Raw genomic sequence first — 57,042 nt, 5'->3', positions numbered from 1 at the left:
CCAGCCCGGCATAGAGTGCGGCGTTGTTGACCAGGACGTCGACGCCGCCCATGTCCGATGCGGCGGCCTCGGCCAGCGCCCGGCAGCTCTGCGCCGATGTGACATCGACCGTGGCGCAATGGCCCTGGCCTCCGGCCTCGCCGACGAGATCGGCGGTTTCCGCGATGCCGTCGGCATTGATGTCGGCGGCCAGAACCCTGGCCCCGGCTTCACCGAAGGCGACGGCAAAGGCGCGTCCGAGGCCGCCCGCGGCGCCTGTGACGATGATGCGTTTTCCCTGCAGTCCGAGACCGGCTACCATGACACGTCTCCCGTGGTCGGCAGGTTGGGGAATTCCGGGCCGTGCCCGAGATAGGTCTCGATCATCAGCTCTGCCTTTACCGCCATCGTGTTGCATTCGGCGAGCGCCCGCCCGGCCGGTGTCAGCATGTTGGGGTTCGAGCGCTCCTGCAGCATCAGGATGATCTCGGACAGGGGCACGCCGTACCACCCGGCGATGGTGCGCATGCCATGCGGCGTCGTGCGCCAGCCCTTGTCGGCATCCTTCATCACCGCGTCGTTGATGTTCTTGGCTTCTTTCACCGTGTCGTGGCCGTCGATGATCTCGAGCACGGCTTCGATGTCGACGCCTTTCGGGCGATGCCGCTCGAGAATCTCGCGGGCGATCTCGACCCCGTGGATCTCGTGGTCCCGCACAAGGTCGAGGCGCGTGGGCCGGCGGCCGATGGCGAGCAGCAGCAGGTCCTGCGGAATGCGCTTCCAGCCCACGTCATGCAGCAGGATCGCCGGCAGCACGATGCTTTCGTCGGCCTCCGGTGTCATGGCAAGCAGGGTGCGGGCCAGTCCGTAGGCAACGATGGTGTGCTCGTCGTTGTTGCGCACGTCGAGATAGGGCCTGGCGTCCTCCCAGAGCGGCAGGTCGCGCGGCAGGATCACGTCGGCTGCAGGGGCGGCTTGGTTCATTCCGGCACCTCGTAGCTGAGATAGATGGTCTTGTATTCCAGGTAGCTCTCGACCCCGTAGCGGCCTTTTTCCCGCCCGAGCCCGCTCTCCTTCATGCCGCCGAAGGGAACATGGTGCGATGACCGCTGTATGTCGTTGAGCCAGACCGATCCGGCTTCCATGCCCTCGCACAGCGACAGGCCGCGGGCGAGATCGCGGGTGAAGACGAAACCGGCGAGTCCGTAGCGGCTCGCATTGGCATGGCGCAGGGCTTCCGCCGGGCTGTCGACAGGGCAGATGCCGATGACCGGGCCGAAGGTCTCCTCGGTCAGGATCAGCATCTCGTGGGTTGCATCGGCGATGATCGTTGGCGGAAAGTAGAATCCCTTGTCGAATCCCGGCCCGGTCTTGCGGTTGCCGCCGGTCAGGATCCGCGCGCCCTTCCGCCGCGCGTCTTCCGTCTGCGCCGCCGAGTTCGCGTAGATCTTCTCGTTGACCAGCGGACCGAGATCGCCGGTGCCCCCGGCGGGCGCCAGCGTCAGCCGGGCGGTCTTTTCAGACAGCATCGCGAGGACGTCCGCGTAGACCGGCCGCTCGACGTAGACGCGGTTGACGCGGTAGCAGAACTGGCCGGAATTGGCGAAGCCGTGGCGGACGATCGCGTCGGTCGCCTTCGCGAGATCGGCATCGGCGCAGATGACCGCCGCGCTCTGGCCGCCCAGTTCCAGTGTCAACCGCTTCAACGTGCCCGTGGCCGCGGCGGCAATCGCCTTGCCGGCCGCCGTTCCCCCGGTGAAGGCGATCTTGCGCGGCACCGGGTGCTCGATCAGCGCGGCACCGATACCGCGGCCGGAGCCGGTGACGACGTTGAAGACGCCGGCTGGCAGCCCGGCCTGGAAGAACAGGTCTGCCAGCTTCAGCGTGGAGAGCGGCGTATCCTCGGCCGGCTTGGCAACCACGGTGCAGCCAGCGATCAGCGCGGCGCCCAGCTTGAACATCAGCAGCGTCACCGGGTAGTTGAAGGGCGTGATCGCTATGACCACGCCGACCGGATCGCGGGTGACGATCGTCTTTTCGCCCGGCGTGCTGCCGAGCGCGAACGTGGCATTGAGCCGCAAACCCTCCTCGGCATAGATGTCGAGCAGGTCGGCCGACCGGGAAATCTCGGCGATACAGGCCGGGAGAGGGCGGCCGAGCTCGCGGTTCAGCAGGGCGCCGACCGCTTCGGCATTGTCGCGCATCGCCTGCGCGCATTTCTTTTGCAGGCGCACGCGCTCGGCCATGGGGACATGGCGCCAGGTCTCGAAGGCACGAGCGGCCGAGGCAACGGCAAGGTCGGCGTCGCCGGCCTCGCCGTCCGGCACGGTTTCGAAGGTCTCGCCGGTTGCGGGGTCGATGACCGGCATGGTCTTCCCGGTAGCGGATGTCCGCCAGTCGCCGTCGATGAACATGTCCATGGCAGGCCCTAGATCAGGTGCAGCATGAGCCGGCCGCGCGTCGCGGCCAGTTCGCTCCTGGCCATGTCCTGCGCGGCTTCGGTCTCAAGCTTCGGGATGAGTGTTTCCAGCCGGTCGACGATGACGTGCGGGGTCACGCCGAACCAGTCGGCCGAGGTGGACACGCCGGCCACCTCGAAGCGCCAGAGCTTGTCGGCGTCGCGCACGACGCGGTCGTCGAGGTGGTGCGGGTGAGGGCGGGTGTCGTGCCCGTCGATGATCTCGCAGACGGCGGCGATCACCGTTTCATTCCAGCCGGTGTTGGCAAGCACGTCATTTGCCAGCCGGACGCCTTCCTGCTCGTGCCGGTAGCGAACGTCCGACTGCAGGAAATTCTCCGAGCGGAATCCCTCGGCGACGATGGTCTCCATGTCGATGGCGTACCAGCCGATGTCATGCAGCAGGATCGCGAGGGAACAGATGTCGCGATCGGCGTCCGGATAGGCTTCAAGCAGGCGCTGGCACCAGGCAAACGACAGCGGAATGTGAATGTCGTTCTTGCGGGCGCGCAGATAGGGCTCGGCTTCGCGCCAGACGTCATCGTAGCGCGCAAGGCCATCTGAAGTGTCGAGCATCACCAATCCCAATGAAAGGGAGCGCGAACCCGGCCGGTCCGCGCTCCGGTTCGCGGTGTCAGTCGAGAATCTCGACCGTCCCCTTGTTGCCATCGACCCTGAGCTTCATGCCGGTCTTGATCTTGGACGAGGCATTGCCCGTACCGGTCACGGCCGGCAGGCCATACTCGCGGCAGACGATGGCCGCGTGGCTCATCATGCCGCCGATATCGGTCACGGCAGCAGCGATCTTGCCGAAGACCGGCGCCCAGCTCGGCGCCGTCACCGGGGTGACGAGAATGTCGCCCTTTTGCAGCTGGCCGAGTTCGTCCGGGCTCGACAGCACGCGCGCCACGCCTTCGACAACGCCCGGCGCGGCTGCCATGCCTTCGAGGCCCGATCCGCCTTCATCCGACTTGACCCAGCGCTTGACGGCATCCGACGTGATGCCCCAGAGCATGATCGTGAAGGGTTCCGTGATGACGTCCGGCGGGTTGTTGAGCGCCGGCAGCGGACGATGCGCCGACAGGGCCTTGTAGATCTTGCGGCGGCGCTCGATCTCTTCCGGCCAGACGCTGGAGCCGCGGTTGGGCACGCCGATGGCCCAGCTGGAGGAGTAGTCCCACAGCACGTCGCGCACCTCGTTGCGGTTCAGGAAGAACATGTCGTCCTCGTTCTTCCAGAAGCCGTGCCTTGCCAGCAGGCTGGAGAGCTGCCGCATCTTGCGCCAGAACACGCCGATCGCCCAGTGCTCGATGTAGAAGTTGTGGTCCTCGACATAGGGGAAGACCACGCGGGCAAGGCCGAGCTTCTGGTCGAAGACGCCCTGTGCTTCCTCGTCCATCATCTCGCGGTATTCGGCAGTGATGCGGTCACGCTCCTTCAGCAGCGCTTCCGTCGGGCGCATGATCTCCTCGCCCTGCTCGACGCGCTCGATGTAGTCGCGCAGGTATCCCATCGGGATGTCGAGATGGTCGATCCAGTACTTGTCCGTCGAGTAGAAGCCGTTGCCGGAGGTGAAGTTGAACCAGGGGTTCTTGGCGTCTTCCCACTGTTTCAGCCACTGTTCGCCACCCGGCGCCTTGGCCACGGCGGCAAGCGCCTCGTCCGCGGAACCGGACTTCAGCGCATCGGCGCAACCGAGTTCGACCGCGCGCTTCGCCAGCTTCTTGATCTCGTCGTCGGGACGGAACAGCTCGCTGTCCACGCCCTGCACCATCTTGGCGATGGCCTGGTCCGGAATGGAGGGGAACTGTTCCTTCACGAAACCGAAGAAGTCGAGATAGGCGGCATAGCCGAGGTTCAGGAACTCGAAGTGGTACTGCCAGATCTTGTAGGCAAGCTCGATGGCCTTGTCATACTGGTCGAACAGCTGGTTGGTCGAATCCAGGCCCTTGCCGCCTGTCACCACCTCGATGTCCTCGACCTCGGGCAGTTCCTCGAAGTGGATGGCCTCGAGTTCCTCGATCTTGGCCATCACCTTCTTCTTCCAGTTGGCGTAGAGATCGCCCCAGTTCATGAAGTAGTGACCGGCGCGTTCCATGAACTGCGGGACGCGGGCTTCGATCTTCTCCGGCGCCACGGCGACCGGCGAGAAATACACGTAGCCGTTCAGGATGCGATAATCGACGCCATTGGCCGGCGGCACCACCAGGTGGCGGGTGTTGTACTGCCCGAGGCCCTTGATGGCGAAGTCGAGCATGATCGTGTCGAACGGGCGGAACGGCGTCGGCCAGTGCTGCGAATTGCAGAACCAGAAGGTCGCATCGTCGACGGCGCGCCGCGCCGGCTGGAAATGCGTGTAATAGGGGTACAGGTCTTTCCAGCCTTCCGCGCCCTCGGGTGTTTCCACCTCGAAGGCACTCGGAAACATGCTTTTGTGCACATTCATTCTCATTCCTCCCTTATGAATGAATTGGTCTGCCCGTCAGCCTTTCGAAGCAAGCGGATTGTTCAGCGTGTTGACGATGCCTATCATCCCCGTCGCGTAGCTTGTCTTCGGCTTCTCGACCTTTTTCTGCGACCAGATGGTTTCCGGCCGGCTCTGCAGTGCCAGCAGGTTCTCCCCCTCGGGCAGGTCGGCGTCGATGGCCCACTCGACGTCCTGCGGGCACTTGTTCTGCCGTTCCAGCCGCTTGGCCAGGCGGGCCACGGCCAGCACCTCGGCATCCGACAGGCTGGGCTGCTTGCGGCGATGCTCATCGACCTCCCGTTCGATGGCCTCTCCGGCTGCCTCGTCGCCGACCAGTTCGACATGCTTGTCGGAAATCTTGCGGTCGATGATCTCCTCGAGCACCTTTTCAACGACGAAATTGTCCGGTGTCACGACGCCGGAAACGACCATTTCGCCGAGGCCCCATGAGGCATCGATCACGATGCGGGTGCGGTCACCGGTGCCGGGATCGAGTGTCATGGCGACGCCGGCGGCCTTCGCGTTGACCATTTTCTGGACGCCAACGCTCATCAGCACGTCGATATGCGGGATCCGGTTCTTCTCGCGGTAGGCGACCGCCCGCGTGGTGAACAGCGATGCCCAGCAGTCGCGCACGCGGTTGACGACGTCGTCGGCGCCGCGAACCCACAGGTAGGTGTCCTGCTGGCCGGCAAAGCTGGCATCCGGCAGGTCTTCGGCCGTTGCCGAGGAGCGCACCGCGACGGGCAGGTCGTCTCCCATCTCCGCATAGGCGGCGCGGATCGCCGCCTCCACGTCCGCAGGCAGGTGATGCGACCGGATGCGCACGCGAATGGCCTGCGCGGCACGGTCGACGGCATCGATGTCCTCGGCGTCGATCGCCGTCAGGTGCCGCTCGATCTCCTTGCGCAGGCCATGGTGGTCGAGCATCGTCTGGTAGGCGTCCGTGGTCACCGCGAAGCCGGGCGGCACCGCCACGCCGGCCTGGGTCATCTCTCCCAGAGACGCGCATTTGCCGCCGACCTTGTCATGCAGGTCCTTGCCGATATCGGCGAAATTCAGCGTGTAGGAAGCTGCGCTCATGCCATTCCATCCCATTCGACCATGACCGACTGCGGCACACGGAACGTGATATTGCGGTGATACCGGGCCTCGAAGCCTTCCTTCAGGCGCAGCGACGGGAACCGTTCGGACAGTTGCCGCAGCAGGATCGTGCCTTCCATCTTTGCCAGCTGGAAGCCGAGGCAATAGTGGATGCCGTAGCCGAAGGAGAGGTGCGAGCGCGCATTCTGGCGGCTGATGTCGAGCGTTTCGCCATGCGGGAACTGCTCTTCGTCCCGGTTTGCCGAACCGGTGATCATCAGGATTTCCGCGCCTTCCGGCACCTCGACACCGCCGATCGTCGCGGCATGCCGCGCCTTGCGCCGCCAGCCGACCACCGACGGCATGTAGCGCAGCATTTCCTCCACCGCGTTCGGGATCTTCGAGGCATCGGTCTTGATCTCGTCCCAGACGTCCCGGTTCTTCATCATGGCCAGCACGTAGTTGCCCATGAAGGTCGACGTCGTCTCATGCCCGGCGAAGAGCGTGGAATAGAGCACGCCGGCGATCTCCTCGTCGGAAATCTCCGCGCCCTCTGCCTGCAGCCGCAGCAGGTCGGACGGAAAGTCGTCGCCTGGCTCCTTGCGGCGCATGTCCAGCAGGTCGTGGATGTATTTCCAGTAAGCGACCATGTCGTGGGCAACGGGGATCTGTTCCTCGTCGGACAGGTCGGACCACGTCATCCGTGCGCGGCTCAGCCCGTACTGCTTGATCTTCGGCACGTCCCGTTCCGGGATGCCCATGAGCGTGAACAGGACGTGGGCGGGGACCGGGTAGGCGACGACCTGCCAGAAATCGACCGGTTCGCCGGCCTTGCCGGCTTCTTCCAGCAGGTCGAGATGGCGGGAGACGATCTCTTCGATCTGCGGTTCGATGGACTTGAAGCGCCGCGGACCGAAGCAGGACTGGGCAACCTTGCGGATGCGGGTATGCTCCGGCGGAACGCGCGCGGTCAGCCCCGAATAGGCAGTGAAACCGCCGTCCGTCAGGATTTTCCGGCCCGCCTCGCACATCGGCCGCATCGGCTTCTGGGCATTCTCGGAGGAAAACGTCTTCCAGTCGTCGAAGATGGCCTTGATGTCGTTATAGCGGCTGACAACCCAGTATCCCGATTTCTCGTGATAGAAGATCGGTTGCTGCTTGCGGAAGAGTTCCCAGACGGCATGCGGCGCGTTGAGATCGAACGGATCGAAATCCTGCGCCTCGCTGATGGGATTCATGACGTTCATATGGATCCTCCCTTCCGGCAGGCCGGCCGCGGCACGGCTCTCCTGCCTTCGCTTCCCGTACCGGATCCTTCTCCACCCTCCAGTGGACTGATGAAGGCCGGCACATCGCTCCTCATGGTCCATTGAAGCGCCGGAATCGCCTGGTACCAAACGCTTTTGGAAACCATTTCACCAAGTGAAATTTGCGTCAGCGCTGCGTGTCCCGCGGTCGCTGCCGGATGCCTCAGGACCCGCTGCCGCTCTCGCCGGAGATCTGCTGTCCGAGTGTGCGCGCAATGGTTTTGACCTCGCCGAGATATTTGGCCACGATGTCGGCCTGGGACGTCACGCGCCGGATCCAGGTGATGTTGATGCAGGCGGCGACACGCCGGCCATTGAACACCGGAACGGCCAGCGAATCCCGGCCGTCGTCGTAGTGGCGCCGGGTGAGATCGAAATTGCCGCCGAAACGCGGATCGCGCACCGCGTATCCGCGCTGGCGTGTCATCGAGATGATCTCGCCGACCCATTTGCTGTCGCGGGCCATCTTGTCGCCGGAGCGCATGCTGTGGCGAAGCCGGTCCAGCGTCGCGTCCCGCTCCTCCGTGGGACAGAAGGCGAGATAGGCTCTCCCGGTCGCCGACAGCAGCATATTGACCTGGAAACCGACCGGGCCAAGCTCGATATGGTGGAAGTAGGAACGCGGTGCGGTGGCCTCGATGACTTCCATGTGGGTCAGGCGCGGTACGGCGAGGATCGATGGCCACCGGATCGTTTGCGTCATCTTTTCGAGCAGCGGCGAGGCAAGCTCGGCCAGGCGGATTTCCTCTTCCGCACGGGTCAGGGACTTCTGCAAAACGTGGCTGGCCAGGTAGGCATTGTCGACGATGCGCTGCCAGATCATGCCTTCCCCTTCGAGCGTCACGAGGATGCGCAGCAATGTCGCCTTGGGCAGGCCGGTGACCCGGTGAAGGTCGTTGAGGCTCATGCCGCCGGAGTTCTGCAGCAGGCGCAGCACCTGGACGCCGCGCGACAGCGCCCGGATCGTCTTCACGCTGGGCCGTTTCTCGGTCGAGAGCTTGCGCGGCTGCGGTGCCTGGCTTGTCTTCTGGAGGTCGATGTCGGACATGCTGCGGTTGTCCCGATTGGCCGGAATTGGTTTTCACCTAGTGAAATCCAGCCTTCGCAAAATTGCAAGCCGATCCGCCCGGCCGGTCAGAACACCGGCCGCCGGACAAGTCGGTGACCGCGCTATGGCTCGACGATTCGCACGTTGAGAAGCGCGCACCGCCGCTCGTCGCGGATGGCCCGGAAGGCCGCATCCAGGGCAGGGCGCAGGTCGGCCGCCTCGTGGACATCGAGCGCAAGGGCACGGCTCGCCCTGGCCACGAGGCAGAAATCCGGCGACGGCGTCAGGCCGGTCAATGGCATGCGATTGGCCTTCGCCGCGGCACCGTCGGGATAAAGCCCGGAGACCGACTGGCGCACGGCTCCCCACTCGCCATTGTTGAGAATGACGACAAGTACGGGCAGTTGCAGGGCTTCCGCGATCTGGTGGCAGGCCACGGGGTTGGAAAACATGTAGCTGCCGTCGCCCATGGTCGCGACGCAAAGCCGGTCCGGCTCCGCCAGCTGGGCGCCGAGCGCGCACGGGAAAGACCAGCCGAGGCCGCCGGAATGCGGTTCCTGGAACCAGGACCGGTGACGGCGCCGGGGCAGGGGGCCAAGCATCGTTCCCAGTTCCGAGAAGACGGAATTTTCGCAATCAAGTTCGTCGAGCGCTTCCCCGAGTATGCGGCTGACGGAAGCCTTGGTAAGATCGCTGCCCTTCGGTTCGGCCGCTTCCCTTTGGCGGTCGCGTAGGGCGCCGGTCGCCTCGGCCAGCCGCGCCCGCCGGGCGTCTCGCCGGGCCCTGTCGACGGGCAGGCGCGCCATGGCCTCGACAAGAGCCGGAATGGTCCGGGCGTTCTCGCCGACAATCGAAAGGTCGGACCGGAAATTGCGCACCGGGAAACGGGAAAAGATCGGGTCCGGACCCATGTTGACGATTTTCGCGTCGGGTGCCGGCCCGTGCGCATCGGGCATCCAGGGCGCCAGGCAGTCGAGGATCAGGACCACGTCGGCATTCTCGAGCCAGGGCGCAGGATTGGCGCCGACATGGCACGGATGGTCGGTCGGGATTGCCAGGTGGGTCGCCCACCAGGAGCAGACGGCGATGCCCCATTCCTCGGCCCAGCGGCCGAAGGCCTCGAAACTCGCCGCGTCGCCGGCCCCGCGCTGGGCGACGATCAGCGGGGCGTCGGCATCCGCCAGCCAGCGCGCGAGCGTTTCGGTCGCCGCCGGGTCGGGCGCGGCGACGGCGGGCCGCATCGAGGGTGCCGCCTCCAGTCCCGCGACAGCGACCTCTTCGCACAGCACCTCGCGCGGCAGCGACAGGTAAACTGGACCCTTCGGGGTCGAGTTCGCGATGGCATGGCCCCGGTCGAGCACGGCGGGCAACTGCTCGGGAAACTTCAGTTCGTAGTCCCACTTGGCGGCCTCGCGCACCAGCGCGGTCTGGTCGCGCATTTCCTGTCCCCAGCCGATCGGCACGGTCCGCGCGCCGAAGCGCCCGCTTTCGGTCACGGGCGTTCGCCCCGACATGAGGATCATCGGGATGTGCTCGCAGGCCGCGTTGATGGCGCCGATGGCGCCGTTGGCGAGGCCGACATTGGTGTGCAGCATGACGGCCTGCGCGCGCCCGGTCATCAGGTAATAGCCGTGCGCCATGCCCAGCGCCGCGTGTTCATGCGGCATGACCAGCGCCTTTGGCAGGTCGATCCCCGCGGATTCGGCCTGGGCCAGTCCTTCGATGATCGGCGGGAAGTCGGTGCCGGAATTGGCGAAGACATAATCCACGCCGAGCGCCTTCAGCCGCGGAAAGATCGCTCCGCCGGCAGTCATCCCCTCATGTGCACCCATGTCGGCCTCCCTGGCCGGCAAGGTCCGGCGCTTCTCCCGTTGCGGTGAAGTGAAAGGCCTGCCGGCGGGCTTGTCCAGTGCGGCAAGGCCCGAAATGATCGGCCACGGCCTAGAGCTTGAACCAGGCCGTCTTCAGGTCGAGATACTTGTCGAAGGCATGCAGCGACTTGTCATGCCCGTTGCCCGACTGCTTCACGCCGCCGAGCGGCACGGTGAGATCGGAGCCGCCATAGGTGTTGACGTGAACCACGCCGGCCCTGATCCGACGCACCATGCGATGGGCGCGCGACAGGTCGGAGGTCCAAACCGCCGACGCCAGGCCGTAGTCCGTGCCATTGGCGATCGCGACGGCTTCGTCCTCGCTGTCGAAGGCGATCACCGCGAGCACGGGCCCGAACACCTCGTCGGTAGCGATACGGTCGTCGGGTTCCACGCCGGTGACGATCGTCGGTTCCATGAAATAGCCGCCGGTCTCCTCCAGGATGCGCTTGCCGCCGATATGCACGGTGCGCCCCTTGGCCCGGGCTTCCTCGACAAAGCCGAGGTTCTGCTCAAGCTGGCGCAGCGAATTGACCGCGCCCGCCGAGATCGACGGATCGAGGGGATCGCCGATCTTCATGCCCCGGGCGTGTTTTGCCAGCTTCTCGACGAAGGCATCGTGGACCGACCGTTCGACGAGCAGGCGGGACCCGGCGATACAGACCTGGCCGGAATTGCGGAAGATGCCGGCCGCCGAGACTTTTGCTGCTTCGTCGAGATCCGGCGCGTCGGCAAAGACGATGTTGGGGGATTTTCCGCCGAGTTCCAGGTAGACGCGCTTCAGGTTCGACCGCGCGGAGGCTTCGAGAAGCCGCCGGCCGGTCGGACCCGAGCCGGTGAAAACCAGCACGTCTACATCCATCGACATCGAGATCGCTTCGCCGACCACGTGGCCTTCGCCGGTGACCACGTTCAGCACGCCAGCCGGCAGGCCCGCTTCAAGGCCGAGTTCCGCCAGCCGCAGCAAGGCCAGGGAAGCCGGCTCGGCGGGCTTCATGACCATGGTGCAGCCGGCCGCAAGCGCCGGGCCGATCTTCCAGGCGCCGATCATCAGCGGAAAGTTCCAGGGGACGATGGCACCGACCACCCCCGCCGGTTCCCGGTGGACGAGGCCGAGCGTGCCGGGAGGCGTCGGCGCGATCTCGCCGGCGATCTTGTCGATGGCTTCGGCGTAGTAGCGGATGGTCGCTGCCGCAGAAAGCGGCTCCGCCTTTAACGCCATGCCGATTTCGGTTCCGTTGTCGCGAACGCCGAGAACGGCCAGTTCCAGCGCGTTGGCCTCGATCAGCGCGGCCCAGTCGAGAAGGATCGCCTTGCGCTGCGCCGGCGCCAGGTCCGACCAGCGGCCGTCATCGAAGGCGCGCCGCGCCGCCGCGATCGCGGCGTCGGCATCCTGCTTCGTGCCGCGCGCGATCGTCGTCAGCACCGTCCCGTCGAGCGGAGAGGTGACATCCATCGTTGCGCCGTCCGACGCTTCGATCCTGCCACCATCGATGACATGGCCCTGCGGTGCGACGGGAGCCTTGCGAAGGACGTCGATACGGTTCTGGTCAAGCATGGTGTTCACTCCTGCTGGATGGCCCCGGCGCGGGATCAACGGTTTGGGCGGGGCGCGGATGGCGGCGAAGGCTTATGCGGGGCGCGGCGGCAGGCCGGTCTCGTCCCGGCGTTTCGGCAGGGCAGGCCGTCATTCAAGCCAGGTTTTCCGGCGCACCGGTCGTGGATGCCCGTTTCGTCCATGAAGTCCTCCCCGGCGCCCGGCGCCGGACGGCGTGGACGCGATCCTGCGCAGCTTACGGCCGAACCGTTTTGCGCAAACGGCACACGCCACTGCGTTTCATCCTGTGAAACCCATTCTGGCGCACTTCGCAAGTTACTTTACATGATAATTTTTTCGATGCAGCCTTTGTAACCGGGAGGAGAGGTGCCGGATTGCCCGGCGCCGGTTGGTTTTGACGGCGGGCATGCTGTGCTGGCCATCCGTCGATGCCATTCTCCCTGCGGATGGCGGGGAAAGGCATGGAAGCATCGCGTCGGTTCGACTACGTTATCGTGGGTGCAGGCTCTGCCGGCGCGGTGCTGGCAAATCGCCTGAGCGCCGACCCGTCTGTGCGCGTCTGCCTTGTCGAAGCCGGCGGCACCGGCCGCAGCCCGTTCGTGTCCATGCCGCTCGGTGTCATCTGGCTGGCCAAGGACCCAAGGCACAACTGGTTGTTGGCATCGTCGCCGCAACCGGACCTGGACAACCGGAAAGTATCGATCCCGCGCGGCAAGGTCCTCGGCGGCTCCTCGGCGATCAACGGCATGATCTATATCCGCGGTCATCGCGAGGATTACGATGCCTGGGCCCGCAACGGTTGCACGGGCTGGGACTACGAGTCCGTCCTGCCGTATTTCCGGCGCTCCGAAGACAATGACAACCGGGCCCTGGAAGAGCGCTTCCACGGCCGCGGCGGTCCGCTCTCGGTCGCCGATCTCCGCGACCCCAACCCCGCCGATCGCGATTTCATGGCCGCTGCCAACGCGCTCCAGATCCGCGATTGCACGGATTTCAACGCGGCCGAGCCGGAAGGCGTCGGGATCTACCAGGTGACCCAGAAGGACGGGCGCCGGCATTCGACCGCGGCTGCCTTCCTGGCGCCGGTCCGGGCCAGGGCGAACCTGCACATCGTCACCGATGTCGAGGTTGAGAGGGTCGTCTTCGACGGCGGCCGCGCCACGGGTGTCACCGGACGCCGTGGCGACGGGTCGGCCTGGGATGTCCGGGCCGGCGAGGTGATCCTGTCGGCGGGCGCCTTCGGTTCGCCCGACATCCTCATGAAGTCCGGCATCGGGCCGGCCGATAGGATCGCCGGGTTCGGGGGGCAGGTGATCGCGGACCTGCCGGGTGTCGGGCAGAATCTCCAGGATCACGTCGATTGCATGGTCATCTGCCGTGCCGCGACGACCATACCCTACGGACTGTCACTCCAGGCGGTGCCGAAACTGGCGTTGCACGGACTGCGCTGGATTTTCGGCAGGCGCGGCATGCTGTCGTCCAACATGGTGGAAGCGGGCGGCTTCGTCCGGTCCTCGCCGGCCGAAGCCCGTCCCGATCTGCAGTTTCACTTCATTCCGGGCCTGAAGAGCCATCGCGGCCGCATGTTCGAATACGGGCACGGCATGTCGCTCCACACCTGCGTCCTTCGCCCGGACAGCCGCGGTTCGGTGACCCGCACGCGCGCCGACGGGCCGCCGGTCATCGATCTCGGCCTGCTGCGCGAGGATAGCGACATGGAACGCCTTTTGAAGGGCGTGAAGCTGGCGCGCGACATTCTCAGCCAGGCGCCGCTCGCACGCCACGGCCTGGGCGAGGTGATTCCCGGGGACGGGGTGACCGATGACGCGGCCCTGCGTGAATATATCCGCAAACACGCGCGAACTGTGTATCATCCCGTCGGGACCTGCGCGATGGGCACCGGTGCGCAGGCCGTGACGGATCCGCGATTGCGGGTCCGGGGAGTGGGAGGTCTGAGGGTCGTCGATGCGTCGATCATGCCGACGATCGTCAGCGGAAATACCAACGCCCCCGCGATCATGATCGCGGAAAAGGCGGCAGACATGATCATGGAGGAGCGCCGGTCGGAAATGATGGCCTCATGAGTGGTAGCGCGGCACCGGTGGAGCCGGTGTCCGTTCGGGTAACCCGGCAGCCGGACCGCGGTCCGGCCAACGGGGAGCAGGAAGCCTAAGGTTGAACCCAGGGGAGGAGACCCACATGAAACTGAAACTTGCACTCGCGGCCTTTGCCGCGGCATGCGCCTTTGCCCTGTCGGGCCCGGCGCAGGCCCAGGACAAACCGTCCTGCGGCGCCAATACCGGGCAGGCCGCATCCGGCGAGCCGATCATCGTCGGCGGCATCCATGGCAATGCGGCCCCGGGCGATTTTTCCGCGGCCACGGACGCCGCGGCCGCCTATTTCAAATGCGTGAACGCCAATGGCGGCATCCATGGCCGTCCGGTCGACTACCGGGTCGAAAACGACCAGTGGAACCCGGAACTCGCCGCGCAGGCCGCTGCCAAGCTGGTGAATGACACCGATTCCGTTGCCCTCGTCGGCAATGGCTCGTTCATCGAGATGGCTGTCAACGCGGCGACCTATGCCAAGGCCGACATCATGGTCATGGCCGCCGGCTGCGCCATCTCGGAGTGCTTCGAGACATCCAACATCGTGTCGACCAACCAGGGACCGTTGCCCTCGAACGTCGGCGCGGCGCAATACGCGCAGGAAGAACTCGGTGCCAAGAACATCGCCTGCATCGGCCTGAACATCCCGAACAACGGCATCTGGTCCTGCCAGGCCGTCATCGATTTCATGGAATCGCGTGGCGGAACCGGGTCCATGGCCCTGCTCAACCCGGGTGCGCCGGATGTCAACTCCGCGCTGCTCGAAGCCGTTTCGAGCGGTGCCGACACCATCCTGATCAACCAGCCGGCCGGTCTCGCGCTGGCGATCCTGAAGGCCGCCGAGGAACAGGACCTGCGCGACCAGTTCAACTGGATCGCGCCGACCCCGCTCTATGACCTCTCGGTCCCCGATGCGGTGGGCGAATACTGGCACGGCCACGTCTACGTGAACGCCGAGCTTGCGCCTTTCCAGGTCAACGGCCCGGATGCGCAGAACTGGATCAAGGTCATGGACGGCTTCGCCAACCCGGAAGATCCCCGCGACACCTTCGCCCAGGCCGGATATCTCTCGGCGAAGTTCTTCACCGAGACCATGCTCGCCATGGATCCCGCCGACGTGGGTGACCGCGCCAAGGTGTCGGAGGCGATCCGCAACATCAAGGGTCTGAAGTCCGACCTGATGTGCGGTCCCTACTACGTGGGCAACGCCGACTTCCACATGCCGAACCACGCCGGCTACATGGTGAAGATCGTCAAGGGCGGCTACGAGATCGTCCGCGAGTGCTACCAGTACGACAGCCCTTACTTCGAGAAGATCATCGCTCTCGAAAAGGAAATGGGGGTCCAGTAACCGCTGGTCCGAAGGGCGGCCGGAGCGTTCCGGCCGCCCCCCGCCTCGAAAGACTTTCCGCCGGATCAATGGAACATGGATAAATCCAGGCTGCTCAACTGGCTGCTCTATGCCGCGCTCATGGCGCTCGTCATCGGCCTTCTCGGCTGGGGCAAACCGATGAAGATCCTCGGCCTGTTCTTTGCCTCCGGCCTCGCGGTCGGTTCGCTTTACGCGCTCGGCGGCATTGGCATGGTCGTCCTTTACCGCGCCTCCGGCGTGCTCAATTTCTCCAGTGGCGCGGCCGGTGCCGCCGGCGCGATGACCACCTGGCAGCTCGCCCAGTGGGGCGTCTGGCCGCCGCTGGCCTGGACGGCCTGTGTCGTCGTCGCCCTGCTGGCCACGCTCGCCTACGGCATGCTGATCGCGCCGCGGCTGGCGTGGCGCGAACCGGTCGTCAAGGCCGTCGCGACGCTCGGCTACGCGCTGATCCTGCTTGGTCTGGTCAGCTTCATATGGATCGACGACCCGCGGTCGATTGCCCTGCCCACCGACAAGATGGCAGTCAATTTCCTCGGCATGCGGATCACGATCACGCGCCTGATCGTCTTCGTTGCATCGATCGGCGTTGTCGTCGGCATTCACCAGTTCCTCGGCCGCACCCGCGTCGGGCTGCACATGCGCTCGCTGGCCAATGACCGCGATCTCTCGGCGCTGATCGGCGTTCCCGTTGTGGCGACGGAGACCATTGCGTGGGGCATTTCCGGCGTGCTTGCCGGCTTTACCGGTCTCATGTTCGCCGACCTCATCCGGCTTGAACCCACCGTCATCACCTTCATGGTCATTCCATCCATCGCGGCCGCGATCTGCGGACGGCTCGAGAGCCTCGGCCTCGTGCTCATTGGCGGCCTGTCGATCGGGGTGATCGAGAGCATGCTGACGCTCTCGCCCACGCTGAAAAACGTGCGGCCGATCGCGCCCTTCGTCATCGCGGCGCTCGTTCTCCTCTGGTACCAGCGCGGCACGCGCCTGACCTTTTCCGGGAGGGACTAGGCCATGCAGCGCAATCTCTTCCATGTCACGCCATCGGGCTGGGCCGGCCTCGCCTTTGCCGCATTTGCCTTTCTCGTCATCCCGGCCGTTGCCGGCCAGCTGTGGCTCAGCGTGTTCACGTCGGCGAGCTGTTTCGCGCTGGCGGCGGCGGGCGTCGCGTTCATGTATGCGCGCCTCGGCATGGTCAGCCTGACCCAGGTCGGCCTGATGGGCGTGGGAGGCTGGGTCATGTTGCGGCTCAACCATGCCTTCCACCTGCCGTTCGAGATCAATCTCGTCATCTCCGGCCTGGTCACCATGATGTGCGGCTGGGTGCTGGCGCTGCCCGCGCTGCGGCTGCGCGGGCTCTACCTGGCACTGGTGACCCTGATGGCCGCCGGCGGCCTCGAGATCATCTTCGCCACGTTCCAGTTTCCCAATGGCGGCGACGGCTTCTGGGGGGTCAAGACCGGCTCCGCCGCGCCTTTCGCGCGGCCCTGGCTGGCCCAGACGCCGGAAGCCTACCTGCGCTATACCGTGCTCGTCGTCATCCTCGGCTTCCTGCTCATCGAGGCGCACCGCCGGCTGGCGCCCGGGCGCGCCTGGGCGCTGATCCGACGGTCCGAGGCCGCCGCCATGGCCGCCGGCGTGAACATCGTCCTCTACAAGACCTGGGCCTTCGGGATTTCCGGCCTGCTCGGCGGCGTGGCCGGCGGTCTGCTGGCCGGCAGCCTCGGGCTTCTCGATGACGCGACCTTCCGCGCCAGCGAAAGCGTGATGCTGTTTGCCCTCGCGGTCGTCGGCGGCGCCCGTTACTGGCTCGGCGTCGTCATCGCCGCCACGCTTTTCCGCGTCCTTCCGGCGCTGCTTAACAATTGGGGCGTCGACGCCGACATTTCCTACGTGATCTTTGGTGCCGGCCTTCTCCACGCGGTGATCACGGCGCCGAACGGCATTGCCGGCCAGATCCACGACCTCTTCGGGAAGCGGCGAAAGGCAGAAGCCGGGGAGAAGGGGGCGGGCGATGATTGAGATCGGCAACGTGACGGTCCGCTTCGGAGGCGTTGTCGCGCTTTCCGGGGTTTCGGCAAGTTTCGCCCAGCCTGTCAGCGGCATCATCGGTCCCAACGGTGCCGGCAAGACCACGTTGATGAACGTGATTTCGGGCTTCGTCACCGCTGAGAGCGGGGAAATCCGCAAGGACGGCCAGAACCTGCTCGGGCTTTCGCCCTACCGGCGCGCGCACTGGGGCCTGCGGCGGTCGTTCCAGAAGGAGGAGATCGCCAACGATCTTTCCGTCTTCGACAACGTGCTGGTCCAGATCGACCATGCCCGCCAGCCGGCGTCGAAGCGCCATGCGGAGGTTGAGCGCATGCTCGAGTATGTCGGCATGGCCGACCGGGCCGGGCGCCTCGGGCGGGATCTCAACAAGTTCGAGCGCCGGCTGACCGATATCGCAAAGTGCATGGTCGGCAATCCGAAGCTGATCATGTTCGACGAGCCCGGCGGCGGCCTCTCCATCGAGGAAACCCAGCGGCTCGGCGACCTGATCCTCGGCATCCATGACCAGACCGGCGCCCAGACGCTGGTGATCGACCACGACGTCGAACTGATCTCCAGGATCTGTTCCGATACGCTCGTGCTCGACTTCGGCCGCCGGATCGCCTTTGGCGAGGTCCATGCCGTGCTGGCGGACCCGAAGGTGAAGGCAGCCTATCTCGGCACGGAGGAGGTCGTCGAATGACGCTCGAAGTCAAGGCATTGGAAGTGCGCGAGGGCAATCGCAGGATCCTGGGCGACGTCGACCTGAAGCTCGATCGCGGCGCCATCACCGCGGTCCTGGGCGCCAATGGCGCGGGCAAGTCGGAACTCGTGCTGGCCATTGCGGGGATCCTCCCTGTCTCCGCGGGCAGCGTTCACATCAACGGCGCCGACTTCACCGGTGCCGGCCCGGGCGCCATCCGCAGGGCAGGGGTGGCTGCCGTTCCCGAAGGGCACCGGGTCCTCACCAGGCTCTCCGTCGATGACAATCTGCGCGCGGCCGGCGCCCTGCTGTCAAAGGCCGAACTGGAGAAGACGCTGGCGGATACCTATGCGCTGTTCCCGGAACTCGCCGAGCGCAAGCCGCAGCTTGCCGGAACCATGTCCGGCGGCCAGCAGCAGATGCTCGCGCTCGGCCACGCGATGATGAGCCGGCCGTCCTACCTCCTGATCGACGAGATGTCGCTCGGCCTCGCACCGTTGATCGTCAAGCGCCTGATGAAATTCGTGACGACGCTGAAGGAGCGCAACGTCGGGGTCCTGCTGATCGAGCAGTTCACCGACATGGCGCTCGCCATCGCCGATCACGCGGTCGTCCTGCGCGGCGGCACGATCCGCTATTCCGGCCGTGCCGCGAAACTTGTGCAACAGCCCGACCTGCTGGACAGTGCCTATTTCGGGATCGACGCCGCCCGGCACGGCGCCCACGTGGGCGTTTGAAAACGCATCGCGACGGCCTCAGACGCTCATCCCGCCATCGACGCAGAGCGTGGTCCCCGTCGTGAAGCTGCTTTGAGCCGACGCGAGATACAGCACCGAGCGGGCGATTTCGGCGGACGTCGCATGGCGGCCCATCGGGATCGCCTCGTTGAAGAATTGCGTCGCGTCGCGGCCGATGATCGCGCCGAGATCGTCCTCGACCGCCTGCTGGAAATCGTTCGAGACCGGCCCCGGGTTGATGGTGTTGACGCGAATGCCCCGCGCCGCCAGTTCCTTCGCCAGGACCCGCATCAGCCCCGTCAGCGCGTGCTTGGCCGTGATGTAGCCATAGACGCCCGGGTCGCCGCGCAATCCGGCCACGCTCGACGTGATGATGATGCTGCCGCCGCGCTGCATGTGCGGCACGCAGTATTTTGCTGCCAGGAAGGCGCCGCGCACATGAACGGCCATCACGCTGTCGAACACCTCGGTAGGATAGCTCTCGACCGGCGCCACGGTACCGAAATTCCCCGCGTTGGAGAACAGGACATCGATCGCGCCAAACCGGTCGACGGCCGCGCGGGCATATCGTCTTGTGTCCTCTTCGCTCGAAACGTCCGCGGCGACGGTCAGCAGGCGGTCCTCCGGCAGCGCCATCTGGCTTGCCGCGTTCGCAAGCGCGTCGCGGTCGCGGTCGACCAGCACGATCCGGGCGCCATGGTCCGCGAGAACCCCGGCGCTCGCCAGGCCGATGCTGCCGGCGCCGCCGGTGATGAGGCAGGTTTTCCCTTCGAGATCGAACACGCTTGCTTCCCTCCCGGCCCCGGTGGTCCCCGGCACCATCCCGGGCGGCGTCACGCTTGGAGCCTATGGCCTTTCTAGCCGTCTCTTGCGGCCATGTCATTCCGTTCCGCGGCAGCCTATTGCCGTGGCAGCCAGGCGCGGATCGCGCCGCCGTAGGTTCCCGCTTCCGGTTCTGCCGGGTGCCTGTCCCTGAGCGCCAGCATGCCCACCCAGGCCGTATGGATCAGCTCGTAGCTGTTGATCGTGGGTTCGGCCTTGTTCAGCTTGATGCGCGCCAGGTCGCTTTCGGTCAGGTCGGGAAAGAGCTTGTAGAGATAGTAGCGCAGCCAGTCGCCGCGTGTCCTGCGATAGACGGCCAGCACGTAGCGCACACCGTCGCGGACCTGACGGTCGTTCTTCGGGCCGCATCCGTACTGTCGAAGCGTGTCCACCACCGAGGCGAAAGTGTCGAAATCGTTCATCTGCATGAGCGTGTAGAAGTTCTCGCGCAGGAATCGGTAGAGCGACGGATTGTCGGCGATATCGATCGGATAGCGGCGCACGCCGGTGGGGATCTGGGTCACGTGGACGGCAAGGTCGGCTGTCTTGAGGAAATCCGTGTTGCGCAGCGCGGGCGTGAACGGCCGGGCCGGCCCGAAATCGTATGAGCTGAAATAGGCCCATGCCGCCTCGGCAAAGCCGTCTGCCTCGTCCGGCACCTCGATGGCGTCGTTGACGCTGGCTTCCGTCAGCCAGATCGACCAGAGCGCGAGGTCGAACAGGTCCTCGATGTCGGCCGGCCCGGAAGCGCCGGTCTGCAGGATGCCCTGGTAGTCGACGGGAATCGCGGTTTCCAGCGTGCCGCAATCGGCCACCGCCGCGTTGGTCCGTTCGGTGATGGTCTCCCGGTTCTTGTCATCGCCCGGAAGAAGCCGGTTGGCGAAAATGGCAAGCGGCAGCAACTCGCGGAACTCGATGCACGCCGCCTCCTCGGGCGGCAGGTCCAGGTAGGGCTCCATCAGTGTCCCGAGGTTTTCCCGCGCGGCTTGTTCGGCTTTCGCATCGATGGCGGGGTGATTGGCCGTCGCATAGGTGACCTGGATGACCGATTCGATGGAATCGTCCCAGATGTCCTGGATCACGTCCGGCCGACTTCGGAACAGGCCGATGAGCTGGTCCAGTGCCGCTTCGACGGCCTTTTTCGCTTCGCTGTCTTCGTCTGCGCTCCACGGCGCGGGATCGAGGTTTTCAAGCAGCGCTGGCGGCTGCCACGCCACCGGCATTTTCGCCGGGTCGTTCACGCAGGCCGGTGGCAGGTCCTGGGCGCCGGCGGCCAGCGATGAAAACATCCAGGCGGCGGCAGCGGCACTTGTCTTGAATGTGGAGGGTTTCATGAAACTCGTCTTCAGGGTTCAAGCAATTCCAGCGAAAGTGGGCACCGGTTTCGTGTCCGGAATTGCGGATGACATGTAGCTGGTGCAATTCCAGCGAAAGTGGGCGCCGGTTTCGCATCCCGTATGGCGGAAGCGTTCCGGCACCAGCAGGTCCAGGCGTCGAAGCCGTGCCGGAACACAAGGCTTGCATGACGCAGCATACGCGGACAAGCGTCGGCTGCAATGGCTCGTTCCGGGCACCCGGGCATGACCGTTCAATCCATCAAGCCGCGCGACGTTCCCTGCCACTGTGCCACCCTGCGCCACGCAGCCGGGCTGCCGTGTCAGGCTTTCCTCCCGCCGTTTCGGGCATCTTTCCGGGCCTGTAGCGGCGAGCAGCCGAATTCGGCCTTGAACGCCCGAGCCATCGCCGTTGCATCGCGATAGCCGCATCGCGTCGCGATTTCGGCGACACTCGCGGTCGTCTGGGTCAGGCGGCGCCGGGCCTCGCCGAGGCGGATACTGCGGTAGATGCGCACCGGGCTCGCGCCGAAACCGTCCTGGAACGCCTTTTCCAGCGCCCGCTGGCCGAGCCCGACCGCGCGCGCAATCGCCTCGATCGGCAATGGTTGCTCGACCGACCGTCGCATCAGCGTCGCGGCCGCCAGAACCGTCTGGCGCGGCGACCGGCCCGATGGCGGCGGCAGATCGGCGTCGCGCGCCCCGATCATGAACAGCGCCGCAACGTCCAGCGCCAGGCGGGCGCCATGGTGGCGTTCGACCAGGTCCAGCATGAGATCGAGTGTCGTCGTCGCACCACCCGAGCTGGCGCGCCTGCCGTCGATCACGAACCGGTCCTCCACGACGGAGACCTCGGGGAAGCGCTCGGCGAAATCGGTGAGGATATCCCAGTGCGATGTGGCCTTGTAGCCGTCGAGAAGCCCGGCAGCGGCCAGCAGCCAGCTCCCGGTGTCGAGCCCGGCCAGCATGGAGAAGCGCCGGTCGGCGGCGCGCAGGGCCGAAAGGCAGGCCGGCGTGGCATGGCTCTCGTGGCCATAGCCCGGCATGACGAGCAGACCTTCGCCGCCGCCATGGCGCGACAGCGGCGCGGGCTGAACCGCAAGTCCGCTCGAAGACACCAGCGGGGCCGCGGTCAGCGCGAGGAAATCCCATTGGTAAAGGTGGTGTCCCGACAGCATGTTGGCGGCACGCAGCGGTTCGATCGCGTTGGCCAGGCACAGGTTGGAAAAGCCGTCGAAGAGCAGGACGGCCATCGTGCGGACAGGCTGGGTCAGGTTCGATATCGGCATGAAACAAGACCAATGCTGCAAGGTGCATGCGCGCAGTTAGGCTTAACTGCGGCTTGAAGGCAAGGCGGCGTGGCGCGCCTGCCGCCGAAACGCGAAACGACTAAAGGGGAATCGACATGCCGCTTGCCATGAACAGGGATGTTTTCATCACCTGCGCCGTCACCGGGTCCGGTGCGACGCAGGACCGCTCGCCGCATGTTCCGCGTTCGCCAGAACAGATCGCGGCCAGTGCCATCGACGCGGCGAAGGCCGGCGCGGCCGTCGTCCATTGCCACGTGAGGGATCCGGAGACGGGCGCTCCCTCGCGCCGCCGCGAGCTTTACCGCGAAGTGACGGAGCGGATTCGCGCGGCCGACGTCGATGTCGTGCTGAACCTGACGGCGGGCATGGGCGGCGACATCGTCTTCGGCTCCACCGAGTCGCCCTTGCCGCTGAACCCGGCGGGAACAGACATGGTGGGCGCGGCCGAACGCGTGGCGCACGTGGCCGAATGCCTGCCGGAGATCTGCACGCTCGACTGCGGCACGATGAACTTCGCCGAAGCCGATTACGTGATGACCAACACGCCGGGCATGCTGCGCGCTATGGGGGCGATGATGACCGCGCTCGGCGTCAAGCCGGAAATCGAGGCCTTTGACACCGGCCACCTCTGGTTCGCCAAGGCATTGGTGGAGGAAGGCACGCTGGCCTCTCCGGCGCTGGTGCAACTGTGCATGGGCGTGCCCTGGGGCGCGCCGAACGATCTCCATACCTTCCTGGCGATGGTCAACGCGGTACCGGCCGACTGGGCCTGGTCGGCCTTCAGCCTTGGCCGCGACCAGATGCCCTTCGTCGCGGCGTCCGTGCTGGCCGGGGGCAATGTCCGCGTCGGCCTGGAAGACAACCTGTGGCTCGAGAAGGGCGTCCTGGCGACCAACGCGCAACTGGTGGAAAAGGCGGTCGGCATCATCGAGGGCATGGGCGCCCGCGTCATGGGACCGGCGCAGGTGCGCGATAAACTCGGCCTCGTGAAGAGGGCGCCGAAATGACCGCCAGGGCAGCGATCATCGGCGGCGGCGTCATCGGGGGCGGTTGGGCCGCGCGCTTCCTCCTCAATGGCTGGGACGTCGCGGTCCACGATCCTGATCCGCAGGCGAAGCGGAAGATCGACGAGGTGCTCGCCAACGCAAGGCGCAGCCTGCCGTCCATCTACGATCGTGCCCTGCCACCCGAGGGGCGCATGACCTTTCACGACGCGGTGACGGATGCCGTCGAGGGCGCCGACTGGATCCAGGAAAGCGTGCCGGAACGTCTCGATCTCAAGCACGCGGTCTTCGAGGCTATCCACGGGGGATTGAAGCCGGGCGCGATCCTCGGTTCCTCGACGTCGGGCTTCAAGCCATCGGAACTGAATGCCGGGGGCGCCGGCGCCATCGTCGCCCACCCCTTCAACCCGGTCTACCTGCTGCCGCTGGTCGAACTGGTCGGCGACGCGCAAACGACCGGCCGGGCCGCCGACATCCTGCGCGGCATCGGCATGTTTCCCTTGGTCGTGCGCAAGGAGATCGACGCCCACATCGCCGACCGCTTGCTGGAAGCCGTCTGGCGGGAAAGCCTCTGGCTGGTTCGCGACGGCATCGCCACGACGGAGGAGATCGACGAGGCGATCCGCATGGGTTTCGGCCTGCGCTGGGGCCAGATGGGTCTCTTCGAGACCTATCGCATTGCCGGCGGCGAGGCCGGCATGCGCCATTTCATGGCGCAGTTCGGTCCGGCCCTGTCATGGCCCTGGACCCGTCTCATGGACGTGCCGGAGTTCACCGAAGACCTCGTCGACCTGATCGCCGGACAGTCGGACGCGCAATCCGGTCACCGCTCGATCCGGGAACTGGAGCGGCTGCGCGACGACAATCTCGTCGCCATGATGCGGGCACTGAAGCGCAACGACAGCGGCGCCGGCGGTGTCATTCGTGGCCATGAGCGGACCATGGCGCATGGCGCGGCGGGAGATGGCGACCAATGCCAGGTGCCCGTGTCATGGACCGGCCGCAACGGGCGGATCACCGACGCCGGCTACCTCGAGGCAGGCAGGCAGGCCATGGACCGCTTCGTCGCATTGGCCGCCGGAACGGACACGGACGCCTCATTCGTGGCAACGGAAAGCCACATGCGGACGCTGGCAAGGATCGGCGCCGGGGACCGGCTGACGACCGTCACGCACCTCCTCGGCACGGACAGGGCAGGGACGGGCGTTCACCTGTTCGTCGAGATGAAGCGCCCCGACGGGACGCTGCTGGCCACCCTCGAAACGGTGCTCGTGCATGAGTCGGAGTCTGGAGAGGGGTCTTCCGGGGAAAGCGCGCTGGCCCGATTGGCCGGAAACAGGGCGTCTGGTCCCTGGCCGGAAGGCGCCGGCCGCCTGTCCCTGGCGGAATGAGGTCAATCCGGAACTTGAAAAGGGGGCGCCGCGGGTCATTCCCCGCGGCGCCCTTGTCGATCAGGCGAAGGACCAGCGCTCCATCCAGCGCTCGCCGTCCATGTCCCAGTTGGAGGCCAGCTTGTCGCCGGTGACGAGATCCGGACCGGTCGCGAAGACCCAGTTGGCGAACATCGGGATGATCGCGCCGCCGTCCTCGTTCAGGATGACCTGCATCTCGTAGTACATCGCCCGGCGCTTGTCCTCGTCGAGCTCCGCACGGGCCTGGATGAGCAACTCGTTAAAGCGCTTGTTGTCCCAGAACGTGTCGTTCCAGGCGGCACCGGCCGCGTAGGCCGTGCTGAACATGGCATCCTCGACCGGGCGCCCGCTCCAGTAGACGGCGGAGAAGGCATCCTTCATCCAGACGTCGGACCAGTAGCCGTCGTTCGGCTTGCGGGCGACCTGGAGGTCGATCCCGGCCGGCTTGGCGGAATTCTGGAACAGGACGGCAGCATCGACGGCCCCGGCAAAGGCGGCATCGGCGGCCGACAGCGAAACCGACAGGCTGTCGAGGCCGGCCTGCTTCAGGTAATGCTTCGCCTTGTCCGGATCGTAGGCCGTCTGCGTCATCTCGCTGTTGAAATAGCGCTGCCCGCGGCCGATCGGGTGGTCGTTGCCCACCGAGCCGTAACCGAACAGGATCTTTTCCACCAGTTCTTCCCGGTTTACCGCATACTTCAGCGCCCGGCGCACGTTCACATCGGTGAACGGCTCCTTGTTGCACGACATCGCGAAGGTGAAATGCTGATTGCCGGCAATGGAATGGATCGAAAGCTTGGGGTTGCGCTCGAGCAGGCCGATCGTCTTCAGGTCCAGCTTGTCGGCAGCGTGGACATCGCCGGAGATCAGCGCCGTGGTGCGTGCGTTCACGTCCACGATGGACAGCAGCTCGATGCGGTCGAAGTGGCCGCGGTCCTGGTTCCAGTCGTCCTTGAAGCGCTCGAAGATGGCCGAAACGCCGGGATCGAACGACATCAGCTTGTAGGGGCCGCAGCCGACGCCGGACTTCCAGTCGATGCCACGGTCGTCACCGGCCGGCAGGATGGCCAGGTGGTAATCGGAGAAGACGAAGGGGAAGTCGGCGCTGCCGGCATCCAGCGTGAAGACGACGACGTCGCCGTCCACCGCGGCATCGGTGATGGAGGAGAGAAGCGGCTTGGCCGCCGAGGTGGACTTCTCGCCGCGATGGTAATTGATCGAGGCGACGACATGATCGGGGGTGACGGACTGCCCGTCATGGAAGGTCACGCCCTTGCGGATCTTGAAGCGCCAGACCTTGGCATCGGGGGAGGGCTCCCAGCTCTCGGCGATCTGCGGCTCGATCGAGCCATCCCGCGCCACGCCGGTCAGGAATCCGTTCTTGCCATACGAGAGCGCGGTCGTGAAACCGTTTTCGAAGGTCGCCGGGTCCAGCTTGTCGGTGGTCTGGCCATGGCCCTTGGCGACCCGCAGCGTTCCTCCCTTGGAGCCCGCGGCGCGCGCGAGGCCTGGCAGCAATCCCGTTCCCGCGGCGGCAAGCCCGGCGATGGCAGCGCCCGTTCCCAGGAAATGCCGGCGATTGGGGTGAAGAAGGCTGGATTGTTTTCTGTTGGTCATGGTCTCTCCTCGGTACGGTTGATCTTGTGTTCTTGGCAAAGTGTGTCGGCAACCGTTTACCGACAATAGGAGATGCGAGCGCCGTTGGCGAATCTTCAGCCGCTGGGCAGATGACAGATGCCGGTCCTTGTCTTTGTCCTTCGGTTCCAGGGGCCATGACTGCCCGGATATTTCATCTCGTCCACGAGAGCCGGCGCTTGGTCTTTTGAAACTCCGGCGCGTGCTGCCAGGAGGCAAGAAGAGGTTCATATCCACCACCTCGCCGGTCGAAATGAACCGGCGCGGTCCGGTCCGGTCGGCTCCGTCCAAGGAAAATCGAGAAAAGACAATGGGCTGGGGAATGGCACTGCTCTTGCTGGTCTGCGAGAGACCACCGGCTGTCGGAATTCCGGCTTGGGGCCCGGGAAAACCGCGCCAGCTGTCTGCCACATCACCTCGCGATCAGCGCTGGCAGGCATGGTTTTCCCGGCGTCAGGGGCTTCCGGCGGTGTGTCATCGAACCGCCGGCCACGTCGCCGGCAGCCGGTGGTCACTCTTCCGCCACACCGTCCCTTGCAACCTGGTGCCCGGCTGCCCTAACTGGCGTCATGACAGGCTTGGCAACCCATTTCGGTATCGTCGTCGTCACGCTGATGGCGATGGCGGCGGCCGTGATGGTCCTTCAACAGCGAAGGACGCCGCAGTCGGCCGTTGCCTGGCTGCTCTTCATCATCCTGGTGCCCTGGCTGGCGCTGCCGATCTTCCTGGCCCTCGGTGTGCGTAAGCGCGGCGCCCGCTACGCCCCGCTGGTGTTCACACCGTTGGCCGGCCCGGCGGAGCGCTCAAACGAGGCCGCGCGCCTGTTCGAGCGCCTCGGGGCACCGGCGGCCCTGCCGGGCAACCGCGTCACCATCGTCGCCGATCCGCAGGCGGCATGGAAGGCGCTGGCAGACATGGCGGAGGGCGCAACCCGGCGCCTTGACGCCATGTTCTATGCGCTTGATGACGATGAAGCGGGGGCGAGGTTCCTGCGGCTGCTCATCGCCAGGCGGGAAGCAGGCGTGCGGGTTCGCCTTGTCCTCGACCGGTTCGGCGCCTGGCGCCACCCGGCCGGGCTGCTGGAACGATTGAGGGCCAGCGGCGGCGAAATCGGCTATTCCTCGCCCTTCCTCCATTCGCCCGCGCGCGGCCATATCAATCTGCGCAATCACCGCAAGCTGTTCATCGCCGACGGGCGGATGGCGCTCACCGGTGGCCGCAATGTCGGCGACACCTATTTCGGCGACGGGACGTCGGCACCGCTCTGGCAGGACCTGTCGGTGCAGGTGGAGGGGCCGGCCGTGGTGCCGTTGGCCGATATCTTCGAATCGGACTGGGCGGTGGTGAAACGCCTTGCCAGGCGGGCTTCGGTCCGCCCGGATCCGGTTCCATCCCCCGATGGAGCTGCGGGCATCGTCCAGATCGTGCCGTCAGGTCCGGATATTCCCGAAGACACGCTCCATGACGGACTGACGGTGGCCATTCACGAGGCGCGGCGGCGGGTCTGGCTCGCCACGCCCTATTTCGTGCCAACCGAGGCGCTGGGAAACGCGCTCAAGCTGGCGGCACGGCGCGGTGTCGACGTGCGCATTCTCGTTCCCGAGCATTCCAACCAGCCGATGACCGATTTTGCCCGTGGCGCCTTCCTGCGCGAACTGGCCGGCGACGGGTGCCGGATCCTGCGCTATCCGCTGGCCATGGTTCACGCCAAGGCCGGTCTCGTCGATACCATGGCGTGGGCGGGATCGGCCAACTTCGATGTCCGCAGCATGCTGTTGAATTTCGAGCTCGCGGTGCTGTTCCATGATCCGGTCAACGTGAAAGCGCTGGAGGACTGGTTCGCCGCCCTCGAGGCCGGATGCGAAACCGGGATGCCGCCCTGCGGTGCGATAAGGCGTATGGCTGAGACCGTCTTTCGGCTCGGTGCGCCCGTCCTCTAGACCAGGGGGCCGGTCCGGTGAAACTGGACAAGGGCATCGGGGGCAGGGCATGCTGGTTCGCGCGCCTGTGGAAAGCCCCGCGCATCATCAGACCCCCCGGCGGTTGGCGCTGGCCCCGTGATCCCCGGGCGGGAAACACGATCGATGACCAGTCGGAACCTGTCCTGCGCAATCGGCGCGGGCCGGCCGAACGCGAACACGGGGAGACCGGACATGACGATGAGCCAGATCGCAATGGTGCTCTATGGCCTGGCGGCCGCCGGTATTGCGGCCCTGGGGCTTCGATACCTGACCACGGCGGTGCCGATCGGTTATCATGCCGCCATCCTTGCAAAGGCAGGCGAAGCGCCGTCCGCGGCTGTGAAGCAGATCTTGAATTCGGCCTACAGGGTGATCGGCGGGGCATTGCTGGGCCTGGCCCTTTGCCTGGGCTTCATCGGCATGGGGCCGGCCGGTTCAGGTTCGCTTCGCGCCATCCTGTTCGCCGCGGCAGCGGGCCTGATCGCTGGCGGCGTTTCCACCGTCGCTGCCTGGCGGCTCCACGCGGAAACGGGCGAGCGCACGCCCTGGCTGCCGGCCGCCGTCCTGACGCTGGTGATCGTCATCGCCAGCCTGGTCGCCTGGGCCGGCAATCCCTGACGCACCGCGACGTCTGTCACCGGTCGGTCTGCGAAGCTTCGAATATTCTGCTTCAAGCATTTCCCTTCGGTCATCCGAAAGGCGATTGCTTTTGTCTGCGGAATGGGTTTCCCTTCGCCCATCGTTGTACGATTTTCGTGCAACCTTGCCCGCATCTCAATGACGGGAAGGCCTGGTGACGGGCCATAAGCAAGAAAAGCAACAGAGGAGCACTCGCACTCATGAAAACGATGAAGACCTTGCTCGCCGCGACGATTCTCGCCGCCGGCTTTGCCACGGCCGCGTCCGCCAAGACCCTTGTCTACTGTTCGGAAGGCTCGCCGGAAGGCTTCGACCCGGCGCTCTATACCGCCGGAACGACCTTCGACGCCTCGTCCAAGCCGGTTTATAACCGCCTGGTCGAGTTCAAGCGCGGCACGACGGAAATCACGCCCGGCCTGGCGGAGAGCTGGGACGTGTCTGACGATGGCATGGAATACACCTTTCACCTGCGTCCCGGCGTGAAGTTCCACACGACGGACTTCTTCAGCCCGTCGCGCGAGATGAACGCCGACGACGTGATCTTCTCCTTCGACCGCCAGCTCAGCAAGGACAATCCGTTCAACGCCTATGTCGAGGGCGCGAGCTGGGAATACTTCAACGGCATGTCCATGCCCGACCTCATCAAGTCCATCGACAAGGTCGATGACATGACTGTGAAGTTCGTGCTGAACCGCGCCGAGGCGCCTTTCCTGGCCAACCTCGCCATGGATTTCGCGTCCGTCGTGTCGAAGGAATATGCCGACAAGCTCAAGGACGGCGGCAACCTGTCGGACCTGAACCAGAAGCCCGTCGGCACCGGACCGTTCCAGTTCGTCGCCTACCAGCCTGACGCCGTGATCCGCTACAAGGCCTTCGCCGACTACTGGAACGGCAAGCAGCCGATCGACGACCTCGTCTTCGCCATCACCACCGATGCCTCCGTGCGCCAGCAGAAGCTGACCGCCGGCGAGTGCCAGGTCATGCCCTATCCGAACCCGGCCGACCTCCAGGCGCTGAAGGACAACGCCGACATCAACGTGATGGAACAGCAGGGCCTGAATGTCGGCTATCTCGCCTACAACACCCAGCAGGCGCCGTTCGACAATCCGAAGGTGCGCAAGGCGCTGAACATGGCCATCAACAAGCAGGCCATTCTCGACGCCGTGTTCCAGGGTGCCGGTCAGGCGGCCAAGAACCCGATCCCGCCGACGATGTGGTCCTACAACGACGACATCAAGGATGATCCCTACGATCCGGAAGCATCGAAGAAGATGCTCGAAGAGGCCGGCGTCAAGGACCTGTCGATGAAGGTCTGGGCCATGCCGGTGCAGCGTCCCTACAATCCGAACGCCCGGCGCATGGCCGAGCTGATCCAGGAGGATTTCTCCAAGGTCGGCGTCAAGGCCGAGATCGTCTCCTACGAGTGGGGCGAGTACCTGCAGCGCTCCAAGGCGACGGATCGTGATGGTGCGGTCCTGCTCGGCTGGACGGGCGACAACGGCGACCCGGACAACTTCCTCGCCGTGCTGCTCGGCTGCGATGCCGTGGGCGGTGCGAACCGCGCGCAGTGGTGCAACGAGGAATTCGACGCGCTGATCAAGAAGGCCAAGTCGGGCACCCAGGAAGAGCGGACGAAGCTTTACAAGGAAGCCCAGGTGGTCTTCAAGCGCGAGGCGCCCTGGGCCACGATCGCCCACTCGGTGGTCTTCATGCCGATGCGTTCCAACGTGACGGGTTACGTCATGGATCCGCTTGGCGGCCACTGGTTCGACGGCGTCGACATCTCCGAGTAACATCTTCGGACTTCAAGCCGGGCGCACAGCCGGAGCGGATGAAACCGCTCCGGCTGTGCAGGCCATTTCAACCGAGGCCAGATTGATCGCGTCCTGACCCATGATCCGTTTCCTGCTCTACCGGCTGGCGCTTCTCGTCCCCACCTTCATCGGCGTGTCGATCGTCGCCTTTGCCTTCATCCGCATGCTGCCGGGCGACCCGATCCTGCTGCTCGCCGGCGAACGCGGCATGACGGAGGAGCGTTACCAACAGCTCCAGCACCTCTATGGCTTCGACCAGTCCATCTTCGTCCAGTATTTCAATTACGTCGCGGATCTGCTGAGCGGTGATTTCGGCACATCGATCGTCACCAAGCGGCCGGTGCTGGAGGAATTCTTCACCCTTTTTCCCGCCACGCTGGAACTGTCGCTCTGCGCCATCATCGTCGCGACCGCCATCGGCATTCCCGCCGGCGTGTTCGCCGCCGTCAAGCGCGGCTCCTGGCTCGACCAGTCGATCATGGGCGTCGCGCTCGTCGGCTATTCGATGCCGATCTTCTGGTGGGGACTGCTGCTCATCATCTTCTTCTCCGGCATGCTGCAATGGACCCCGGTGTCCGGCCGCATCTCGCTCATTTACTTCTTTCCGCAGGTCACCGGTTTCATGCTGATCGACAGCCTGCTGTCCGGGCAGAAGGGCGCCTTCACGTCCGCCGCGAGCCACCTGATCCTGCCGACCATCGTCCTGGCGACGATCCCGCTGGCGGTAATTGCCCGCCAGACACGCTCCGCCATGCTGGAAGTCCTCGGCGAGGATTATGTCCGCACGGCCCGGTCGAAGGGCCTGCCGCCGATGCGGGTCATCGGGCTACATGCGCTGAGGAACGCGCTCATTCCCGTCGTCACGACCATCGGCCTGCAGGTCGGCGTGCTGCTGGCGGGGGCCATTCTCACCGAAACGATCTTTTCCTGGCCGGGCATCGGCAAGTGGATGGTCGATTCGGTCGGCAAGCGCGACTACTCGGTCGTCCAGGGCGGCCTGCTGCTGATTGCCGCCATCATCATGATCGTCAACCTGCTGGTCGATGTGCTCTACGGGCTCATCAACCCGCGTATCCGCCGCTAGGAGGCTCTCCCATGGCTCATACGCAAGCCCTGCAGGACAAGCCCGCCACCGCCGGCGCCATGCGCAAGGCGATGTTGAAGGAGTTCTGGTACTACTTTTCTCAGAACAAGGGGGCCGTGATCGGCCTCTATGTCTTTGCCGCCATCGTCATCATCGCGGTTTTCGCCCCGATCGTTGCCCCGCACAGCCCCTCGCTCCAGAACCGCGAGGCGCTCCTGCTGCCGCCGTTCTGGGAGCAGGGCGGGCAGTTCGCCTTTCCGCTCGGCACCGATGCCGTTGGCCGCGACATCCTCTCGCGCCTGATCTACGGCGCGCGGTTCTCGCTGTTCATCGGCGTTGTGGTGGTCACCCTGTCGGTGTCATTCGGCGTGCTGGTCGGCCTGGTCGCGGGCTTCTTCCGCGGCTGGATAGACACCGCCATCATGCGCGTCATGGACGTGATCCTGGCCTTCCCGTCGCTGCTGCTGGCCCTCGTCCTCGTCGCCATCCTCGGTCCCGGGCTGATGAACGCGATGATCGCCATCGCGCTGATCCTCCAGCCGCATTTCGTGCGCCTCACCCGCGCCGCGGTGCTTTCGGAACGCGAGCGCGAATATGTCGTGTCTGCGCGCGTCGCCGGCGCCTCGCGCCTGCGGCTGATGTTCGTCACGATCCTGCCCAACTGTCTCGCACCGCTCATCGTGCAGGCGACGCTCTCCTTCTCGTCGGCCATCCTCGATGCCGCCGCGCTGGGCTTCCTCGGCATGGGCGCACAGCCGCCAACGCCGGAGTGGGGCACCATGCTGGCTGACGCGCGCGAATTCATCCTGCGCGCCTGGTGGGTGGTCACCTTTCCGGGTCTCGCCATCCTCGTCACCGTGCTGGCCATCAACCTGATGGGTGACGGCCTGCGCGACGCGCTCGACCCCAAACTCAAGCAGAGCTGACGCCATGGCGCTTCTCGAGATCGAAAACCTCACGGTCACCTTCAAGACCTCTTCGGGCCCGTTCAAGGCCGTCGATTCCGTTTCGCTGAGCTGCGACAAGGGCGAGATCCTTTCGGTGGTCGGCGAATCCGGCTCCGGCAAATCCGTCGCCATGCTGGCGCTGATGGGCCTCTTGCCATGGACGGCGACGGTGACGGCCGACGCCATGCGTTTCGACGGCCGCGACATGCTCACGCTGTCGGCCCGAGAACGGCGCAGGATCATCGGCAAGGACATCTCGATGATCTTCCAGGAGCCGATGTCGAGCCTCAATCCCTGCTTCACCGTCGGCTTCCAGATCGGCGAGTCATTGCGCCTGCATCTCGGCATGGGGCGGGCCGAACGCCGCGCGCGGTCGATCGAACTGCTCAAGCTCGTCGGCATCCCGGCGCCCGAAGACCGCCTGTCCCAGTTCCCGCACCAGCTCTCCGGCGGCATGAGCCAGCGGGTGATGATCGCCATGGCGCTGGCCTGCAATCCGAAACTGCTGATCGCCGACGAGCCCACCACGGCGCTGGACGTGACCATCCAGGCCCAGATCCTCGACCTGCTCGTCCGCCTGCAGCGGGATCACGGCATGGGCCTCATCCTGATCACCCACGACATGGGCGTGGTTGCGGAAACGGCGGAGCGGGTCCAGGTGCAATATGCCGGCCAGAAGGTGGAGGAGCAGGACGTGAAGGGCCTGTTCGCCGATCCGCACCATCCCTACACCGCGGCGCTCCTCTCGGCGCTGCCCGAGCGGGCGCTCCGTCGCGGCCGCCTGCCGTCGATTCCGGGTGTGGTGCCGGGCCAGGGCGACCGGCCGCCCGGCTGCCTGTTCGCGCCGCGATGCCAGTATGCGACCGCCGCCTGCCAGACGGCGCCGAAGCGCCAGGACCGCGCGCTCGGCCTGGCATTGTGCAACTACCCGCTGGTCGACGGCGTGCCGCAGGGCCATCCGGGCAAGGCCGCTGAGGTGAATGCATGAACGCCGTTGTTGCCGAGGCCAATGGCCTCAAGCGTCACTATGCGGTCAATCGCGGCCTGTTCCGCGACCCGGCCACGGTCAAGGCGCTGAATGGCGCCTCCTTCTCGCTGGAAGCCGGCAAGACGCTGGCCGTGGTCGGCGAATCGGGCTGCGGCAAGTCCACGCTCGCCCGTCTCGTCACCATGATCGAGGAACCGACCGAGGGAACGCTGCTGATTGACGGCAAGCCGGTCACGGCCGGTGATCCGGACCTGCGCCGCGCCGTGCAGATCGTCTTCCAGAATCCTTACGGGTCGCTCAATCCGCGTCAGAAGATCGGCGCAATCCTGGAAGAGCCGCTGAAGATCAACACGTCGGACAGCGCACCCGTGCGCCGCGAAAAGGCGCTGGCCATGATGCAGCGCGTCGGCCTGCGCCCGGAGCATTACGAGCGCTATCCGCACATGTTCTCCGGCGGCCAGCGCCAGCGCATCGCCATCGCGCGCGCGCTGATGCTCAATCCGAAGATCCTCGTCCTTGACGAACCGGTCTCGGCGCTCGACGTGTCGATCCAGGCGCAGGTTCTGAACATCCTCATGGACCTCCAGGCCGAGTTCGGACTGGCCTACCTCTTCATCAGCCACGATCTCTCGGTCGTGCGCCACATCGCCGACGACATCATGGTCATGTATCTCGGCAAGCCGGTGGAAACCGGACCCGCCGAGGAGGTGTTCGCCAACCCGTTGCACCCCTACACCGCGGCACTGCTGTCGGCGACACCGTCGGCCGATCCGGCCGGTGCCCGAAACCGCATCAAGCTGGAGGGCGAATTGCCGTCGCCCCTCGACCCGCCACCCGGCTGCCCGTTCAATCCGCGCTGCTGGCGCGTGCTGGATCGTTGCCGCACGGAGGAACCGCCGCTGGAAGGGCCGGGCGGCCATTGCGTGGCCTGCTACAACCCGATGGACGGCGCCGGCGAGCCATCGTGACGACGGTCAGTCGCGGCCCGGGCCGTCCCGCAGCGGCGCACGGCTGAGTTCGTTGCCCGCTGCCGCTGTCTTCTTCAGCAGGCTCAGCAGCATGGCCCGTTCGCCATCGTCCAGCCCGGACAGGATGCGCGCCTGGACATCGCGCACGATGGGCGCGGCAGAGGCAAGAACCCGCTCGCCTTCGCCGGTAAGATGCAGCCGCCGGGCACGCCGGTCATCGGGATTGACGGTCCGTGTCACGAGGTCTTTCTGCACCAGGCGGTCCACGACGCCGCCAATGGTGACCCGGTCATAGGCGATCAGTCCGGCCAGCGTCGCCTGATCGATTCCCGGCCGCGACTGCAGGACGTTGAGCGCTGCGAACTGCACCGGCGTGATGTCGAGTCCGCTGCGGGCCATGTCGTCGGCAAAGACCGAGACGGAAATCTGGTGAAGGCGCCGGATCAGGTGCCCCGGCATCTCCTGGAAATCCAACATGCGGTCAGTCCCTGTTTGATTCCGGCAAGTCCACCTGATTACACGCTGTCGGCGGCGTCGGCAAACGACGTCATGAAAATAGTTTATTGACATAATAGTTTCGATTGGCAATCATTTGCACGAGGCTGCTGCAGCAGCAGGAAACAGACGGGAGGAGCCATGCTCGACATCGACATCCAGGGCGACATCGCGGTGCTTGCGATGAACCGGCCCGAAAAGCGCAACGCCATGTGCGACGAGTTGCTCGACAGGATCGATGGCTTTTTCCGCAAGGTGCCTGAAGGCGTCAAGGTTGCCGTCCTTTGCGGCAACGGCGGCCATTACTGTTCTGGCCTCGACCTGTCCGAACATGTCCAGCGCGACGCGGAAGGCACGATGCGCCATTCGCGCAACTGGCATTCGATCATGGACCGGATCCAGTTCGGCGGCCTGCCGGTCGTTTCCGCCATGACCGGCGCGGTCATCGGTGGCGGCCTGGAACTGGCCACCTCCACCCACGTCCGCATTGCCGAGCCGTCCGTCATCTTCCAGCTCCCGGAAGGCCGTCGCGGCATTTATGTCGGCGGTGGTGCGTCCGTCCGCGTCAGCCGCATCATCGGCGCCGACCGCATGACGGAGATGATGCTGACCGGGCGCAAGTACAACGCCGCCGAGGGGCTGGCGCTGGGACTGACCCATTACAGCGTCGGCGAAGGCGAGGCCCTGCCCATGGCCATGGACCTGGCCCGCAAGATCGCCGACAATGCGCCGCTGTCGAACTACATCATGATCCAGGCGCTGGCCCGCATCGAGGACATGGACAAGGCCGGCGGCCTGTTCACCGAGAGCTTGTGCGCCGCCGTCACCCAGACCAGTCCGGACGCCGTCGAAGGTCTCCAGGCCTTCCTGCAGAAACGCGATCCGAGCTTCCGCTGACGCGGTCCGGCAGACAAACCCAAGGGCAGGGAGGCCCATCATGGTCGATATCACCAAGGTCCGCGCGATCGACATCCACACCCATGCCGAGGAACCCTGCGGCTGCCATCCGGACGACGGTTACGACGACCTGCAGTCCACCATGGCGAAATACTTCGGTGCCCCGTGGAGCCACCCGCCGACGATCGAACAGACGGCCGCGCATTTCCGCGAGCAGAACATTGCCGCCGTCATCTTCCCCGTCGACGCCGAACGCGAGACCGGCTACCGCCGCTACAAGAACGAGGAAGTGGCGGAGATCGCCGCGAAGAACGACGACATCCTCATTCCCTTCGCCTCCATCGATCCCTGGAAGGGCAAGATGGGCGTGCGCGAGGCACGCCGCCTGATCGAGGACTTCGGCATCAAGGGCTTCAAGTTCCATCCCACCTTCCAGGGCTTCTACCCGAACGACCGGATGGCCTACGACCTCTACGAGGTGATCGAGGAAGCCGGCTGCATCGCTCTGTTCCACACCGGCCAGACCGGCGTCGGCTCGGGCATGCCGGGTGGCAACGGCATGCGGCTGAAATATTCCAATCCCATGTACATCGACGACGTGGCGGTCGATTTCCCGGGCATGAAGATCATCATGGCGCACCCGTCCTTCCCCTGGCAGGAAGAGGCGCTGGCCGTCGCCCAGCACAAGCCCAACGTCTACATCGACCTGTCCGGCTGGAGCCCGAAATATTTCCCGCCGATCCTCGTGCGCTACTGCAACTCGATTTTGCGCAACAAGGTCCTGTTCGGCTCAGACTGGCCGATGATCACGCCGGAGCGCTGGCTGGCCGATTTCGAGAAGATCGACATCAAGGACGAGATCCGGCCGAAGATCATGAAGGAAAACGCCGGCAAGCTGCTCGGGTTGCTGTAAGGGAGAACGGCAGGGATGAAGGCGTTCCAGGCACCCGTCGAGGATATCCTCTTCTCGCTCGAACACGTTGCCGGTACCTCGCGGCTGCCGGATTGGGATGGTGACCTGGCCGCCGAGGTGATCCGCCACTTCGCGGCCTTCGCCGAGGGCGAGATCGCGCCGCTGGACGAGCCAGGCGACAGGCAGGGCGCACGCCTCGTCGATGGCCGCGTCGTCATGCCGGACGGGTTCAGGGCCGTCTACCGCGCCTACGCTGAACAGGGCTGGACCGGCCTGAACGCGCCGGAGGAATTTGGCGGGCAGGGGCTTCCCGCGCCGGTGCTGGCGGCCACCAGCGAGATCTTCTCGGCGGCCAACCAGTCGCTGCAGATGGTTACCGGACTGGTGCCCGGCGCCATCACCACGATCCGTCATTTCGGTAGCGGGGAGCAGAAGGCGCGGCTGTTGCCGCCGCTCGTGTCCGGCGAATGGCTCTCCACCATGTGCCTGACGGAACCGGCCTCGGGCTCCGACCTGTCGACCGTGCGCACCCGCGCCGTCGAGGCCGATGGCGCCTGGCGCATCACCGGCGAGAAGATCTTCATCTCCGGCGGCGACCAGGACATGAGCGACGGCATCCTGCATCTGGTCCTGGCCCGGACGGGCTCGATGGAGGAAGGCACGCGGGGCCTCAGCCTCTTCGTCTGCCTCGACCGGCGCGCCGATGGCAGCCGCAACGCGGTCTCCGTGGCCCGCATCGAGGAAAAGATGGGCCTGCACGCCTCGCCCACCTGCCAGATGGTGTTTGACGGCGCCGAGGCCGAGATCATCGGCAGGCCGGGCGAGGGCCTGAAGGCCATGTTCACCATGATGAACCACGCCCGGATCGACGTCTCGCTGCAGGGCGTCGCGCACAGCGCCCGCGCCGCCGATATCTCAAGGTCCTATGCGCAGGATCGCCGCCAGGGCCGCGCCGCCACGACCGGCGAACCGGTGACGATCGACCGCCATCCCGATATCGCCGCCAAGCTCGACGAGCAGGACATGCTGGCCCTCGGCCTGCGTGCGCTCTGCCATGTCGCGCTGGTGACGCTGGAAGAGGGCAACCGCCCCGATCTCGTCGACTTCCTGACGCCGGTCTGCAAGTACGCCTGTACCGAGGCCGGGATTCGCGCCGCCAATCTCGGCATCCAGGTGCTCGGCGGCTACGGTTACCTGCAGGAATACCGCGTCGAGCAGACGTTCCGCGACGCGCGGATTTCCGCGATTTACGAAGGCGCCAACGGGATCCACGCGCTGACGCTGGCAACGCGCATGCTGCGCAACCGCAACGGCGCGGCCGCCGCTGCCTTCGAGGGATTCATCGCGGCCGAGGCCATCGACGGCCCGCTCGCATCCGGCGTCGGGAGCGCGCTCGACAGCTGGCGCGCGGCCCGCGATATCGTCGTGCAGTCCGCCAATCCTGCCGAGCAGGCGGAAGCCTTCATGGAACTGACGGCACAGGTGGCGTTCCTGGCCATGTGGAACCGGATTGCCGCTGCGGCCGGCAGGCATCCCGACCCCGCGCGCCTCGAACGGCTGGCCGCTCGCGTGCGGCGCATGGGTCCGGCCCGGATCCGCTACTGGTTTGATCTGCATCAGGTCGCGGCCTGACGAGCCATGCCATAAGGTGCACGCGGAATTTCGGTTTTCGCACGAACGCGGATTCCGAATTCTTTTTCCCTTGGGCGTGCACCTGGAGGGCGGAAATGCTATGCGGGAAAGGCGGTTTTCGTCTAGGTTCCGCCGTGCATTTCCCGGCAGAACGGGCGACAGATCAAAAGAGGACGTACAGGATGGCGAGCGTGGAAGCAGCTCAGACGGCAGAGACTGCGGGCGAATTTCCGATCCCGGCCAATTGCTATGCCGAGACCGTCACGATGGTCCAGCACTACACCGACCGGCTGTTCCGCTTCCGGATCACGCGTCCAAAGTCCTTCCGTTTCCGGTCCGGCGAATTCGTCATGATCGGCCTGCCGAACGCTGTGCGCCCGGTCTTCCGGGCCTATTCCGTGGCCTGCCCGGCTTGGGACGAGGAACTGGAGTTCTTTTCCATCAAGGTGCCGAATGGCCCGCTGACCGAGCACCTTCAGAAGATCCAGCCGGGCGACACGGTCCTGATGAAGCAGAAGGCAACGGGGACGCTGGTCGTCGATGCGCTGCTGCCGGGCAATCGCCTCTTCATGCTGTCCACCGGCACGGGCATCGCGCCCTTTGCCTCGCTGATCCGTGAGCCCGAGGTCTACGAGAAGTTCGACCACGTCATCCTCACCCACACCTGCCGTCTCGCCGCTGAACTGCAGTACGGCTATGACCTCGTCGCGCAGGCGAAGGAAGACATTCTCGTTGGCGAGGAGGCCAGCGCCAAGCTCATTCACTTCCCGACCACGACCCGCGAGGAAACCCTGCAGATGGGGCGCATTACCACACTGATCGAAACCGGCGAATTGTTCGCGAAGCTGGGCCAGTCGCCGCTGAATCACGAGACCGACCGTGTGATGATCTGCGGCTCCATGGGCCTCAACAAGGACCTGAAGGCGATCCTGGAAGCCCGCGGCTTTGTCGAGGGCGCCAATTCCAAGCCCGGCGACTACGTCGTCGAGCGCGCCTTCGTCGATTAATCCGGAATGTATAATAGGCGAATGAAACGGCGGGCATGGCCCGCCTTTTTCATGTGAATCCTCAGTCCGGCTTCCGCAAACGCAGATGCCGTCTGTGCGTCCGGAATTACGTCATTGCAGGGCATGGCGCAGCGCGGTGATTCCGCTGATCGCGGAAACCCCTTAGCGCAACCCGTCCTCGCCCTTGACGTCCCAGGATTCAAGGCCGCCCATGCGCGAATGGATGCGCGGACCCTTGGCCATGGCGAGCACAAAGGCGATCTCGCCGGCGCGGGGTGCATCGTTGACCCGCACCTCCATCGCGTCGAAATGGCTGCGCACGTAGGCCGCGTTGATGTGGCCGAGCGGCACGTCGAGCGTTGTGCCCATGCCACCCAGTTTCATCGCCGATGGCACGATGGCCCTGGCTTCGCCAAGGCGCTCACGCATCGCGTAGCCGCCGGGCACGTGCCACAACGCGCCGTGTTCGATCTCGCCGGCTTCGCCCACGATTGCGCCCTTACCGTAGCCGTCGATGCCTTCCAGGCCGCCAAGTTCGACGATCAGCCGTTCAGTCAGGTCCCGGCCGAGCGGCTTCAGGTCTTCCATGGCCGATTGCAGGTCCGGTTCGTACCGTCCGGCAAAGGGATTGGCGACGATGGCAATGGCTGCGGCCCGGAACCGCGGCTTCTCCTCGGCCGGTCCGTTGTCATGGAAGATCTCTTCCGTCTGGACGATGATCTTGCGTACGGGAAAATCAGGCATGGAGCACCTCCGGGGCTGGCTGTCGCGGCAGGGAAACCGCGGCATCGCCTGCCACGGTGACCACGCCGTTCAGCGTGAGAAGAGCGCCGCCGATGACATCGGCGGAAACAAGGCGGTCGGCCAGGGCCTTGCCGCCGGCCAGGGCGATCTCGGTTTCGGCCCGGGTAAGGAGCCCGACGCCGGTGGTCACAAGCCGGTCACCGAGATCGGAATCCGGCGCCAGCAGGCCGGCCGGTTCGCGGGTGATGGCGCGATGGCCGGGCAGGTCCACGGCATTGGCGATCATGGTCGCAGCCGCATCCGCCGCCGCCGCCGAGCGGGCGAACACGGTCACGCTGTCGGCGATGCCCAGCGAATGGCTGCGCCCGCGCCAGCCGGACGTGGCGATGCCGCGCCATGGCCGGTCATGGCCCAGCACCAGGCGTCCACCATCGACGCCGGCAATCGCCGCCGCCAGCGTGTCGCCCGGCGCAAGCCGGAAGGCGATGTCACCGCCGTTGTTCACGCTGGCCTTGCCGAGCCCGTCACAGGCGGCCATCGATGCCAGCACCGCGTCGGCGACCGCGCCGGCAACGGCCGCCATGGGGGTGATGAAGCCGGGCAGGTGGACCGCCGTGGCGCGTTCCATCGCGCGGGCGACCGGCCCGTTGCACCGTGGCCGGGGGCGGGTTGGCGCGCGCAGCAGCGGCAACTCGTCCACCAGGTCCTGCAGCATCGACGCAAACCGCTGCGCTGCAAGCCGGTAGGCCTGTGTGGCCGCAGGGCCCTGCGCGTCGATCACCAGATCGATCGGACCGTGGTGAAAATGCATCCGGCGGCCATCGGCAAGCCGCGTGATCTGGGGCCCGGGAAAGCTCATCGCCCGGGTCCTCGCCGGACATGGGCCAGCCCGCGGAAGGTGCCGCCGTATTCACCGCCCTTCGCGAGGATGTCTCCGAAATCGCGCACTGCCTCGTCATGGCCGCCGAGCGCACGGAATTCCTCGCGGCTCATGGTGAATTCCAGCGGCGCCACCAGTGCCGGCGTTGGCACCGACCCGAAGGAGCGGGCCGGCAGGTCGAGCACGTCAGCCATCACCGTGATGCCGCCGCCGGGCCACAGGCAGGTATCCGCGCCACCGAAGGTGACGCGGGTCCGGCCCTCGTGGACGGATCGTGTCAGGCGAACGGGGTTGCGCGTTACGCCTGAGCGCAGGGAACCGCCCGCGCCGCCCATGAACAGCACGGAGCAAAGCGCCGGTTCGCAGTTCTCGGCGATGAGATCCACTGACGGTTCGAGCGCGGCAGGCATGGCTTGTTGCCGCGGCACAAGGTCCTCGTCCAGCACGTAATACGCCGACTGCTCGCCGGTCGTTGACACCATGAGCAGCGTGAGGCCGGGATGCGCGCCCTTGTCGCGTTTCCAGTCGCCGAGGATGACCAGCGGATCCTCGATATTCGTGCCGCCCCAGCCGAGACCGGGCTCGGCAACGCGGAAATAGCGTCCCGGTGTCGACCGGCGGCCCTTGATCCGGATTCCGGTATCCGGCCAGCCGATCACCTTCCCGGCCTGGTGTTCCGACACCACGCCGGTGATGTGGTCATCGACCACGACGACCTCGTCGACCAGGCCCTTCCATTGCGAGGCGAACATGCCGATGGTCGCGGACCCGCAGCCGACCCGCATGCGGGTCTCCGCCTTGCCGTCCACGATCGGGGCCGTGCCCGCCTGCACGACGACGGTGGAGCCGCCGTCGATGGCAAGCTCGGCGGCCTGCCCGTTGGCCAGCGCCAGCAGCGTGTCGCAGGTCACCCGGCCTTCCGCCTTGGAGCCGCCGGTCAGGTGATGCACGCCGCCGAGCGACAGCATCTGCGAACCGTATTCCGAGGTCATGACGTGACCGATGGCTTCGCCGCCGGCGCGCACGGTGGCCGCTTCCGGGCCGAGGTGCCGGTCGGTGTCGATCTTCACCTTCAGTCCGCAGTAGGAGAAGATCGCCTCGGTAACGACCGTCACCACGTCGATGCCGTCGATGGCGCGCGAAACGATGAAGGGCGCCGGCTTGAAATCGGGGTAGGTGGTTCCCGCCCCGATGGCCGTCAGGAAGCCCGCGTCGTCGCCGAACAGTTCGCCGTTCCAGTCCTGTCCGTGGAACGGCTGGATCTCGTCTCCCGCGGCAATGCGGCGGTCCAGCACGGTTACCGGGTCGACGCGGATGATGCGGCCGCTCTCGTTGGCATAGCGGTCGCAGGCCCCGGCGCGTCCTTCGGCGATGTAGCACATGACAGGGCAGGCATCGCAGCGGATCTTCTCGCCCTGGGCCGTGTGCACGGTTTCCTTTTCGCCTGTCATGACGGTCCGGCCTCCTTTTCGCGCAGAGCGGCACGCACCCGGTGCGGCAGGGCCGGAACCTTGGTCAGGCGAACGCCGGTCGCATCGGCAATGGCATTGAGTATGGCCGGAGCGGTGGGAATGAGCACGTGCTCACCCAGGCCCTTGGCGCCCATCGGGCCTTCCGGGTCGGGCTTCTCGATCAGGATGGAGCGGATTTCCGGCATGTCGCCGGATGTCGGGATCAGGTAGTCGTGGAGGTTTTCGGTGCGCCCGGGAAGGTATTCCTCCATCAGCGCCATGCCGAGGCCCTGCGCGATTCCGCCCTCGATCTGCCCTTCCGCCAGTTGCGGGTTGATGACCCGGCCGAGGTCATGGGCGGCGGTGATGCGCAGAACGCGCACCTTGCCGAGCGCCAGGTCCACTTCCACCTCGGCGAGCTGGGCGCCGTAGCCATAGACGGCATAAGGTTTCCCCTGTCCGTTGCCATCCAGCGCCTCGGTCGGCGGATCGTATGTTTCCTCCGCCGAGAGCACGTAGCCGCGATCATCCGGCGGCAGGGCGGAAAGGTCGATCTGGCGCAGGGCAGGTCCGTCGCGCAGTAGCAGTTGCGCACCGTCGAGCGTGATCGTCGCTCCCGGTCCCATGTTGCCAAGCCGCAGCACCGCTTCGCGCAACGCCTGGCCGGCCAGCAATGCTGCCTTGCCGGAGACGACCGTCTGGCGCGAGGCCGAGGTCTTGCCGCAATCGGGCGTCAGCGCCGTGTCCGAGCCGATCCGGTCCACCAAGGAGAGAGGCACGCCCAGCGCATCGGCGAAGATCTGGCTGATCACCGTGTTGGCGCCCTGGCCGATGTCGGTCGCGCCCTGGTGCAGGACGAGGCGGCCGTCGGTGGTGATCCCGGCGCGCATCGTGGAGGGGTTGGGCAGGGCCGTGTTGCCGCATCCATACCAGCAAGAGGCCACCCCGATGCCGCGCTTCGGCCCGGTGTGGACCCGGTTGAAGGCTTCGGTTTCGGCCACGGCCCGGTCCCAGTCGGCCTGCAGTGCCTCCAGGCACTCGGCGATGCCAGCGCCGTTCATCTCCTGACCGCAAACCGACCGTTCGCCGTCCGTCAGTGCGTTCAGGCGGCGGAAGGCGAGCCGGTCCATGCCCGCCTTGCCGGCGAGAAGGTCGTAGAGGCTCTCCTGCAGGATGGCGGCCTGCGGCACGCCGAATCCGCGAAACGCGCCGGCTATGGGCCCGTTGGTATGCACGGCCCGTGCCTCGGCCCGGTAATGCGGCGTCCGGTAGGGCCCTGACGCATGAACCGGCACGCGTGTCGCTACAGTCGGCCCCCAACTGGCATAAGCACCGGTGTCGAAATCGCCATCGAAAACCATGCCCGTGATCCGGCCGTCGGCGTCAGCGCCGATTGTCGCGGTCATCCGGCCGGGATGGCGCTTGGTCGTCGACATCATCGATTCCGGGCGGGTGTAGACCATGCGGGCAGGGCGCCCGGTCTTCAGCGCCACGAGGCCGATCAGCGGCTGCAAGGAGACGTCGAGCTTGGACCCGAACCCGCCACCGGCGGCAACGGGAAGCACGCGGACCTTTTCCTTCGGCAGGCCGAGAACCAGCGCCGTGTCCTCCTGGTCCATCACCGGCGCCTGCGTGCAGGCCTGGATTTCCAGAACGTCGCCGTTCATCCGGGCAAAACCGGCCTCCGGCTCGATATAGGCATGCTCCACGTGCCCGGTTTCCGCCGTCAGCGTCGCGACATGGGCGGAAGCCGCCAGTGCCGCGTCGGCATCGCCCGTCTGCACCTTGCCGGTGATCAGCAGGTTGCCGTCCCGTCCCGCGTGGATCGCGGCCGCAGTTGGCTGGCGCGCCGATGGCGTGTCCAGCAGCGGGTCGTCCGCCTGCCAGTCGACCGGGAAGGTCGTCAGGTCGAGCGCGCGCATCGCGGCCGGCTCCCCGGCAACGATGGCGACGGCCTCGCCGCGGAAGCGGACATGGCCTGCTGCCAGCGCCGGCTGGTCCGCGAACGGCGGAATGACGCCAAACCGGTTCTGGCCGGGAATGTCATCGGCCGTGAAAACCGCGACGATGCCGGGTTGGCCCGATCTCCATGCCTCGATGTCGCCGAAGCGGAAGCCGGCGCTGTGATGCGGCGAGCGGACCGCGCGGACCAGCAGCGCATCCGTTGGCCAGGAATCGGCGCCGAAGATTTCGGTTCCCAGGACCTTGGGCAGTCCGTCTAGCCGGGGCAGGCGCGCGCCGACCGACTGTCCTGCAGCCGGTGTCTCTGTTCCGTCGTCCGCGTCCCGCCAGGCATCGCAGATGGCATCGATGATCTTGGTGTAGCCGGTGCAGCGGCAGAGCACGCCGCCAATCGCGTCCTCCGCCGCCTGGCGCGTCGGGCGCGGCGTTTCGTCCAGCAGGGCGGTCGCCGCCATCAGCATGCCCGGCGTGCAGATGCCGCACTGGGCCGCCCCATGGCGCAGGAAGGCCCGCTGCAGGCGGTTGGCGGTTCCGTTCGATGACAGCCCCTCGACCGTCTGGATCGCCCGCCCGCCGGCCTGTGCCGCAGGCATCAGACAGGCGCAGACGGGTACGCCGTCCGCCAGCACGGTGCAGGCGCCGCAATCGCCGGCGTCGCAGCCCGATTTCGTCCCGCGCAGGCCGAGGTCCTCGCGCAACACGTGGCTGAGACGGGCCACCGGATCGGCCTCGATGGCATAGGCGCGCCCGTTGACGGTCAGGGTCAGCCGCGCGCTCATGGCCGGTCGCCTTCGGCAAGGCGCCGCAATGCCCGGCGCAGCAGTTCGCAGGCCGCATCCATCCGGTAGGTGCTGTCGGCCCGGATGTCGTTGATGGGCGCAAGCTGCCCGCGGACCAGATCCGCGCTGACGAGTCCTGGAGCGTCAGCCGGAGTTTCACCCGCCAGTGCGGCTTCCAGGTCGGGCAGGCGTTGCGCAACCGGGCTGCAGGAACCGACGGCGAGGGCCGCAGACGAGATGCGTCCGCCCTCCAGTTCCAAGCGCGCCGCCACCATGGCGATCGAGATGACCAGGTGCTTGCGGGCACCAAGCTTCAGGAAAGTCGATGCGCCGCGTCCGGCCGATTCGGGGATCAGCACGGCCGTCACGAATTCGCCGGCACGAAGCGCGGTCCGGCGAGGCCCGGTGATGAAGGCGGAAAGGGGCACCACGCGACGGCCTCCGGCCGCGGCGATCTCGACGGCGGCGTCGAGGGTCAGGAGCGGCGGGACGCCATCGGCGGCTGGCGACGCATTGCAGAGATTGCCGGCAATGGTGCCGGCGCCCTGGATCTGCGCCGACCCGACTTCGCGGGCGGCGAGTTTCAGGCCATCGAAGGCGGGCGGCAGGTCGGCGCGAATGATGTCACGCCAGGTCGCGGTCGCGCCAAACCGCCAGCCGTCTCCGGTCCGCGTGATGGCCCGCAATTCGCCGATGCCGGTGATGTCGACAACAGGCCAAGGCAGAAACTGGCCCTGGGTCTGCGGGAAAAGATCGGTGCAGCCAGCCGCGATACGTGCGTCATGGGCGGCCAGGCCGCTCAGCGCCTCTTCGACTGTCGAGGGTCGCAAATACGTCACGGACCGTCAGCCACTCCTCTCGCTGCAATCCCTTATCATTTGTATGCAAACGGATTTTGCTCTTGCGCCCGGGAGGTGTCAACCGCAATGATCCCGCAGACAGAGCCCGAAAGAGGATGGACGTTGTGGCGGAGCAGGATGGCAAGGGACGGTACCGGCTGGATGCGCAGGTCGGCTTCCTGTTGCGCAAGGCGAACCAGCGTCATCTCGCCATCTTTTCTGCCGGCCTGTCGAGCCTGACGCCGACGCAGTTCGCGGCTCTGGCCAAGCTGCTCGAATGCGGACCCCTGTCACAGGCCGATCTCGGGCGGCAGACCGCCATGGATGCGGCGACGATCAAGGGCGTGATCGACCGGCTGCGCGAGAGGAACCTGCTGCAAAGCACGGCAGATCCCGATGACCGCCGGCGCCTGATTGTCGACCTGACCGGCGAGGGACGCGCCCTCGTCACCGAAAGCCTCGGTACCGCGACGGCCATCACCGAGGAGACCCTGGCCCCGCTGGAGGACCAGGAACGCCGCCAGTTGCTGGACCTGCTCGCCAGGATCACGTGAAAACAGGCTGCGGCCAGGAAAAACGGAGAAAAGCGAAATGGCATCGACGGGAAACGCAACCGCATTGCTGATGATCGACATCCAGAACGATTTCTGTCCGGGCGGCGCCCTCGCGGTGGCCGATGGCGACGCTGTCGTGCCGCTCGTCAACGCGCTGCAGGACCGCTTTTCCGTGCGGGTGCTGACCCAGGACTGGCATCCCGCCGACCACGCCTCCTTTGCCGCCAACCACGGCGGCGCCGAGCCGTTCTCGATGACCGGGATGCCCTACGGACCGCAGGTTCTCTGGCCGGTGCATTGCGTGCAGGGCTCCAGCGGCGCGGCCTTCCATCCCGGCCTGAAGACGGACCCCGCCGATCTCGTCATCCGCAAGGGCTTCCGTGCCGCCATCGACAGCTATTCCGCTTTCTACGAGAACGACAAGACGACGAGGACCGGCCTCGCCGGCTACCTGCGCGACCGTGGCGTGACGGATGTCGTGCTCACGGGGCTGGCGACGGATTTCTGCGTCTACTATTCCGCTATCGATGCCGTTCGAGACGGATTTTCCGCCACGCTTGTCACTGACGCCTGCCGCGCCATCGACATGGACGGATCGCTCGCCGCCGCCATGGACGACATGCGGGCAAAAGGCGTACGGCTGGTCGCAAGTTCGGACCTCTGACGGCCCCCTCAGACGCCGACGTACCGTTCGACGAGGCTGTGGTCGGCTCTCAGGACGTCGGCATCGAGCACGTCGCGGATGCGGCCGTTCTCGAGAAACGCCACCCGGTCCGCGATGGCCAGGACCGCATCGACACGCTGCTCGACGAGCGCAACGGCGACGTTCTCCGCCTTCATGCCCGTGATGACGTCGCGGATCAGGTCGATCATCGACGGTTGCAGACCCTCGGTGGGTTCGTCGAGCAGCAGCACCGAGGGTTCGATGCAAAGCGCACGCGCGGTGGCCAGCATCTGCTGTTCGCCGCCGGACAGCGTGCCGGCCCGCTGGCGGAAGCGCTCGCGCAATCGCGGGAACATGGTCAGCACGCGCGCGCGTGTCTCCGCGCCATGGCCGCGAACCATCAGGCCGACCTCGAGGTTTTCCGCGACCGTCAGTTCGGAAAACAGCCGCCGTCCCTGCGGAATGTAGCCGATGCCGCGCTTCGGCACCTCGTGCGCCGGCAGCCGGGAAATCTCCTCGCCGTCCAGCCGGATGGTGCCGGCGGTGAGCGGCAGCAACCCCATGATCGCCTTCATCGTCGAGGTCTTTCCGGCCCCGTTGCGGCCCAGCAAGCAGAGGATCTCGCCACGGGCGACGGAAAAGGAAACGCCGTGCAGGACCGGCGCCGCGCCATAGGCGGCCTGGATGCCGTCGAGTTCAAGCATGGGCCGTCCCCAGGTAGGCTTCCTGCACCGCCGGATTGCGCCGGATCGCCTCGGGCTCGCCCTCGGCAAGCACTTCGCCGAAATTCAGCACCGTAATGAATTCAGCCAGTTCCATCACGACCTGCATGTTGTGCTCGATGAGAAGCACCGTCGTCTCCGACGCGATCGACCGGATCAGCGCATTGAATTCCGAGATCTCGCTGTCGGAAAGGCCCTGGGTCGGTTCGTCGAGAATCAGCAGGCGCGGTGCCTGGGCAAGCCCCATGGCGATCTCGACCAGCCGCTGGTGGCCATAGGACAGGTCGCCGGCCAGCTGGTTGGCACGGCCTGCCAGGCCCACCATGTCCAGCGCATGGCCAACTGCCGCGCGGACGCCCTCGCGATCGTGGCCGAGCCGACGCCGCGCCGCCAGCGCGATGTTCTCGTGCAGGCTGAGCCGGGGAAAGACCGAGGTGATCTGGAACGTGTAGGCCATGCCCGCCTGGATGCGCCTGTGGGCGGGCAGGGCCGTTACGTCGCGCCCGGCAAAGTGCACGTTGCCCTCGTCTGCCGTGATCCTCCCGCAAAGAAGCGAGACGAAAGTGGTCTTGCCGGCGCCGTTCGGGCCGATCAGCGCCCGGATCTGGCCCTCCGGCAGGTCGAAGTCGACGGCGTGCACGGCGCGCAACCCGCCGAAGCTTTTCGACAGGCCGCGGGTCGACAGCAGCGGCGTCACGGCAGCCATGGCGCGAGCCTCCTGCGGAACGAGCCTGCAAGCCCCTCGGGCGCGAACAGGGTCAGCAGTACCAGCGCGGCACCGGCAAGCAGCATGTAGGCCGTGGTGATGCTGCTCGTCAGGTCGATGAGGTAGAACATGAACAGCGTGCCGAGGAAGGGGCCGACGATGGTGCCCGCGCCGCCCAGGAGCACCCACAGCAGCGGCAGGATGGAATATTGCACCGAGGCGAAGCTGGCGCCCACGTAACCGAACAGCAGCCCGTAGGCCGCTCCGGAGACGGCCGAGATCGTTCCCGACAGGATGACGGCACCGAGCTTGTGGCGGTACACGTCGTAGCCCAGCATGCGCGTGCGTTCCTCGTTCTCGCGAATGGCGATGAGCACGCGGCCGAACGGCGCCTGGATGAGCCGGGACGTTGCCAGCATCACGATTGCAAACAGCACCAGCGCGGCGAAATAGCGGTAGGTGGCGTCCGACAGGTCGATGCCGAACAGCATGCGGTCGACCGGCTGGATGACGAAGCCTTCATCGCCGCGCGTCCATGGCGTGAAATAGAGGATGGTCAGGAAGACCGCCTGGGAAAACATCAGCGTGACGATCATGAAGGCGACGCCGGTCGTCCTGAGCGCCAGCACTCCCACCGCCGTGGCCAGCACCACGCCTGCGAGTATGCCGCAGACGAAGGCCGGCCCGGCACCGAAGCCGAGGTGCTGGACGGACAGGCCCATGCCGTACATGCCGGCGGAAAAGAACATCGCGTGGCCGAGGCTGAGCAGGCCGGAATAGCCGAACAGCACGTTGTAGCCCATGGCATAGACGGCCAGGGCCATGATGCGTGCCAGGTTCCCCTGGTGGTATTCCGGCAGGATGAAATGCCCGGCGACCAGCGCCAGCACGAGGCCGCCATGCAGCAGGAAGGCCTTGGCCGTCGGGGTCATCGCGCCGCCTTCCCGAACAGGCCCTGCGGCCGGAATACCAGCACGAGTGCCACGGCCAGCGTCGCGATGATCTTGGCCAGCGTCGGTGAGAAGAACACCGAGATGATGCCGTCGCTCATGCCGATCAGCACGGCGGCGACAACGGTGCCGGCCAGGCTGCCGAGCCCGCCGATGATGACCACGATGAAGGAAAGGAGCAGCGGATCGCCGCCCATCAGGTAGTGCGCCTGCTGGATGGGCACGACGAGCACCGCGCCGAGCGCGGCCAGGCCGGCCCCCAGTCCGAAGGTCAGCGCGTACACCCGCTCGACGGGAATGGCGAAGGCGAGCGCCGTCTCCCGGTCGAGCTGCGTAGCGCGCAGCACGATGCCGAGCCGCGTGCGCGTCATCACCAGCCAGAGGCCCAGCAGCAGCGCGATGGCCGCGCCGATGACGAAGAACTTGTAGGTGGAATAGCCGAACCACGGGAAATAGATCCGGTGGTTGAACGGTGCCTCGACCGGCCGGGCTTCCGGTCCGTAGGTCATCAGCACGGTCTGCTGGATGATGTAGAGCAGGCCGATCGTCGCCACGATGGTGCGTTCCGGGTCGTATTGCACGCGCTTGAGCACCAGGAAGTCGGCCAGCGCGGCAATGGCGGCCACGATCAGCGGTGCGATGACGAGCGCCAGCACGAACCCGACTGCCGGGTGGCCCCCGGCCAGCGACGCCACCCACCAGGCGATCACCGCGCCCAGCATGAAGAATTCGCCGTGGGCGACATTGACCACGCGCATGATGCCGAAGACCAGCGACAGGCCGGCCGCCGTGAGGGCCAGGACCGCCGCGGTGACGGCGCCTTCAAGCGAGGCGAGAAAGAGGTAAGGCCCGAAATCCATGGTCAGGAAGGTGGACCGCGCCGGCTCCGCAAATCAAGCCGGCGCGGTGCTGATCCCCGTCGCTATCCCCCGTTTGTGCGCTCAGAGCGCCTGCGTGGTGTAGTCGACCTCGTCGTCGTACAGGCCGTCCTCGATGCTGGTCTGGTGCTGCACCACCAGCTTTCCGCCTTCCACCTTGGAGATGTACTGCGGTCCGAAGACCTGGTGCGTCTTGCCGTTGAACCGCTTGGCACCCTGCGGATGCTCGTTCGACTGCGCCATGTCGGTCATGGCTTCGACCGCCTCGATCAGCTTGGTCCGGTCGCCGGTCCCCTGGTAACCGGCGGCTTCCATGCCGGCCTTGATGACGAACAGCGTTTCCCAGCAGCCGAACATGTGGGCATAGGTCGACACGTCCTTCGCATCGGCCGTCGATGCCCCGTTGCCGTCCACGCCGACATGGTCGCGGTAGAACTTGTCGTAGGGCGTCTGGTCGGCCTGGGCGTAGCGCGGCATGCCTTCCCAGAAATAGGTGCCGTCGAGGAATTCCAGCCCGGGACTGTTCAGGTCGACCGCTTCCAGGCTGTCGATGAAGCCGAAGATCTGCGGCTTGTTCGGCCCGTAGAACTCGCCCATTTCCTTGACGAAGGTCAGCACCGCCGGTCCGACCATGACGTGGTAGATAACCTCGGTCTCGCGCGGGATCTTCGGGAAATAGCGGGTAAACGAGGTTTCCGTCGGCGGAATGGCGATCTTCTCGATGATCTGCCCGCCATTCGCCTCGACGGCGGCGGAGAAGAAGTCGCGGTGATCGTGACCGAAGGCATAGTCGGGGAAGATCATCGTGACCTTCTTGCCGAGGTTCTGCGTCACGAAGGGCGCCATCGACTTCACCTGGCTCTTCACGTCGCAGATGCCGGGCTGCAGCGTGTAGCGGTTGAGGGCGCCGGAGGCGACGTGATGGCCCTCGGAGACCACGAAATAGGGAATCTTGAGTTCGCCGGCGCGGGGCGCCGAGCCCATGACGACGTGGGAGAACAGCGTTCCGTAGGCGATGTCGCACTTGTGTTGGCTGGCGAATTTCTCCACCACTTCCGCGCCGCGCTTGGGATCGGTGCCATCGTCCTCGGCGATGATCTCGACCGGGCGGCCGTTGATGCCGCCGCCGTCGTTGATCAGCTTGGCGGCCGCCGTCGTCACGCGGTCGTACCAGCGTCCGTAGGCCGCGCCGATGCCGGTGCGATGAACCTGGAAACCGATCTTGATCGGCTCGGAGGACTGCGCCTGCGCGTAGCGGACGAAGCCGGGCAGGGCGCTCGTCGCGGCCAGCGCGCCAGCGCCGGCGGCTGCGCCTTTCAGGATGTCGCGGCGCGTGGCAAGCAGGTCTTTCTTGTCATTGGTCGTCATCACGTTCTCCTCTGGAAGGCGGGCGCCAAGTCCCGTCGGCGGTAACCTTGCGCAAGGTCAGGCACGGAGTCCAGCCTTTTCAAACGGTTCCGCTCAGGCCCCGCGCGGCGTCGCCAGCAGCCACAGCCCGAACAGGGTGAAGGCAATCATGACCGCGATAAGGGGAAGCTGCGATGCGAGCGCCTTGCGGTTGGAGGGAAACATGGAAAGCGCGATCGCGTGCGCGGCCATGATGGCGATGACGTGGCCGGCAACGACGGCGCCTGCCTGGGTCAGGAACAGCACACGCACCGTGTCGGTGGCATTGAGGAAGCCGGTGGTCACCTCGTCCTGCGCGCCGTGCTCGTGAAAGGCATGGGTCAGCATTTCCAGCACATACTGGCCGTTGACGAGCACCACCGAGAGGTAGTGGGCCAGGTGGTAGCCCGCCGCGATCGGCAGGATCGCCGGCGCCTGGCGCCGGAACGCCTCGCCGAAACGGTCGGTCTCTCCGGCCAGCCACACGCCGGACCGGATCGCGGCGGCAAACACCGCCACGAAGACCGCCATGGTGGCCAGGAGACCCAGCACGGTTGACAGCCAGACGGCCGAGCGGCCGGGAAATTCCAGCGGGTTGACACCGATGAAGCCGAGCCAGGCGAAGGTCTCGTTGATGCCGTCGAAGGACCCGGTCGCCATGATCATCAGGATCAGGAGGCACAACGTCGCCGGCAGCGCCCGCCCGTGCGCGATGGCATGGCCCCAGAGGCCGAGCCGCAACCCGTCCTCACGGCGGGCGAGTGGTGCCACCCGCGCAAGCAGGCCCATCAGAACGGAAACGAATTCGCCACGCTCCAGCCAGGTATCCGGGCCGAAAATGACCATCATGGCCGCCGTGAAGGCGAGATAGCCGCTCACCACCGCGGCCAGCCGGTCCGGGTCGTCCGGCGCGATATCGGCAAGGTAGAAGATCGCGAAGCAAAGGTAGAGACCGATGGCAGGCAGCATGCCGAAGTGTTCCGGCAGCCTCGCGATACCGTTGCGCCGCCCGGCGCGCCCGACGAGCCAGGCAACGCCCGCGAACGGATTGATCCAGCGCCAGAGATCACCCACGAGCGCCTGCAGGAAGGCGAGCATGATCCACCAAACCGTCCAGAGCATCAGCGGTAGCGGATTTTCCAGTGGATCGCGGGTGCCGAGAAAGCCGGCGGCAACCAGGGCAAGGAGCAGGGCAAGCGCCAGCAGCCGGGTCGCTGTCCGCAGCCCCTCGATGGCGGAAAGCGGCAGGCGCAGGCTGGCGAACAGCGCACCCGTCACGCCGCGCGGCAGGAGCAGCAGCGCAAGGATCGTCAGGACGACGGCCGCGACTCCCGACGTGATGTAGACGCCGGTCGGCAGCAGCAGGATCAGCCCGCCCTCCGACACATGTGCCCATGCCGGCGTCACGCCGGGGCCAAGCGCCGCCAAGGCCAGTCCCGCTGCTTGATATGCCCTGGCTCGCGTCATGGCAGCGCCCGCACCCCTCCTTATGACGCGGGTATTGCACCCTCTTCGCGTTGACAAGGCAAGGGGATTGCGCGTTCATTTGCATACGAACAATTTGCGGTGGCGTGCATGGATAGACCGGGTGTCCGGATTGCCGGGATCGATGTCGGCGGAACATTCACCGACCTGGTGCTTCTCGACCAGGACGACGGCTCGGTGCGTCTGGCAAAAGTTCCGAGCACGCTCGATAACCAGGCGTTCGGCGTACTGGCCGCGCTGGAGGAGGCCGGTGCCGTTCTCGAGTCGCTGGGCCTGATCGTTCACGGCACGACGACGACCACCAACGCGGTGCTGGAACGCAAGCTGGCGAAAACCGGCCTGATCACCACGCGCGGCTTCCGTGACGTCCTGGAACTCGGGCGCCGGACCCGGCCGCAGGCCTACGGCATGAAGGGCGAATTCCGGCCCATCATCCCGCGCGACCTGCGCGTGGAAGTGACCGAGCGCATGGATGCCGCGGGCGAGGTTGTCGTGAACCTCGACGAGGGCGAGGTGGAACAGGCCGCGCGGCGCCTCTTGGCGGCCGGGTGCGATTCCGTCGTCATCCATTTCCTCCATGCCTATGCCAATCCCGGGCATGAGCGGCGCGCGGGCGCCATCGTCCGCGCCATCTGGCCGAACGATCACGTCACGCTTGGCCACGAGATACTCTCGGAAGCGCGCGAGTTCGAACGTGGCGTGACCGCGGCTGTGAATGCGTCGGTCCAGCCGTTGCTGGAACGCTACGTGCGCCGCTTGCGCGACGAACTGGAGCGCCGGGGTTACGGCGGCGACGTCCTGGTCATGAATGGCAACGGCGGCATGGTATCGTCCCGCCTGGTCGCCCGCGAGGCGGCAAAGACGGTCATGTCCGGGCCTGCGTCCGGCGTGAAGGCTGCGGCCTACACCGGGCTCAGGGCAGGGATCGCCAACCTCGTCACCTATGACATGGGCGGGACATCCACCGACGTCGCGCTGATCCGGGGCGGCGAACCGCCGGTCTCCGCCGAGATCGAGATCGAATACGCCATGCCCATCCACGTGCCCATGGTGGACGTGCGCACCGTGGGCGCCGGTGGCGGCTCCATCGCCCGCGTCAACGCCGCAGGCCTGCTGGAAGTGGGACCGATGAGCGCCGGTGCCGTGCCGGGGCCGATCTGCTACGGGCGCGGCGGCACCGATCCCACGATCTCCGACGCCAACCTGCTTCTCGGCCGGCTCGACCCCTCGCGGCTGAAATCCGTGGAAGGCGGCGTTTCGATCGACCATGTCGCCGCCGTCTTCGAAGAACGGCTGGGGCGCCCGCTTGGCCTCGACGCGACCGGCGCGGCCGGCGCCGTCATCCGCATGGCCAACACCAGGATGGCGGGCGCCATTCGCATGGTCTCCGTGTCGCTGGGCGCCGACCCGCGCGATTTCGCGCTCTTTGCCTTCGGCGGCGCCGGGCCCCTTCACGCCTCGGCGCTGGCGCGCGAACTGTCCATCCCGCGTGTCCTCGTACCACCGCGTCCCGGCATCACCAATGCGCTTGGATGCGTGGTGGCCGACCTGCGTCACGACTTCGTCAACACCATCAACGGCCCCGTCGCCAGCCTCGACATGGCCGCGTTGCATCGCCTTGTCGCCGAACGCATGGCCGAGGGCGAGGCCCTGATCGCCAAGGAGCGGGTGGAGCTCAGCACCATCCGTCATCTCGTTTCCGCCGACATGCAGTTCGCCGGCCAGACGCACTTGCTGCGGGTCGCCTTGCCGGGCGCGGCGCCGGACCGCGACACGATCCAGCGCCTGTTCGAGGAAGCCTATTTCAAGCGGTTCAAGGTGCATCTGCCCGAGATCCGCGCGGTGCTCGTCAACATCAACGTCTCGGTCATCGGCGTTCGCCCGCCGCTTGACCTCTCCGCCCTGATCGATCCGGAAGGCCGCCGGCAGTCGGTCGCGGAGGCGTCGACCGGCTCCCGCCCCGTCTGGTTCGACGACGGCTGGCACGATACGCCGGTCTACTGGCGCGATCACCTGCCGCTGCTCTTCGACATGGACGGACCGGCCGTCATCCAGCAGATGGACACGACCATCCTGGTGGAGCCGGGAGACCGGGCCTCCGGCGATGAGCACGGCAACATCAACGTCACGGTGGGAGGACGCGATGCCGATTGATCCCGTCACGCTTTCGGTGATCCAGGCCGGCCTGCAGCAGGTCTGCGACGAGATGGACCTGGCCTTCTCCCGCGCCGCCTTTTCGCCGGTCATCGCCGAGGCCAACGACCGCTCCGACGGCATTTACGCGGCCAGTGACGGTTCGCTGATCGCGCAGGGGGCAGGCGGCCTTCCGGTCTTCGTCGGCACGATGCAGTATTCCACGCGCACGCTGGTCGAGATGATCGCGGACGGCCGCGCCGCCAGGCCATCGCCCGGCGATATCTACATCGTCAACGACCCCTACCTTGGCGGCACGCACCTGATGGACGTGCGCTTCGCCATGCCCTTCTACCGCGATGGCGCGATCTTCTGCTGGCTCTCAAACACCGGCCACTGGCCGGATACCGGCGGGGCCGTGCCGGGCGGCTTCTCCGCCTCGGCCACGGCGGTCGAACAGGAAGGCCTGCGCCTGCCGCCCGTCCGCCTGTTCAAGCAGGGCACGCTCGATCCGGAAATCTATGCCATCATCTGCTCCAACATCCGCGTCGCCGACCAGCGGATCGGCGACGTCAGGGCGCAGGCCGCCGCGCTCCAGGTCGGAGCCGACCGGTTGGGCGAACTGCTCGACCGATACGGCGACGACACGGTGCGCGAGGCAATCGACGAATTGCGCGCACGCGCCGCCGGGCAGATGCGAACCCTGATCCAGCGGATCCCGGACGGCGACTATGCCTCGGTGGCCTGGGTGGACAGTGACGGCGTCGTCAACGAACCGCTGGCCATCCGCCTGCGGATCACCAAGCGCGACAAGGCGCTGACCTTCGACTTTGCCGGCTCCTCGCCGCCCTGCGCCGGGCCGATGAATTCCGTGCTGGCGACCACGCTGTCCTCCGTCTATCTCGCCATGCGCCATATCTTCCCGGAAGTGCCGATCTCGGCCGGCGCCTTCGAGCCGCTTGCGGTGACCGGCTACGAGGGCACTTTCCTGGATGCGCATTATCCGCGCCCCGTCTCCGGCTGCGCTGCCGAGGTTTCGCAGCGGATCGCCGAGGCTGTCTTCGCAGCGCTCGTCGAGGCCTTGCCGGATCGCGTGACGGCTGCGCCGGCCGGAACATCGGGCAATTTCGCCCTCGGCGGACACGATCCGGCCAAGGGCCGCGACTTCGTCATGTACCAGCTTTCCGGCGGCGGCTATGGTGGCAATGGCGACCATGACGGCCTGACCAACGGCTGTTCCACCATCGGCATTTCCAAGGCCCCGCCGGTCGAGATCATGGAACAGGCGTTTCCTGTTCTCTACCGCCACTACGCCCTGCGCGAGG

Annotated in this window: 49 protein-coding genes (2 of these 49 cut by a window edge); 23 read left to right on the top strand and 26 right to left on the bottom strand. The window is 66.1% G+C overall.

The features are described from left to right. The 10 genes from CSC94_RS04400 to CSC94_RS04355 all read right to left on the bottom strand — a co-directional run. On the bottom strand, nt 1–301 hold the 5' end (the start) of the coding sequence (locus CSC94_RS04400; protein WP_099304220.1) for an SDR family NAD(P)-dependent oxidoreductase. Its footprint begins 464 nt before the window's first position; the window shows 301 of its 765 coding nt (coding positions 1–301); the start codon lies at nt 299–301; the stop codon falls past the left edge of the window. Beyond that, nucleotides 295–963 (bottom strand): HD domain-containing protein, encoded by a 669-nt coding sequence (locus CSC94_RS04395; protein WP_099304218.1) that lies wholly within the window; start codon nt 961–963, stop codon nt 295–297. Before CSC94_RS04395 ends, CSC94_RS04400 begins: the two co-directional genes overlap by 7 nt. Continuing rightward, a complete protein-coding gene (locus tag CSC94_RS04390; protein WP_099304216.1) occupies nt 960–2,399 on the bottom strand; it encodes an aldehyde dehydrogenase family protein in 1,440 nt (479 codons plus the stop codon). The genes CSC94_RS04395 and CSC94_RS04390 overlap by 4 nt, the downstream gene beginning before the upstream one ends. Before the next feature lie 8 nt (nt 2,400–2,407). Further along, nucleotides 2,408–3,013: an HD domain-containing protein gene (locus CSC94_RS04385; protein WP_099304214.1), complete on the bottom strand. Its 606-nt coding sequence runs from the start codon at nt 3,011–3,013 to the stop codon at nt 2,408–2,410. Nucleotides 3,014–3,071: 58 nt separating this feature from the next. After that, nucleotides 3,072–4,883, bottom strand: coding sequence for a PEP-utilizing enzyme (locus CSC94_RS04380; protein ID WP_099304212.1), 1,812 nt, complete (start codon nt 4,881–4,883; stop codon nt 3,072–3,074). Between the two features lie 36 nt (nt 4,884–4,919). Then, a complete protein-coding gene (locus CSC94_RS04375; protein ID WP_245408253.1) occupies nt 4,920–5,987 on the bottom strand; it encodes a PEP/pyruvate-binding domain-containing protein in 1,068 nt (355 codons plus the stop codon). Then, nucleotides 5,984–7,234, bottom strand: a complete 1,251-nt coding sequence (locus tag CSC94_RS04370; protein ID WP_099304208.1) for a cytochrome P450 — start codon at nt 7,232–7,234, stop codon at nt 5,984–5,986. The genes CSC94_RS04375 and CSC94_RS04370 overlap by 4 nt, the downstream gene beginning before the upstream one ends. Before the next feature lie 223 nt (nt 7,235–7,457). Beyond that, nucleotides 7,458–8,342, bottom strand: coding sequence for a helix-turn-helix domain-containing protein (locus tag CSC94_RS04365; RefSeq protein ID WP_099304206.1), 885 nt, complete (start codon nt 8,340–8,342; stop codon nt 7,458–7,460). A 122-nt stretch (nt 8,343–8,464) separates the two neighbouring features. Then, nucleotides 8,465–10,174, bottom strand: a complete 1,710-nt coding sequence (locus CSC94_RS04360) for a thiamine pyrophosphate-requiring protein (RefSeq protein WP_099304204.1) — start codon at nt 10,172–10,174, stop codon at nt 8,465–8,467. A gap of 109 nt (nt 10,175–10,283) precedes the next feature. Beyond that, nucleotides 10,284–11,771, bottom strand: a complete 1,488-nt coding sequence (locus CSC94_RS04355; RefSeq protein ID WP_099304202.1) for an aldehyde dehydrogenase — start codon at nt 11,769–11,771, stop codon at nt 10,284–10,286. A 461-nt stretch (nt 11,772–12,232) separates the two neighbouring features. On the opposite strand from CSC94_RS04355, the gene CSC94_RS04350 reads away from it, so the two are divergent. The 6 genes from CSC94_RS04350 to CSC94_RS04325 all read left to right on the top strand — a co-directional run bounded on the left by CSC94_RS04350 (nt 12,233) and on the right by CSC94_RS04325 (nt 18,722). Then, a complete protein-coding gene (locus CSC94_RS04350; RefSeq protein ID WP_205853230.1) occupies nt 12,233–13,855 on the top strand; it encodes a GMC family oxidoreductase in 1,623 nt (540 codons plus the stop codon). A 115-nt stretch (nt 13,856–13,970) separates the two neighbouring features. Further along, nucleotides 13,971–15,230, top strand: a complete 1,260-nt coding sequence (locus tag CSC94_RS04345) for an ABC transporter substrate-binding protein (protein WP_099304200.1) — start codon at nt 13,971–13,973, stop codon at nt 15,228–15,230. A 75-nt stretch (nt 15,231–15,305) separates the two neighbouring features. Then, nucleotides 15,306–16,262 (top strand): branched-chain amino acid ABC transporter permease, encoded by a 957-nt coding sequence (locus CSC94_RS04340; RefSeq protein ID WP_099304198.1) that lies wholly within the window; start codon nt 15,306–15,308, stop codon nt 16,260–16,262. 3 nt (nt 16,263–16,265) lie between these two features. Continuing rightward, nucleotides 16,266–17,273, top strand: a complete 1,008-nt coding sequence (locus CSC94_RS04335) for a branched-chain amino acid ABC transporter permease (RefSeq protein WP_099304196.1) — start codon at nt 16,266–16,268, stop codon at nt 17,271–17,273. Further along, nucleotides 17,266–17,985: an ABC transporter ATP-binding protein gene (locus CSC94_RS04330; RefSeq protein ID WP_099304194.1), complete on the top strand. Its 720-nt coding sequence runs from the start codon at nt 17,266–17,268 to the stop codon at nt 17,983–17,985. The genes CSC94_RS04335 and CSC94_RS04330 overlap by 8 nt, the downstream gene beginning before the upstream one ends. Continuing rightward, nucleotides 17,982–18,722, top strand: a complete 741-nt coding sequence (locus tag CSC94_RS04325) for an ABC transporter ATP-binding protein (protein ID WP_099304192.1) — start codon at nt 17,982–17,984, stop codon at nt 18,720–18,722. Before CSC94_RS04330 ends, CSC94_RS04325 begins: the two co-directional genes overlap by 4 nt. A gap of 18 nt (nt 18,723–18,740) precedes the next feature. Here the strand turns inward: CSC94_RS04325 and CSC94_RS04320 are convergent, their stop codons facing one another. The 3 genes from CSC94_RS04320 to CSC94_RS04310 all read right to left on the bottom strand — a co-directional run bounded on the left by CSC94_RS04320 (nt 18,741) and on the right by CSC94_RS04310 (nt 22,167). Continuing rightward, a complete protein-coding gene (locus CSC94_RS04320) occupies nt 18,741–19,505 on the bottom strand; it encodes an SDR family NAD(P)-dependent oxidoreductase (RefSeq protein ID WP_245408252.1) in 765 nt (254 codons plus the stop codon). A 116-nt stretch (nt 19,506–19,621) separates the two neighbouring features. Further along, a complete protein-coding gene (locus tag CSC94_RS04315; protein WP_099304188.1) occupies nt 19,622–20,878 on the bottom strand; it encodes a hypothetical protein in 1,257 nt (418 codons plus the stop codon). Between the two features lie 323 nt (nt 20,879–21,201). After that, the gene (locus CSC94_RS04310) at nt 21,202–22,167 is read right to left on the bottom strand and encodes a GlxA family transcriptional regulator (protein WP_099304186.1); all 966 of its coding nucleotides are present in this window, start codon (nt 22,165–22,167) and stop codon (nt 21,202–21,204) included. Nucleotides 22,168–22,283: 116 nt separating this feature from the next. On the opposite strand from CSC94_RS04310, the gene bcoG reads away from it, so the two are divergent. Continuing rightward, nucleotides 22,284–23,195, top strand: coding sequence for a 3-dehydrocarnitine:acetyl-CoA trimethylamine transferase BcoG (gene bcoG / locus CSC94_RS04305; protein ID WP_099304184.1), 912 nt, complete (start codon nt 22,284–22,286; stop codon nt 23,193–23,195). Next, entirely contained in the window at nt 23,192–24,583 is a 1,392-nt protein-coding gene (locus CSC94_RS04300) for a 3-hydroxyacyl-CoA dehydrogenase NAD-binding domain-containing protein (RefSeq protein WP_099304182.1), read from the top strand. Before bcoG ends, CSC94_RS04300 begins: the two co-directional genes overlap by 4 nt. A gap of 60 nt (nt 24,584–24,643) precedes the next feature. On the opposite strand, the gene CSC94_RS04295 is transcribed toward CSC94_RS04300, so the two are convergent. Then, the gene (locus CSC94_RS04295; RefSeq protein WP_099304180.1) at nt 24,644–26,221 is read right to left on the bottom strand and encodes an ABC transporter substrate-binding protein; all 1,578 of its coding nucleotides are present in this window, start codon (nt 26,219–26,221) and stop codon (nt 24,644–24,646) included. Between the two features lie 587 nt (nt 26,222–26,808). Here CSC94_RS04295 and CSC94_RS04290 point away from each other — a divergent pair. From CSC94_RS04290 to CSC94_RS04260, 7 genes are all read left to right on the top strand, one after another. Next, a complete protein-coding gene (locus tag CSC94_RS04290) occupies nt 26,809–28,179 on the top strand; it encodes a phospholipase D-like domain-containing protein (protein WP_099304178.1) in 1,371 nt (456 codons plus the stop codon). 219 nt (nt 28,180–28,398) lie between these two features. Beyond that, the gene (locus tag CSC94_RS04285; protein ID WP_133122816.1) at nt 28,399–28,818 is read left to right on the top strand and encodes a hypothetical protein; all 420 of its coding nucleotides are present in this window, start codon (nt 28,399–28,401) and stop codon (nt 28,816–28,818) included. A gap of 221 nt (nt 28,819–29,039) precedes the next feature. Further along, nucleotides 29,040–30,632, top strand: a complete 1,593-nt coding sequence (locus tag CSC94_RS04280) for an ABC transporter substrate-binding protein (RefSeq protein ID WP_099304174.1) — start codon at nt 29,040–29,042, stop codon at nt 30,630–30,632. A gap of 100 nt (nt 30,633–30,732) precedes the next feature. Next, nucleotides 30,733–31,737 carry an ABC transporter permease subunit gene (locus CSC94_RS04275; RefSeq protein WP_099304172.1) on the top strand — a complete coding sequence of 335 codons (1,005 nt, stop codon included), beginning with the start codon at nt 30,733–30,735 and terminating at the stop codon, nt 31,735–31,737. Nucleotides 31,738–31,796: 59 nt separating this feature from the next. After that, nucleotides 31,797–32,663, top strand: coding sequence for an ABC transporter permease subunit (locus CSC94_RS04270; RefSeq protein ID WP_245408281.1), 867 nt, complete (start codon nt 31,797–31,799; stop codon nt 32,661–32,663). Nucleotides 32,664–32,667: 4 nt separating this feature from the next. Next, a complete protein-coding gene (locus CSC94_RS04265; RefSeq protein ID WP_099304168.1) occupies nt 32,668–33,672 on the top strand; it encodes an ABC transporter ATP-binding protein in 1,005 nt (334 codons plus the stop codon). Beyond that, complete coding sequence (locus tag CSC94_RS04260; protein ID WP_099304166.1) at nt 33,669–34,640, top strand: peptide ABC transporter ATP-binding protein; 972 nt, start codon at nt 33,669–33,671, stop codon at nt 34,638–34,640. Before CSC94_RS04265 ends, CSC94_RS04260 begins: the two co-directional genes overlap by 4 nt. A 6-nt stretch (nt 34,641–34,646) precedes the next feature. Here CSC94_RS04260 and CSC94_RS04255 read toward each other — a convergent pair whose 3' ends face one another. Continuing rightward, the gene (locus tag CSC94_RS04255; RefSeq protein ID WP_099304164.1) at nt 34,647–35,117 is read right to left on the bottom strand and encodes a MarR family winged helix-turn-helix transcriptional regulator; all 471 of its coding nucleotides are present in this window, start codon (nt 35,115–35,117) and stop codon (nt 34,647–34,649) included. 159 nt (nt 35,118–35,276) lie between these two features. On the opposite strand from CSC94_RS04255, the gene CSC94_RS04250 reads away from it, so the two are divergent. From CSC94_RS04250 to CSC94_RS04235, 4 genes are all read left to right on the top strand, one after another. Continuing rightward, entirely contained in the window at nt 35,277–36,032 is a 756-nt protein-coding gene (locus tag CSC94_RS04250; protein ID WP_099304162.1) for a crotonase/enoyl-CoA hydratase family protein, read from the top strand. Between the two features lie 40 nt (nt 36,033–36,072). Continuing rightward, nucleotides 36,073–36,945 (top strand): amidohydrolase family protein, encoded by an 873-nt coding sequence (locus CSC94_RS04245; RefSeq protein ID WP_099304160.1) that lies wholly within the window; start codon nt 36,073–36,075, stop codon nt 36,943–36,945. 15 nt (nt 36,946–36,960) lie between these two features. Continuing rightward, nucleotides 36,961–38,577 carry an acyl-CoA dehydrogenase family protein gene (locus CSC94_RS04240; protein ID WP_099304158.1) on the top strand — a complete coding sequence of 539 codons (1,617 nt, stop codon included), beginning with the start codon at nt 36,961–36,963 and terminating at the stop codon, nt 38,575–38,577. Between the two features lie 182 nt (nt 38,578–38,759). Beyond that, nucleotides 38,760–39,584, top strand: a complete 825-nt coding sequence (locus CSC94_RS04235; RefSeq protein ID WP_099304156.1) for a ferredoxin--NADP reductase — start codon at nt 38,760–38,762, stop codon at nt 39,582–39,584. A 162-nt stretch (nt 39,585–39,746) separates the two neighbouring features. On the opposite strand, the gene CSC94_RS04230 is transcribed toward CSC94_RS04235, so the two are convergent. From CSC94_RS04230 to CSC94_RS04210, 5 genes are read right to left on the bottom strand one after another with little or no spacing between them, the layout of a single operon-like run. After that, complete coding sequence (locus CSC94_RS04230) at nt 39,747–40,328, bottom strand: amino acid synthesis family protein (protein WP_099304154.1); 582 nt, start codon at nt 40,326–40,328, stop codon at nt 39,747–39,749. Further along, complete coding sequence (locus CSC94_RS04225) at nt 40,321–41,187, bottom strand: hypothetical protein (RefSeq protein WP_099304151.1); 867 nt, start codon at nt 41,185–41,187, stop codon at nt 40,321–40,323. The genes CSC94_RS04230 and CSC94_RS04225 overlap by 8 nt, the downstream gene beginning before the upstream one ends. After that, nucleotides 41,184–42,659 (bottom strand): 6-hydroxynicotinate reductase, encoded by a 1,476-nt coding sequence (locus CSC94_RS04220; protein WP_099304149.1) that lies wholly within the window; start codon nt 42,657–42,659, stop codon nt 41,184–41,186. Before CSC94_RS04220 ends, CSC94_RS04225 begins: the two co-directional genes overlap by 4 nt. After that, entirely contained in the window at nt 42,656–45,400 is a 2,745-nt protein-coding gene (locus CSC94_RS04215) for a molybdopterin-dependent oxidoreductase (protein ID WP_099304147.1), read from the bottom strand. The genes CSC94_RS04220 and CSC94_RS04215 overlap by 4 nt, the downstream gene beginning before the upstream one ends. After that, nucleotides 45,397–46,239, bottom strand: coding sequence for an FAD binding domain-containing protein (locus tag CSC94_RS04210; RefSeq protein ID WP_099304145.1), 843 nt, complete (start codon nt 46,237–46,239; stop codon nt 45,397–45,399). The genes CSC94_RS04215 and CSC94_RS04210 overlap by 4 nt, the downstream gene beginning before the upstream one ends. A gap of 116 nt (nt 46,240–46,355) precedes the next feature. Here CSC94_RS04210 and CSC94_RS04205 point away from each other — a divergent pair, with 116 nt between their 5' ends. Both CSC94_RS04205 and pncA read left to right on the top strand, forming a co-directional pair. Next, on the top strand, nt 46,356–46,793 hold the full coding sequence (locus tag CSC94_RS04205) for a MarR family winged helix-turn-helix transcriptional regulator (RefSeq protein ID WP_099304143.1): 438 nt from the start codon (nt 46,356–46,358) through the stop codon (nt 46,791–46,793). A 37-nt stretch (nt 46,794–46,830) separates the two neighbouring features. Continuing rightward, nucleotides 46,831–47,457 (top strand): bifunctional nicotinamidase/pyrazinamidase, encoded by a 627-nt coding sequence (gene pncA / locus CSC94_RS04200; protein ID WP_165784314.1) that lies wholly within the window; start codon nt 46,831–46,833, stop codon nt 47,455–47,457. A gap of 8 nt (nt 47,458–47,465) precedes the next feature. Here the strand turns inward: pncA and CSC94_RS04195 are convergent, their stop codons facing one another. The 6 genes from CSC94_RS04195 to CSC94_RS04170 all read right to left on the bottom strand — a co-directional run bounded on the left by CSC94_RS04195 (nt 47,466) and on the right by CSC94_RS04170 (nt 53,527). Further along, complete coding sequence (locus CSC94_RS04195; protein ID WP_099304141.1) at nt 47,466–48,161, bottom strand: ABC transporter ATP-binding protein; 696 nt, start codon at nt 48,159–48,161, stop codon at nt 47,466–47,468. Beyond that, nucleotides 48,154–48,885 carry an ABC transporter ATP-binding protein gene (locus CSC94_RS04190; RefSeq protein WP_099304139.1) on the bottom strand — a complete coding sequence of 244 codons (732 nt, stop codon included), beginning with the start codon at nt 48,883–48,885 and terminating at the stop codon, nt 48,154–48,156. The genes CSC94_RS04195 and CSC94_RS04190 overlap by 8 nt, the downstream gene beginning before the upstream one ends. Next, nucleotides 48,873–49,817: a branched-chain amino acid ABC transporter permease gene (locus tag CSC94_RS04185; RefSeq protein WP_099304137.1), complete on the bottom strand. Its 945-nt coding sequence runs from the start codon at nt 49,815–49,817 to the stop codon at nt 48,873–48,875. The genes CSC94_RS04190 and CSC94_RS04185 overlap by 13 nt, the downstream gene beginning before the upstream one ends. Beyond that, on the bottom strand, nt 49,814–50,695 hold the full coding sequence (locus CSC94_RS04180; RefSeq protein ID WP_099304135.1) for a branched-chain amino acid ABC transporter permease: 882 nt from the start codon (nt 50,693–50,695) through the stop codon (nt 49,814–49,816). Before CSC94_RS04180 ends, CSC94_RS04185 begins: the two co-directional genes overlap by 4 nt. Nucleotides 50,696–50,776: 81 nt before the next feature. Next, nucleotides 50,777–52,081 (bottom strand): ABC transporter substrate-binding protein, encoded by a 1,305-nt coding sequence (locus CSC94_RS04175; protein ID WP_099304133.1) that lies wholly within the window; start codon nt 52,079–52,081, stop codon nt 50,777–50,779. Nucleotides 52,082–52,174: 93 nt separating this feature from the next. Next, nucleotides 52,175–53,527, bottom strand: a complete 1,353-nt coding sequence (locus tag CSC94_RS04170) for a hypothetical protein (RefSeq protein WP_099304131.1) — start codon at nt 53,525–53,527, stop codon at nt 52,175–52,177. A 147-nt stretch (nt 53,528–53,674) separates the two neighbouring features. Between CSC94_RS04170 and CSC94_RS04165 the strand changes: the two genes are divergently transcribed. Together CSC94_RS04165 and CSC94_RS04160 are read left to right on the top strand one after the other, a co-directional pair. Then, on the top strand, nt 53,675–55,738 hold the full coding sequence (locus CSC94_RS04165) for a hydantoinase/oxoprolinase family protein (RefSeq protein ID WP_099304129.1): 2,064 nt from the start codon (nt 53,675–53,677) through the stop codon (nt 55,736–55,738). Beyond that, on the top strand, nt 55,728–57,042 hold the 5' portion of the coding sequence (locus tag CSC94_RS04160) for a hydantoinase B/oxoprolinase family protein (protein ID WP_099304127.1). Its footprint extends 446 nt past the window's final position; 1,315 of the gene's 1,761 nt are visible here — the first part of the coding sequence; it begins with the start codon at nt 55,728–55,730; its stop codon lies off the right edge, out of view. Before CSC94_RS04165 ends, CSC94_RS04160 begins: the two co-directional genes overlap by 11 nt.

The sequence above is a fragment of the Zhengella mangrovi genome (assembly GCF_002727065.1).
Taxonomy (GTDB): Bacteria; Pseudomonadota; Alphaproteobacteria; order Rhizobiales; family Rhizobiaceae; genus Zhengella; species Zhengella mangrovi.
Note: the sequence above shows the minus strand (reverse complement) of the source record. Positions and strands in the feature narration are given on the sequence as shown.

Bases quoted from the DNA above. Each gene is read 5' to 3' on its own strand.
- CSC94_RS04165 (WP_099304129.1), top strand. From the start codon at position 53,675: ATGGATAGACCGGGTGTCCGGATTGCCGGGATCGATGTCGGCGGAACA.
- CSC94_RS04310 (WP_099304186.1), bottom strand. From the start codon at position 22,167: ATGCCGATATCGAACCTGACCCAGCCTGTCCGCACGATGGCCGTCCTG.
- CSC94_RS04300 (WP_099304182.1), top strand. From the start codon at position 23,192: ATGACCGCCAGGGCAGCGATCATCGGCGGCGGCGTCATCGGGGGCGGT.
- CSC94_RS04290 (WP_099304178.1), top strand. From the start codon at position 26,809: ATGACAGGCTTGGCAACCCATTTCGGTATCGTCGTCGTCACGCTGATG.
- CSC94_RS04180 (WP_099304135.1), bottom strand. From the start codon at position 50,695: ATGGATTTCGGGCCTTACCTCTTTCTCGCCTCGCTTGAAGGCGCCGTC.
- CSC94_RS04245 (WP_099304160.1), top strand. From the start codon at position 36,073: ATGGTCGATATCACCAAGGTCCGCGCGATCGACATCCACACCCATGCC.
- CSC94_RS04395 (WP_099304218.1), bottom strand. From the start codon at position 963: ATGAACCAAGCCGCCCCTGCAGCCGACGTGATCCTGCCGCGCGACCTG.
- CSC94_RS04175 (WP_099304133.1), bottom strand. From the start codon at position 52,081: ATGACGACCAATGACAAGAAAGACCTGCTTGCCACGCGCCGCGACATC.
- pncA (WP_165784314.1), top strand. From the start codon at position 46,831: ATGGCATCGACGGGAAACGCAACCGCATTGCTGATGATCGACATCCAG.
- bcoG (WP_099304184.1), top strand. From the start codon at position 22,284: ATGCCGCTTGCCATGAACAGGGATGTTTTCATCACCTGCGCCGTCACC.
- CSC94_RS04270 (WP_245408281.1), top strand. From the start codon at position 31,797: ATGCGCAAGGCGATGTTGAAGGAGTTCTGGTACTACTTTTCTCAGAAC.
- CSC94_RS04190 (WP_099304139.1), bottom strand. From the start codon at position 48,885: ATGGCTGCCGTGACGCCGCTGCTGTCGACCCGCGGCCTGTCGAAAAGC.
- CSC94_RS04315 (WP_099304188.1), bottom strand. From the start codon at position 20,878: ATGAAACCCTCCACATTCAAGACAAGTGCCGCTGCCGCCGCCTGGATG.
- CSC94_RS04330 (WP_099304194.1), top strand. From the start codon at position 17,266: ATGATTGAGATCGGCAACGTGACGGTCCGCTTCGGAGGCGTTGTCGCG.
- CSC94_RS04260 (WP_099304166.1), top strand. From the start codon at position 33,669: ATGAACGCCGTTGTTGCCGAGGCCAATGGCCTCAAGCGTCACTATGCG.
- CSC94_RS04340 (WP_099304198.1), top strand. From the start codon at position 15,306: ATGGATAAATCCAGGCTGCTCAACTGGCTGCTCTATGCCGCGCTCATG.
- CSC94_RS04265 (WP_099304168.1), top strand. From the start codon at position 32,668: ATGGCGCTTCTCGAGATCGAAAACCTCACGGTCACCTTCAAGACCTCT.
- CSC94_RS04240 (WP_099304158.1), top strand. From the start codon at position 36,961: ATGAAGGCGTTCCAGGCACCCGTCGAGGATATCCTCTTCTCGCTCGAA.
- CSC94_RS04365 (WP_099304206.1), bottom strand. From the start codon at position 8,342: ATGTCCGACATCGACCTCCAGAAGACAAGCCAGGCACCGCAGCCGCGC.
- CSC94_RS04390 (WP_099304216.1), bottom strand. From the start codon at position 2,399: ATGGACATGTTCATCGACGGCGACTGGCGGACATCCGCTACCGGGAAG.
- CSC94_RS04235 (WP_099304156.1), top strand. From the start codon at position 38,760: ATGGCGAGCGTGGAAGCAGCTCAGACGGCAGAGACTGCGGGCGAATTT.
- CSC94_RS04295 (WP_099304180.1), bottom strand. From the start codon at position 26,221: ATGACCAACAGAAAACAATCCAGCCTTCTTCACCCCAATCGCCGGCAT.
- CSC94_RS04250 (WP_099304162.1), top strand. From the start codon at position 35,277: ATGCTCGACATCGACATCCAGGGCGACATCGCGGTGCTTGCGATGAAC.
- CSC94_RS04350 (WP_205853230.1), top strand. From the start codon at position 12,233: ATGGAAGCATCGCGTCGGTTCGACTACGTTATCGTGGGTGCAGGCTCT.
- CSC94_RS04380 (WP_099304212.1), bottom strand. From the start codon at position 4,883: ATGAATGTGCACAAAAGCATGTTTCCGAGTGCCTTCGAGGTGGAAACA.
- CSC94_RS04185 (WP_099304137.1), bottom strand. From the start codon at position 49,817: ATGACCCCGACGGCCAAGGCCTTCCTGCTGCATGGCGGCCTCGTGCTG.
- CSC94_RS04275 (WP_099304172.1), top strand. From the start codon at position 30,733: ATGATCCGTTTCCTGCTCTACCGGCTGGCGCTTCTCGTCCCCACCTTC.
- CSC94_RS04370 (WP_099304208.1), bottom strand. From the start codon at position 7,234: ATGAACGTCATGAATCCCATCAGCGAGGCGCAGGATTTCGATCCGTTC.
- CSC94_RS04195 (WP_099304141.1), bottom strand. From the start codon at position 48,161: ATGCTTGAACTCGACGGCATCCAGGCCGCCTATGGCGCGGCGCCGGTC.
- CSC94_RS04285 (WP_133122816.1), top strand. From the start codon at position 28,399: ATGAGCCAGATCGCAATGGTGCTCTATGGCCTGGCGGCCGCCGGTATT.
- CSC94_RS04255 (WP_099304164.1), bottom strand. From the start codon at position 35,117: ATGTTGGATTTCCAGGAGATGCCGGGGCACCTGATCCGGCGCCTTCAC.
- CSC94_RS04335 (WP_099304196.1), top strand. From the start codon at position 16,266: ATGCAGCGCAATCTCTTCCATGTCACGCCATCGGGCTGGGCCGGCCTC.
- CSC94_RS04215 (WP_099304147.1), bottom strand. From the start codon at position 45,400: ATGAGCGCGCGGCTGACCCTGACCGTCAACGGGCGCGCCTATGCCATC.
- CSC94_RS04230 (WP_099304154.1), bottom strand. From the start codon at position 40,328: ATGCCTGATTTTCCCGTACGCAAGATCATCGTCCAGACGGAAGAGATC.
- CSC94_RS04345 (WP_099304200.1), top strand. From the start codon at position 13,971: ATGAAACTGAAACTTGCACTCGCGGCCTTTGCCGCGGCATGCGCCTTT.
- CSC94_RS04325 (WP_099304192.1), top strand. From the start codon at position 17,982: ATGACGCTCGAAGTCAAGGCATTGGAAGTGCGCGAGGGCAATCGCAGG.
- CSC94_RS04375 (WP_245408253.1), bottom strand. From the start codon at position 5,987: ATGAGCGCAGCTTCCTACACGCTGAATTTCGCCGATATCGGCAAGGAC.
- CSC94_RS04280 (WP_099304174.1), top strand. From the start codon at position 29,040: ATGAAAACGATGAAGACCTTGCTCGCCGCGACGATTCTCGCCGCCGGC.
- CSC94_RS04385 (WP_099304214.1), bottom strand. From the start codon at position 3,013: ATGCTCGACACTTCAGATGGCCTTGCGCGCTACGATGACGTCTGGCGC.
- CSC94_RS04355 (WP_099304202.1), bottom strand. From the start codon at position 11,771: ATGCTTGACCAGAACCGTATCGACGTCCTTCGCAAGGCTCCCGTCGCA.
- CSC94_RS04360 (WP_099304204.1), bottom strand. From the start codon at position 10,174: ATGGGTGCACATGAGGGGATGACTGCCGGCGGAGCGATCTTTCCGCGG.
- CSC94_RS04205 (WP_099304143.1), top strand. From the start codon at position 46,356: ATGGACGTTGTGGCGGAGCAGGATGGCAAGGGACGGTACCGGCTGGAT.
- CSC94_RS04220 (WP_099304149.1), bottom strand. From the start codon at position 42,659: ATGACAGGCGAAAAGGAAACCGTGCACACGGCCCAGGGCGAGAAGATC.
- CSC94_RS04225 (WP_099304151.1), bottom strand. From the start codon at position 41,187: ATGAGCTTTCCCGGGCCCCAGATCACGCGGCTTGCCGATGGCCGCCGG.